This is a genomic window from Hominimerdicola alba (assembly GCF_900109655.1).
GTDB classification, from domain to species: domain Bacteria; phylum Bacillota; class Clostridia; order Oscillospirales; family Ruminococcaceae; genus Hominimerdicola; species Hominimerdicola alba_B.
The window spans coordinates 302,678-360,348 of the sequence record NZ_FOAT01000003.1 but is presented as its reverse complement, the minus strand read 5'-3'; the positions used below and the strand labels follow the sequence as shown (position 1 = coordinate 360,348).

The 57,671-nt window shown below is 46.3% G+C and carries 54 protein-coding genes (2 of these 54 running past the window's edge); 37 read left to right on the top strand and 17 right to left on the bottom strand.

Features of this window, described 5'->3' with window-relative positions:
- The 5 genes from BMY75_RS05670 to proS all read left to right on the top strand — a co-directional run.
- Positions 1-469, top strand: the 3' portion of a protein-coding gene (locus BMY75_RS05670) for a DUF4358 domain-containing protein (RefSeq protein ID WP_074830941.1). The gene continues 32 nt to the left of window position 1, outside the view; the window shows 469 of its 501 coding nt (coding positions 33-501); the start codon falls outside the window, past its left edge; its stop codon occupies positions 467-469.
- On the top strand, positions 469-1,914 hold the full coding sequence (locus BMY75_RS05665; RefSeq protein ID WP_074830938.1) for an MBOAT family O-acyltransferase: 1,446 nt from the start codon (positions 469-471) through the stop codon (positions 1,912-1,914). Before BMY75_RS05670 ends, BMY75_RS05665 begins: the two co-directional genes overlap by 1 nt.
- Positions 1,915-1,974: 60 nt before the next feature.
- Positions 1,975-2,349, top strand: coding sequence for a TIGR04076 family protein (locus BMY75_RS05660; protein ID WP_074830936.1), 375 nt, complete (start codon positions 1,975-1,977; stop codon positions 2,347-2,349).
- Positions 2,346-2,705 carry a hypothetical protein gene (locus tag BMY75_RS05655; RefSeq protein WP_074830933.1) on the top strand — a complete coding sequence of 120 codons (360 nt, stop codon included), beginning with the start codon at positions 2,346-2,348 and terminating at the stop codon, positions 2,703-2,705. The genes BMY75_RS05660 and BMY75_RS05655 overlap by 4 nt, the downstream gene beginning before the upstream one ends.
- A 107-nt stretch (positions 2,706-2,812) precedes the next feature.
- Positions 2,813-4,255 carry a proline--tRNA ligase gene (gene proS, locus BMY75_RS05650; protein ID WP_074830930.1) on the top strand — a complete coding sequence of 481 codons (1,443 nt, stop codon included), beginning with the start codon at positions 2,813-2,815 and terminating at the stop codon, positions 4,253-4,255.
- 127 nt (positions 4,256-4,382) lie between these two features.
- On the opposite strand, the gene BMY75_RS05645 is transcribed toward proS, so the two are convergent.
- The 4 genes from BMY75_RS05645 to BMY75_RS05630 all read right to left on the bottom strand — a co-directional run bounded on the left by BMY75_RS05645 (position 4,383) and on the right by BMY75_RS05630 (position 8,138).
- Positions 4,383-5,696, bottom strand: coding sequence for an ABC transporter permease (locus BMY75_RS05645; RefSeq protein WP_074830927.1), 1,314 nt, complete (start codon positions 5,694-5,696; stop codon positions 4,383-4,385).
- Positions 5,689-6,636, bottom strand: a complete 948-nt coding sequence (locus BMY75_RS05640; protein WP_074830924.1) for an ABC transporter ATP-binding protein — start codon at positions 6,634-6,636, stop codon at positions 5,689-5,691. Before BMY75_RS05640 ends, BMY75_RS05645 begins: the two co-directional genes overlap by 8 nt.
- Positions 6,636-7,298, bottom strand: coding sequence for a hypothetical protein (locus BMY75_RS05635; protein ID WP_074830921.1), 663 nt, complete (start codon positions 7,296-7,298; stop codon positions 6,636-6,638). Before BMY75_RS05635 ends, BMY75_RS05640 begins: the two co-directional genes overlap by 1 nt.
- A 63-nt stretch (positions 7,299-7,361) precedes the next feature.
- Positions 7,362-8,138, bottom strand: a complete 777-nt coding sequence (locus tag BMY75_RS05630) for a sugar phosphate isomerase/epimerase family protein (RefSeq protein WP_074830918.1) — start codon at positions 8,136-8,138, stop codon at positions 7,362-7,364.
- A 447-nt stretch (positions 8,139-8,585) separates the two neighbouring features.
- Here BMY75_RS05630 and BMY75_RS05625 point away from each other — a divergent pair, with 447 nt between their 5' ends.
- The 7 genes from BMY75_RS05625 (at position 8,586) to BMY75_RS05595 (ending at position 16,474) form a co-directional block, all read left to right on the top strand.
- Positions 8,586-9,965, top strand: coding sequence for an MBOAT family O-acyltransferase (locus BMY75_RS05625; RefSeq protein WP_278289146.1), 1,380 nt, complete (start codon positions 8,586-8,588; stop codon positions 9,963-9,965).
- Positions 9,966-9,978: 13 nt separating this feature from the next.
- On the top strand, positions 9,979-12,666 hold the full coding sequence (locus BMY75_RS05620; protein WP_074830912.1) for a DHHW family protein: 2,688 nt from the start codon (positions 9,979-9,981) through the stop codon (positions 12,664-12,666).
- A gap of 2 nt (positions 12,667-12,668) precedes the next feature.
- Positions 12,669-14,453: an HAD-IIIC family phosphatase gene (locus BMY75_RS05615; protein WP_074830909.1), complete on the top strand. Its 1,785-nt coding sequence runs from the start codon at positions 12,669-12,671 to the stop codon at positions 14,451-14,453.
- The gene (locus BMY75_RS05610; RefSeq protein ID WP_024858048.1) at positions 14,454-14,696 is read left to right on the top strand and encodes an acyl carrier protein; all 243 of its coding nucleotides are present in this window, start codon (positions 14,454-14,456) and stop codon (positions 14,694-14,696) included.
- Between the two features lie 98 nt (positions 14,697-14,794).
- Positions 14,795-15,349, top strand: coding sequence for a hypothetical protein (locus BMY75_RS05605; RefSeq protein ID WP_074830906.1), 555 nt, complete (start codon positions 14,795-14,797; stop codon positions 15,347-15,349).
- A gap of 55 nt (positions 15,350-15,404) precedes the next feature.
- On the top strand, positions 15,405-15,935 hold the full coding sequence (locus BMY75_RS05600) for an inorganic diphosphatase (RefSeq protein ID WP_074830903.1): 531 nt from the start codon (positions 15,405-15,407) through the stop codon (positions 15,933-15,935).
- 26 nt (positions 15,936-15,961) lie between these two features.
- Entirely contained in the window at positions 15,962-16,474 is a 513-nt protein-coding gene (locus tag BMY75_RS05595; protein ID WP_074830900.1) for a hypothetical protein, read from the top strand.
- An 88-nt stretch (positions 16,475-16,562) separates the two neighbouring features.
- Here BMY75_RS05595 and BMY75_RS05590 read toward each other — a convergent pair whose 3' ends face one another.
- The 3 genes from BMY75_RS05590 to fabD all read right to left on the bottom strand — a co-directional run bounded on the left by BMY75_RS05590 (position 16,563) and on the right by fabD (position 19,650).
- On the bottom strand, positions 16,563-17,012 hold the full coding sequence (locus tag BMY75_RS05590; protein WP_074830898.1) for an Hsp20/alpha crystallin family protein: 450 nt from the start codon (positions 17,010-17,012) through the stop codon (positions 16,563-16,565).
- A 198-nt stretch (positions 17,013-17,210) separates the two neighbouring features.
- Positions 17,211-18,629 carry an alanine/glycine:cation symporter family protein gene (locus tag BMY75_RS05585; protein WP_170844262.1) on the bottom strand — a complete coding sequence of 473 codons (1,419 nt, stop codon included), beginning with the start codon at positions 18,627-18,629 and terminating at the stop codon, positions 17,211-17,213.
- Positions 18,630-18,723: 94 nt separating this feature from the next.
- Complete coding sequence (gene fabD, locus BMY75_RS05580; RefSeq protein WP_074830895.1) at positions 18,724-19,650, bottom strand: ACP S-malonyltransferase; 927 nt, start codon at positions 19,648-19,650, stop codon at positions 18,724-18,726.
- Between the two features lie 585 nt (positions 19,651-20,235).
- Here fabD and BMY75_RS05575 point away from each other — a divergent pair.
- The 17 genes from BMY75_RS05575 to acpP are packed head-to-tail and all read left to right on the top strand — an operon-like array spanning position 20,236 to position 32,806.
- Positions 20,236-21,240 (top strand): 3-oxoacyl-ACP synthase III family protein, encoded by a 1,005-nt coding sequence (locus tag BMY75_RS05575; protein WP_074830892.1) that lies wholly within the window; start codon positions 20,236-20,238, stop codon positions 21,238-21,240.
- Positions 21,240-21,911 (top strand): hypothetical protein, encoded by a 672-nt coding sequence (locus BMY75_RS05570; RefSeq protein ID WP_242940173.1) that lies wholly within the window; start codon positions 21,240-21,242, stop codon positions 21,909-21,911. The genes BMY75_RS05575 and BMY75_RS05570 overlap by 1 nt, the downstream gene beginning before the upstream one ends.
- Positions 21,912-21,924: 13 nt before the next feature.
- Complete coding sequence (locus BMY75_RS05565; protein WP_074830889.1) at positions 21,925-22,569, top strand: HAD family hydrolase; 645 nt, start codon at positions 21,925-21,927, stop codon at positions 22,567-22,569.
- A 16-nt stretch (positions 22,570-22,585) separates the two neighbouring features.
- A complete protein-coding gene (locus tag BMY75_RS05560) occupies positions 22,586-22,996 on the top strand; it encodes a hypothetical protein (RefSeq protein ID WP_074830886.1) in 411 nt (136 codons plus the stop codon).
- Between the two features lie 32 nt (positions 22,997-23,028).
- Positions 23,029-23,967, top strand: coding sequence for an enoyl-[acyl-carrier-protein] reductase FabK (gene fabK / locus BMY75_RS05555; RefSeq protein ID WP_074830883.1), 939 nt, complete (start codon positions 23,029-23,031; stop codon positions 23,965-23,967).
- On the top strand, positions 23,964-24,269 hold the full coding sequence (locus BMY75_RS05550) for a PF20097 family protein (RefSeq protein WP_074830880.1): 306 nt from the start codon (positions 23,964-23,966) through the stop codon (positions 24,267-24,269). Before fabK ends, BMY75_RS05550 begins: the two co-directional genes overlap by 4 nt.
- Positions 24,270-24,317: 48 nt before the next feature.
- Entirely contained in the window at positions 24,318-25,052 is a 735-nt protein-coding gene (gene fabG, locus BMY75_RS05545; RefSeq protein WP_074830877.1) for a 3-oxoacyl-[acyl-carrier-protein] reductase, read from the top strand.
- Between the two features lie 25 nt (positions 25,053-25,077).
- Positions 25,078-26,313 carry a beta-ketoacyl-ACP synthase II gene (fabF, locus tag BMY75_RS05540; RefSeq protein WP_074830874.1) on the top strand — a complete coding sequence of 412 codons (1,236 nt, stop codon included), beginning with the start codon at positions 25,078-25,080 and terminating at the stop codon, positions 26,311-26,313.
- Positions 26,314-26,334: 21 nt separating this feature from the next.
- Positions 26,335-26,811 carry an acetyl-CoA carboxylase biotin carboxyl carrier protein gene (gene accB, locus BMY75_RS05535; RefSeq protein WP_074830871.1) on the top strand — a complete coding sequence of 159 codons (477 nt, stop codon included), beginning with the start codon at positions 26,335-26,337 and terminating at the stop codon, positions 26,809-26,811.
- Between the two features lie 49 nt (positions 26,812-26,860).
- Complete coding sequence (locus BMY75_RS05530; RefSeq protein WP_074830869.1) at positions 26,861-27,364, top strand: hypothetical protein; 504 nt, start codon at positions 26,861-26,863, stop codon at positions 27,362-27,364.
- A gap of 50 nt (positions 27,365-27,414) precedes the next feature.
- Positions 27,415-28,167, top strand: a complete 753-nt coding sequence (locus BMY75_RS05525; protein ID WP_074830866.1) for a hypothetical protein — start codon at positions 27,415-27,417, stop codon at positions 28,165-28,167.
- Between the two features lie 6 nt (positions 28,168-28,173).
- Positions 28,174-28,968, top strand: a complete 795-nt coding sequence (locus tag BMY75_RS05520) for a hypothetical protein (RefSeq protein WP_074830864.1) — start codon at positions 28,174-28,176, stop codon at positions 28,966-28,968.
- Positions 28,969-28,970: 2 nt separating this feature from the next.
- The gene (gene fabZ, locus BMY75_RS05515; protein ID WP_024858031.1) at positions 28,971-29,402 is read left to right on the top strand and encodes a 3-hydroxyacyl-ACP dehydratase FabZ; all 432 of its coding nucleotides are present in this window, start codon (positions 28,971-28,973) and stop codon (positions 29,400-29,402) included.
- Between the two features lie 24 nt (positions 29,403-29,426).
- Positions 29,427-30,797: an acetyl-CoA carboxylase biotin carboxylase subunit gene (locus tag BMY75_RS05510; protein ID WP_074830862.1), complete on the top strand. Its 1,371-nt coding sequence runs from the start codon at positions 29,427-29,429 to the stop codon at positions 30,795-30,797.
- Entirely contained in the window at positions 30,797-31,690 is an 894-nt protein-coding gene (gene accD / locus BMY75_RS05505; protein ID WP_074830860.1) for an acetyl-CoA carboxylase, carboxyltransferase subunit beta, read from the top strand. Before BMY75_RS05510 ends, accD begins: the two co-directional genes overlap by 1 nt.
- Positions 31,683-32,555 (top strand): acetyl-CoA carboxylase carboxyltransferase subunit alpha, encoded by an 873-nt coding sequence (locus BMY75_RS05500; RefSeq protein WP_074830857.1) that lies wholly within the window; start codon positions 31,683-31,685, stop codon positions 32,553-32,555. Before accD ends, BMY75_RS05500 begins: the two co-directional genes overlap by 8 nt.
- A 17-nt stretch (positions 32,556-32,572) precedes the next feature.
- Positions 32,573-32,806 carry an acyl carrier protein gene (acpP, locus tag BMY75_RS05495; protein WP_013499722.1) on the top strand — a complete coding sequence of 78 codons (234 nt, stop codon included), beginning with the start codon at positions 32,573-32,575 and terminating at the stop codon, positions 32,804-32,806.
- A 740-nt stretch (positions 32,807-33,546) separates the two neighbouring features.
- Here the strand turns inward: acpP and BMY75_RS05485 are convergent.
- The 3 genes from BMY75_RS05485 to BMY75_RS05475 are packed head-to-tail and all read right to left on the bottom strand — an operon-like array spanning position 33,547 to position 37,981.
- Positions 33,547-35,283 (bottom strand): glycosyl hydrolase, encoded by a 1,737-nt coding sequence (locus BMY75_RS05485; protein WP_074830851.1) that lies wholly within the window; start codon positions 35,281-35,283, stop codon positions 33,547-33,549.
- 30 nt (positions 35,284-35,313) lie between these two features.
- The gene (locus tag BMY75_RS05480) at positions 35,314-35,658 is read right to left on the bottom strand and encodes a hypothetical protein (protein ID WP_074830848.1); all 345 of its coding nucleotides are present in this window, start codon (positions 35,656-35,658) and stop codon (positions 35,314-35,316) included.
- A 22-nt stretch (positions 35,659-35,680) separates the two neighbouring features.
- A complete protein-coding gene (locus BMY75_RS05475; protein WP_242940172.1) occupies positions 35,681-37,981 on the bottom strand; it encodes a glycoside hydrolase family 95 protein in 2,301 nt (766 codons plus the stop codon).
- 458 nt (positions 37,982-38,439) lie between these two features.
- Between BMY75_RS05475 and BMY75_RS05470 the strand changes: the two genes are divergently transcribed.
- Positions 38,440-39,351, top strand: a complete 912-nt coding sequence (locus BMY75_RS05470) for a cell wall hydrolase (RefSeq protein ID WP_242940171.1) — start codon at positions 38,440-38,442, stop codon at positions 39,349-39,351.
- Positions 39,352-39,644: 293 nt separating this feature from the next.
- Here the strand turns inward: BMY75_RS05470 and BMY75_RS05465 are convergent, their stop codons facing one another.
- On the bottom strand, positions 39,645-41,066 hold the full coding sequence (locus BMY75_RS05465) for a GGDEF domain-containing protein (RefSeq protein ID WP_074830845.1): 1,422 nt from the start codon (positions 41,064-41,066) through the stop codon (positions 39,645-39,647).
- A gap of 300 nt (positions 41,067-41,366) precedes the next feature.
- Between BMY75_RS05465 and BMY75_RS05460 the strand changes: the two genes are divergently transcribed.
- On the top strand, positions 41,367-43,007 hold the full coding sequence (locus BMY75_RS05460) for a glycoside hydrolase family 9 protein (protein WP_074830842.1): 1,641 nt from the start codon (positions 41,367-41,369) through the stop codon (positions 43,005-43,007).
- Positions 43,008-43,146: 139 nt separating this feature from the next.
- Here BMY75_RS05460 and putP read toward each other — a convergent pair whose 3' ends face one another.
- Together putP and BMY75_RS05450 are read right to left on the bottom strand one after the other, a co-directional pair.
- Positions 43,147-44,679 carry a sodium/proline symporter PutP gene (gene putP, locus BMY75_RS05455; protein WP_074830839.1) on the bottom strand — a complete coding sequence of 511 codons (1,533 nt, stop codon included), beginning with the start codon at positions 44,677-44,679 and terminating at the stop codon, positions 43,147-43,149.
- 181 nt (positions 44,680-44,860) lie between these two features.
- Positions 44,861-45,178, bottom strand: coding sequence for a hypothetical protein (locus BMY75_RS05450; RefSeq protein WP_074830837.1), 318 nt, complete (start codon positions 45,176-45,178; stop codon positions 44,861-44,863).
- A 368-nt stretch (positions 45,179-45,546) separates the two neighbouring features.
- On the opposite strand from BMY75_RS05450, the gene BMY75_RS17940 reads away from it, so the two are divergent.
- From BMY75_RS17940 to BMY75_RS05425, 4 genes are all read left to right on the top strand, one after another.
- Positions 45,547-46,437 (top strand): peptidoglycan-binding protein, encoded by an 891-nt coding sequence (locus tag BMY75_RS17940; RefSeq protein ID WP_170844260.1) that lies wholly within the window; start codon positions 45,547-45,549, stop codon positions 46,435-46,437.
- Between the two features lie 683 nt (positions 46,438-47,120).
- A complete protein-coding gene (locus BMY75_RS05435; protein WP_074830836.1) occupies positions 47,121-47,834 on the top strand; it encodes a LytR/AlgR family response regulator transcription factor in 714 nt (237 codons plus the stop codon).
- A 2-nt stretch (positions 47,835-47,836) separates the two neighbouring features.
- On the top strand, positions 47,837-49,135 hold the full coding sequence (locus tag BMY75_RS05430; protein WP_074830835.1) for a sensor histidine kinase: 1,299 nt from the start codon (positions 47,837-47,839) through the stop codon (positions 49,133-49,135).
- A 153-nt stretch (positions 49,136-49,288) separates the two neighbouring features.
- Positions 49,289-49,750, top strand: coding sequence for a DUF5085 family protein (locus BMY75_RS05425; protein WP_074830834.1), 462 nt, complete (start codon positions 49,289-49,291; stop codon positions 49,748-49,750).
- Positions 49,751-49,880: 130 nt separating this feature from the next.
- Here BMY75_RS05425 and BMY75_RS05420 read toward each other — a convergent pair whose 3' ends face one another.
- The 3 genes from BMY75_RS05420 to BMY75_RS05410 all read right to left on the bottom strand — a co-directional run bounded on the left by BMY75_RS05420 (position 49,881) and on the right by BMY75_RS05410 (position 53,506).
- The gene (locus BMY75_RS05420) at positions 49,881-51,332 is read right to left on the bottom strand and encodes a HAMP domain-containing sensor histidine kinase (protein ID WP_074830833.1); all 1,452 of its coding nucleotides are present in this window, start codon (positions 51,330-51,332) and stop codon (positions 49,881-49,883) included.
- On the bottom strand, positions 51,322-51,996 hold the full coding sequence (locus tag BMY75_RS05415; RefSeq protein WP_074830832.1) for a response regulator transcription factor: 675 nt from the start codon (positions 51,994-51,996) through the stop codon (positions 51,322-51,324). Before BMY75_RS05415 ends, BMY75_RS05420 begins: the two co-directional genes overlap by 11 nt.
- 250 nt (positions 51,997-52,246) lie before the next feature.
- Entirely contained in the window at positions 52,247-53,506 is a 1,260-nt protein-coding gene (locus BMY75_RS05410) for a carbohydrate-binding domain-containing protein (protein ID WP_074830830.1), read from the bottom strand.
- 519 nt (positions 53,507-54,025) lie between these two features.
- Here BMY75_RS05410 and BMY75_RS17935 point away from each other — a divergent pair.
- Together BMY75_RS17935 and BMY75_RS05405 are read left to right on the top strand one after the other, a co-directional pair.
- The gene (locus BMY75_RS17935; protein ID WP_170844259.1) at positions 54,026-54,172 is read left to right on the top strand and encodes a hypothetical protein; all 147 of its coding nucleotides are present in this window, start codon (positions 54,026-54,028) and stop codon (positions 54,170-54,172) included.
- Positions 54,159-56,168, top strand: coding sequence for an RNA polymerase sigma factor (locus BMY75_RS05405; RefSeq protein WP_074830827.1), 2,010 nt, complete (start codon positions 54,159-54,161; stop codon positions 56,166-56,168). The genes BMY75_RS17935 and BMY75_RS05405 overlap by 14 nt, the downstream gene beginning before the upstream one ends.
- Before the next feature lie 110 nt (positions 56,169-56,278).
- Here the strand turns inward: BMY75_RS05405 and BMY75_RS05400 are convergent, their stop codons facing one another.
- On the bottom strand, positions 56,279-57,671 hold the 3' portion of the coding sequence (locus BMY75_RS05400) for a Na+/H+ antiporter NhaC family protein (protein ID WP_139199721.1). The gene runs 245 nt beyond the window's last position; the window shows 1,393 of its 1,638 coding nt (coding positions 246-1,638); the start codon falls outside the window, past its right edge; the stop codon is at positions 56,279-56,281.

Genomic DNA, 57,671 nt, shown 5'->3' with positions numbered 1-57,671 from the left:
TGCAGCTATGACAGTTACCTGCGCCTGCGCTTCCTGCGGCAAAAAGGAAGACAGCGACAAGGGCGGCGATAGTGCCAAGACAGAAACTGTTGAGAATATCGACGTTAAAGCCGTTGCAGATCAGCTGAAGAACGATATCTCCTATGAGGACAGCCTCATCGAATTTGATGCTGATAAGATCGAAAAGATAATGGGCGTTTCACCCGAGGCTTACAAATCCGCAAAGGTATACGTAAGCTCCACAGGCGCTACCCCCGAGGAGATCGCCTGCTTTGAAGCAAACAAGGATATGGTTGAATCCATCGAGGGAAGCCTTACCATAAGACTTGCTAACCAGAAGTCTACTTTCACCGATTATAAGCCTGAACAGGCACCCAAGCTGGATGATGCTGTGCTTGTTGTAAAGGGCGATTACGTGTTCTTCAGCGTATCAGGCGACAGCGCAAAGGCTAAGGAGATAATCGGTTAATGCTTTTTTCAAGTACGACCTTCCTTTTTGGCTTCCTGCCCGCAGTACTGCTGATGTATTTCCTGATGCCCGTACTGTTCAGAAAGCACGCAAGAACAGCCCAGAACGCGGTGCTGTTCCTGTTCAGCCTTGTGTTCTACGCATGGGGCGAACCAATATATATATTTCTGATGTGTCTGTCCATAACAGTCGCATACATCACGGGCATACTGGCGGATAAGACCCGCCTGCCCGAAAATAAAAAGGACAGCAAAGGTCCTTTTGCCGCGATGATGACAGCGGTGGTCTGGAATCTGGGACTGCTGCTGTTTTTCAAGTATACGGATTTCTTTATCAATACGATAAACTCCGCCGCAGGCACACAGCTAAAGCCCACAGGTCTGGCACTGCCCATAGGCATAAGCTTCTACAGCTTCCAGACTCTCTCCTATGTTATCGACGTATACAAAGGCAACGTTAAGTGCCAGAAGAATATACTCCATCTTGGCACCTACGTGGCATTGTTCCCACAGCTTATCGCAGGACCTATTGTCAGATACATAGATGTCGCTGAACAGCTGGTTCACAGGGACGAGAGCATCGAGAAGTTTGCAGAGGGCGTAAAGCGCTTCTGCATCGGTCTGGGCAAGAAAGTCATCATCGCTAACGCGGTGGGTGAACTTTTTGACAGCATATCCAACTCCCCTCAGAGCGAACTCAGCGTAGCCGCAAGCTGGATAGGCATAATCGCATATACCTTCCAGATATACTTCGATTTCTCGGGCTATTCCGATATGGCGATAGGTCTCGGCAAGATGTTTGGGTTTGATTTCCTTGAAAACTTCAACTACCCCTATATATCCGATTCCATCACCGAATTCTGGCGCAGATGGCATATCTCACTGTCAAGCTGGTTCAGGGATTACGTATATATCCCCCTTGGCGGAAACCGCAAGGGCAAGGCAAGACAGTGCGTCAATATCATGGTGGTATGGTTCCTGACAGGCTTCTGGCACGGCGCTAACTGGAATTTCATGATGTGGGGCGTTTACTTCGGCGTGATACTCCTGCTGGAGAAAAACTTCCTGCTGAAACTCCTGAAAAAATCACCAAAGATAGTTCAGCATATCTATGCACTTCTGCTGATAGTTATTGGCTGGGGAATTTTCGCCTATGAAGATACCTCGGCGCTCTTACAGAATCTGAAAAATATGTTCGGCTTCGGCGGACTTCCCCTCTGGAACGGACAGACAGCTTTCTGGCTGACACAGAACATAGTTCTGTTCATGCTGGCGATAGTATGCTCCACTCCGCTTATCAAAAAAGCAGGCGGATTCATGGCAAAGCATAAGCCCTCAATGTACGAAACGGTCATAGTCCCCGCAGAATGTACCCTGCTGTTCATAGTATCGGTGGCATATCTGGCAGGCAACTCCTTCAACCCGTTTTTGTATTTCAGGTTCTAGGAGGATAGCTTCATAACGGCGCTTACGCCGAATCGTAAGCATTTCTGACGGAGGTACACCATGAAAAAATGGTATAACGAGGAATACGAATTCACAGTTAAAGTATTGGGATTTCTCAGGGGAAACAAGACCGAAAGATACTGCCGCAACGGCGAAGAACCCGGCGATACCTACACCTGCACCTACGGTTGTCCCGTAAATAAGGACGGTCAGGGCATATGCTCCAAAACAATGATGATGCTGTATCCGCTGATGGAAGCTGTACGCAGCGGCGGCGACCTTGAAAACCTCGGCGGTGACAGCAAGTATACCAAAACCGTAGTCTGTCCCGACGGCTGTGTTATGTTCAGACTGACAGCAAAGCCTTTGGGCAACCCGAATTTCCATAAAGGAAAATTCTGGGATTACCCCGATGAAACAGAGGAACAAAAATGAATCCGAATCACGAATTACTGAACCTGCTGGGCTCGCTGGCATTGAAATGCGGCATCATAATGGTGCTGATAGTGCTGGCTTGTCTGGTAACGCCGAAAATGGCGAAATGGATACAGAAGAAAAATCCTCAGTTGGCAGACAAGATCGAACGCAAGGGTCTTGCCGCGCCCGAAAGGGTGGAGGATTCTGCCACGGGACATTCTCCCCAGGAAAACTACGAAGTCCACAGCGCCTTTGAAGCTTCAAAGGAAGAGGACTTCGACCCCAATTATAAGATATACAACCAGGATATATACGCTTTCAATTTCAAAAAGAAAGCCGAGGATAAACAGGGAGAATCAAGCGATAAAGACTAATGAAAAGCGCTTGTTATCAGCTGTTGATCGTATCCTCGATGGACAAAAAATCAAGTAAACAGTGGCGGAATGATCTCGCCGTACATATAATTAGGAGTTGAAAAAATATGGCAAAGAATAAGAAAATGGTCGATGCGATAACCTCAATGGATGAGGATTTCGCAAAGTGGTACACCGACATCTGCACTAAGGCAGAGCTGATAGCCTACACAAGCGTTAAGGGCTGTATGGTAATAAGACCCTATGGCTACGCTATCTGGGAGAACATACAGAAGATACTCGATACCCGTTTTAAGGCACTGGGTCACGAGAATGTTTGTATGCCTATGTTTATCCCCGAGAGCCTTCTCCAGAAAGAGAAGGATCACGTTGAGGGCTTTGCACCCGAAGTTGCATGGGTAACTCACGGCGGAAGCGAGAAGCTTGAAGACAGACTCTGCGTAAGACCTACTTCCGAGACACTGTTCTGCGAGCACTACGCTAATATCGTTCACAGCTACCGCGACCTGCCCAAGCTGTATAACCAGTGGGTAAGCGTTGTAAGATGGGAAAAGACTACCCGTCCTTTCCTCCGTTCCAGAGAGTTCCTGTGGCAGGAGGGTCATACTATCCATGAAACTCCCGAGGAGGCTATCGAAGAGACAGAGCGTATGCTCAACTGCTATGCTGACTTCTGTGAGAAGGAGCTGGCTATGCCTGTTGTTAAGGGCAGAAAGACCGACAGCGATAAGTTCGCAGGTGCTGAGGCTACCTATGCTATCGAGGCACTTATGCACGATGGTAAGGCACTTCAGGCTGGTACTTCCCACTATTTCGGCGACGGCTTTGCCAAGGCTTTCGGTATCCAGTTCACAGGCAGAGATAATAAGCTGGCATTCCCTCACCAGACTTCATGGGGCGTTACCACCCGTCTTATTGGCGCTATCATCATGACACACGGCGATGACAACGGTCTTGTACTGCCTCCCGCAGTTGCACCTGTACAGGCAGTTATCGTGCCTATCCAGCAGTTCAAGGAGGGCGTTCTTGAAAAGGCAAACGAGGTATACGAGCAGCTGAAAGCAGCAGGTATCCGCGTTAAGCTTGATGATACCGACCAGTCCCCCGGATGGAAGTTCGCAGAGTACGAGATGAAGGGTGTGCCCGTTCGTATCGAGCTGGGACCCAAGGATATCGAGAACGGTCAGTGCGTAATAGTTACCAGACACGACAGAGAAAAGACCTTCACACCTCTCACCGAGCTGGTCGAGACAGTAAACGCTAAGCTTGAAGCAGTACGTGACGGCATATTCCAGAAGGCTCTTGAAAACCGCGAGAGACGTACCTATGCCTGCAAGACCACCGATGATATCATCAAGGCTCTCGAAGAGAACGGCGACGGCTTCGTAAAGGCTATGTGGTGCGGCGAAGAAGAGTGCGAGGATAAGGTAAAGGAACTGACAGGCGTTGGTTCAAGATGTATCCCCTTCGAGCAGGATAATATCAGCGATGTATGCGTATGCTGCGGCAAGCCTGCAAAGAAAATGGTACTCTGGGGCAAGGCTTATTAATTCATAATTCCTAATTCACAATTCATAATTATTGACAGGGATTATTGCTTTGCTGTTTTTATCGTAATAAATATACGGGAGATATCTTTGCGGATATCTCCCGTGTTTTTATATCATATAAACTTGATCATACCGACCGTCTTGTGAAGCCGTCCCATGCAGTAAGCAGGAACACCGCCAGATGAGCGACAACTACTATTATCGCAGCGCCCACCGTTTGCTGAGGGAAGGACGCGCCGCCCTTGTGTATGGTAAGCAGATCTGTGTTTGCAAATATCAGATATCTGCCCCAGTCCATCTTGAAGGTCGCCATTATCATAACAACGGAAGGTCCTATGGAATTTACGATAAATCCCGTAACTATCGCCAGTGCGGTACTTCTCAGCAGTGAGGAGATCATAAATGCCAGGGAAGTTGTTATCATCACCTGAACGCTTTTCAGCATAAAGTTCTTGATAAGGTAGATGAAAGTATTCTGTGCCACTACCTCGCCTTCTTTCAGCGAGAGATAAGGCGCTGATATACCGTCAAACCCGAAGAACAATCCGACCATGGGTATGTTCACAATAAACATCAGCAGCATCAGCAGGAATCCCATGGATATCACCGTGACATATTTCGCCATAAGTATCTCGCCGCGCTTTGCGGGGCTTATCAGCAGGAATTTTATCGTTCCCTGACTGAATTCGCTTGCCACGATACCGCCCGCTATCATCAGCATTATTATGCCGATAAAGCTTTCAACATAGGGTATCTTTATCATTACGTCCCAGAAACCAAACTTCTCTGAATAGTTTGCTTCCAGCAGGGATACATCTTTTTTAGATGTCTCATCATAAAGCTCGTGTTCCAGCTGATATCTGTATTTCGCTATGGATTCCTCAGCGGAATCTGTGCCTTCGACATCTCCGTCCATAGCATTGCCTATCTTGAATATGAGAGCGTTCTTTTCCTCAAATTCCTCGCCGTAACCGATGTCATGCTCCAGCTTGTATTTGTAAGCCCATTTGTCTCCGGCTGAGCAATCGATTTTCTTGCTTTTGTAGGAGCAGAAACCTCTCCAGTCATCTGTTTTGCAAAGCAGAGTATAGGTCTGTATGTCTTGCTTATTTGCATCGTCATACATACCGTTCCTATAAGCTGTAAACTCCCAGTCCGAATCAGCATCTACTGCTTCGAGAAGTGCCAGTTTTTCTTCACGCAGGGGCATATCGGGACTGTTTTCGATCTCTCTTTTCTTATTTTTGAAAACTTCTGTTCTGTGAGCTGTTTCATCAAACGCTTCCGCGCCGAACTCTTTCATGCCAATATTATTTATAAACTTTGCCATCGGTGCAAAGCACAGGCATACCGCCAGGAATATTACCAGCAGTATCCTTGTTGATTTCTTTTTATATATCTTGATATACTCGTTTTTCACGAGTTCAAAAAACTTACCCAACCTGTCCATCTCCTTCCGCTCCTGTAAGCTCGATAAATACCTCTTCAAGCTTTTTGCTTTCCTTGGGGTGTACGGAGTAGATGTTTATATCATTTTTCGCCAGGGTCTTTATCGCCTCTGCTATATCGTTCTGCGCGTTCTCAGTCTCAAGTTTCAGGTAAAGCATTTTTTCCTGTGCGCTGATGTTCTCCACACCGTCAAGTATCTCCGCCGCTTTTACGGCGTCATCTGTCTCGATAATGTATTCCGTGTATTTATCGTTGGAAAGGGAAGCTATCTCTTCCATGGTGTAGGTGCCTATCATTTTGCCCTTGGCGATTATCCCTACGCGGTCGCACATGAGTTCCATCTCGCTCATAAGATGGGACGATACCACTACGCATACCCCGTCCGTATGTGCTAGGTCTTTCAGGATATCTCTAAGTTCCTTTATACCCTGTGGGTCAAGACCGTTGGTAGGTTCGTCCAGTATCAGAAGCTTGGGTTTGTGCATAAGCGCCTGAGCCACACCCAGCCTCTGTCTCATACCCAGTGAGTACTTCGATACCTTGTCATCTATGCGGTTTGTAAGCTTTACCATCTCCACCGCTTTGTCTATCTCACTAAAATCCAGACCCCTCATTCGTGCATATTGCTTGAGGTTATCTCTGCCTGACATGAACTTGTACATTTCAGGGTTCTCAACTATGCCCCCCACGTTGCTCATGGCGTCTTCATATTCCTTGATTATATCATGTCCGCAGACCTGTATCTCGCCCTCGTCCAGCAGAAGAAGTCCCACCACCGTCTTGATGGTAGTCGTCTTGCCCGCACCGTTAGGTCCCAGAAAACCGAATACCTCACCTGCGTAGCACTCCATGTTTATATCGTGGAGTATCTCCTTTTTGCCGATGGTCTTGCTGAGCCCCTTTATGCTCAGTGCGATATTCTTTTTATCCATCAGCCTTCACCCCCTTCAGCATCTTCGGGATATTCTATTTCTACACGTGAATCATCGTTATATGATACCGTCACTGCCTTCCAGGTATCACCATCGGGGAAAAGGTACATATTCAGCGATCCGCTGTACCTTATGGTTTTCCTGAGGTCTTTGTCAGCATCGTGGCGTATCTCGATGTATGTGTATAATATGCTGTCGGGGACAATAATATCGGGCGAACCATCACAGTCCAGGGTGATCTTGTAGTCTATCTGAACATTCGCACCGTCAATGCCCCATTTCGTCACAGAGGAACTTATCTGCTCATATTCCGCTGAATAGATCCTGTCTTTACCTGTGGTGTCAAGCCCCATGTTTTCTACCATCAATAACATACTGCTCTTGTTTTTAGAGTCTAGGTTCGTGTCCTCAAGGGTCATCTTGCTGTCCTTGCTGATAAAATTATCCTGTATACAAGCTGTAAGCTTGCGCTGTACGCCCTCCCTGTTGTCGCCAACGTTAGCCTCAGCTATCTCTTTGCAGATCTCGTTAGCCTTGTCGGTTATCTCGGGGATATTCTTTTTGAAAGCCGCGTTCTGTGCTATAACGTATACTGCCGTACCCGCCGCCAGTACCAGACCAAGCACCAGCCCACGGTTTATGTGGTTCCATCTGATCTTCATTTTAAGCCTCTTTTCTCCTTTTATTGTTTTTTCTGATCATGCCGTGTATTCCGCTTATGATCTTCACAGCGTCTGTTCAAGTCTTTCCGCCCTCTCGTGAGCCAGTTTCAGAAAACTCCTGATATCAAGCTGACTGTAATCCCAGTTCATGGGTTCGAGAGTTACCGCACCCTTGTACCCGATGTTTCTGAGATTCTCCATAACAACCGACCAGTCGATTTTTCCGTCAAAGGGCAGCTGATGCTGACCGCATATCCCGCCGTTATCGTGAAGATGCAGTGCTTTCAGCCTGTCGCCATAAGCTTTGAGCAGGTCTAAGCCCGAAGCATAGTTTATATGATGACAGCTGTCATAGCAAAATCCGATATGCGGAAAAGTTACACGTTCCAGCGTTGATTCGAGATTGCGAATGTTTCTGAGATTCTCAAAAGCTACCTGAACACCCAGTTCTCCCGCCCTGTCTATGATACGGTCAAGTCTGCCGTTTCCTAAAGCGTTAAGGGGGTGACTGTCATCGGGCAGATGTATCACCACCGTCGGGATATGGTATTTATCACAATCTTCAACGCATTTCAGATAATCATGCAGTACATTGTCGCCCGATAAATTATCCTCGGAAATAAGATCCTGTTCGTGAACAGGTGCGTGCATATTTTCAAGGATAAGACCAGCCTGCCTTGCAAGATCGGCATCCTGCTCAAAACCCTCTCCGCGCCCGAATCTATCGCTCCACCAAAGCATTACACAGTCAAATCCTGCCGCTCTGATAAGCCTGTATCTTTCACGGAACGGCACATCATATCCCGCACCGTATCCAAAGCAGTCATAGATACCTGTCATAAACTGTTTTTCCCTCCGTATCCCGATGCCACGACCTGATCGGGATATTTTGTTAAATATTTATCATCTTGTCCGATTATGATTATAGCACAATTGTAACTAAAAATCAATAGAATTATCACTACACTAAGAAATAATTAAGATACTTTTATGAAATGCAGCACACGCTGTTGCACTTTACGAAGTGATCATATGGTAAAATCTGAAACCCGCAATAAATCTCGCCCTTTGAATCAATGCACAAATATAACGAGAAAATAAGTCCGAAATTTTTCACTTTTTGTTAAAAAAAAGGTTGACCTAGGGCGAAATAAGTGGTATAATAACTGTATATGACCGAAATCGGAGATTTTAGCCATTTTTCGGTAAAAATTTGGAAATTTATTGGATTGGGAGTAATATAACGTGGTTTTTGCAGATCTGTTTTTTCTGTATTTCTTTTTGCCTGTGTGTCTGATATGTTATTTCATCACACGCAACGCTACTATAAGAAATATCGTGCTTATAGTTTTTTCAATGATATTCTACGCATGGGGCGAACCTGTGTGGGTAAGCATACTCTGTGTATCCGCACTGGTGGACTATTGCAACGGACGAGTCATCGAAAAGCACCCCGAGGGCTGGCAGGCTAAACTTGCACTGGCATGGTCGCTGATATTCAATCTGGGACTGCTATTCGGCTTCAAGTACACGGGATTCTTTGTGGAAAACCTGAACAACGCCACAGGTCTCGGACTGCCCGTGCCCCACATAAAACTGCCCATAGGCATATCCTTCTATACATTCCAGACAATATCCTATACCATAGACTGCTACTGGGGCAAGGTAAAGCCTCAGAAGAGTTTCCTTAAATTCCTGATGTACGTATCTCTCTTCCCACAGCTTGTGGCAGGACCTATCGTAAGATACTCCGTTATAGCCGAGGAGATAGAGGACAGAAAGACTACCATCAACGATATATCCGAGGGCTTTTCACGTATAATACTGGGTCTCGGCAAAAAGGTGCTCATCGCCAACAGCCTGAGCACAGTCGTTACCTCGCTTTTCGGTGATGCCGATAATAAGTATTCCGCCATAGATTCCCTGTCCGTGCTTGGCACATGGTACGGCGCTATACTGGTAGGTCTCTGGTATTACTTCGATTTCTCGGGCTATTCCGATATAGCTATCGGTCTCGGCAGGATATTCGGTTTCCACTTCGATGAAAACTTCAAGTATCCTTTTATATGCAAGACTATATCCGAATTCTGGCAGAGATGGCACATCTCCCTGAGTTCGTTCTTCCGCGATTATGTGCTCTATATCCCCATATTCGGCAAAAGGCGCAAATACGGCGGACTTTTCCTGGTATGGTTCCTTACAGGTCTGTGGCACGGCGCAAGCTGGAACTTCGTTTTCTGGGGACTTTACTACGGTCTGTTCATCATGATGGAAATGATGATAGGCAAGAAGAAAATGAAGAAAATGCCTGTACCTGTGGCACATATCTATACCAAGACAATAATCTTCCTGGGCTTCGGCATCTTCTATTTCGAGAGCCTGCCCAAGCTGTGCAAGTTCTTCAAGGGACTTATAGGACTTAACGGCAACTCCTTCTGCGATGCTTATACCGCAAATATCTTTATGGGCAATATCTTCCTGTTCATCGCAGCCATATTCTTTGCAATGCCCGTTATACCCAAGATACGCGAAAAGGCATTCAAGAAGCCCGGAAGTGCTTATATCTTCCAGTCAGCAGGCGTTATTTGCAACGCGCTCATACTCATTGCAAGCAGTCTGCTGCTGCTGAACAACACAAACAATCCGTTCCTTTATTTCAGATTCTGAGCAGGTGAGCTAAATGATGGATAATAAAAATAACAAGCGCTCTCCCGCTTTTGACCTGGAGGCGCTGACAAAAGCATATGAGCGTTCGCTGAACGACGTTACACTGGGGGGCAAGGATATCCCCACCCCCGAATCAAGAAGGACAGCAAGGAACACCAAGCCCGTAGGCGAACTGAAAAGCTTCGTGCCCGAGGATTTCAGCCCCGTCAGCGAGGGTGCTGCCGAGCATGATAAGATAGTTGATAAGATAAGGGAAGACCGCCGCAAGCGCAGTCACAGCATCTGGACGGACAGTCCTCTGCTGAAACCCAAAAAGAGCGTCTGGATAGACGGCGAAGACGAACCCGAAGAGACACAGCAGACACCTGTCACCCAGCCTGTTTACGGCACTCCCGCCCAGCCTGTACCTCCCGTACAGCAGCAGGCTCCCGTGAAAAGACAGCTGCCCCCTGATTTCGTTGCTCCTCTTCCTGTGATGACCCAGCCCCCCAAGCCCGCACCCGTCCCCGATTTCGGCGAGGTAGTCGATGCAGCTATGGGCGTTACCCACAAGCAGGAGCTGGTCATGAACGTAGACTCCCACGGCGATGCAAGAGTACGCGAAGTACCCCACAGGGCAGGCAGGATGAAAGCGGCAGATTCTCCCAATAAGCGCACAGTATCGCTGAAAATGCCCATATCAAAAATGAATCTCGATGACCTGCGCGACCCTGTTCCCGAGAAGAAGCCTGAAGCACCCAAAAAGGCTGAAACTCCCGCAGTCACCGAAAAGGCACAGCCCGCCGAAAGTCCCAAATTTACGGATAAAACGGCGGAATTCAGCATAGCAGGCGCAAAGGCTGAAAAGCCCGAAACTGAGAGGTTCTCCGCGGCAGCCGTAACGCCCGCAGTATCAGCAAGACCTTCAGCAGAGATACCTGCAGAGGCAAAGCAGGCTGAGACTGTAAAACCCGCAGTAAAGTCACCCGCACCCGAAGTGTCCGCAGCTGCACCTGTACGCGAAAAGACTGTACCCGCAGAGGATACCGCCGAAAAGACAGCAGGCAGCGAAGAACTCTACGATTTCGCGGATATGATTCACAAAGTCCGCAGTAATAAAAAGGACAGACCCGGCGATACCGCCGAGAAATCTGCCCGCCGCAGTGCTGAATCCAAGAAGAAGTCAGCATCAAAGCGCCAGAAGACCAAGAACCACGAGCTGGAATTCCGCTTTATAAACTGCATCATGTGCGTGGGCATGGTATTTGCCATATTCTTCTCTCTGCTTTTCATGGAAAGGGAGAGCGGCTTTATAAATTCCGAAAACAGAAACCTTGCAGAGTTCCCCTCTTTCAGCATAAAGGATTATTTTTCTGGAAAGTATACCAAGGCGATAGATGATTATTTCACCGATACTATCCCCGGCAGAGAAGAACTGAAAAAGTTCGGCGCAGCTTACGACCGCATGAAAGGTATCGACCTGGGCGGCGCTAAAGTAAGCGGTACTCACAAGAAAGCCGAAAAGGAAACTCTCGATGAAGAAAAGCGCGCAGCTGTTACCACAGTTACCGCTAATACCGACCCCAAGGCCATAACTACCACCAAGGCTAAGGATAAGGACGGCAAGAAGACTACCACCAAAAAGGAAGAGGTAGTCAAACTCCCTGAGATACTTGACGACGGCGTTCTTGAGGGCGATGTCATAGTATTCGGCAAGGGCAAGGATGTCCGCGCTGTTGCGGGCTACTACGGTATGTTCGAGACAGGTGCGCTCTATGCCAAGACTATCAACAAGTACAAGGAAGAAATGCCTGAGATCAACGTATATAACATGACCATACCTACCTCTGCGGCTTACTATATGCCCAAGAACTTCAAGGACATAGTTGCCGACCAGAAGGATAATATCGACAATATCGCTTCCGAACTCAGCGGCATCATCAATGTTGATGTTTATGACGCCATAGGCGCTCATACCGATGAATATATCTATTCACGTACCGATCACCACTGGCAGCCTCTTGGCGCTTACTATGCAGGCAAGGTCTTTGCTGAAAAGGCAGGCGTTAAGTACGCAGACCTGAAGACCTACGAGAAGTGCAAGATAAACGGCTTCCTTGGTACGATGTATGCTTACAGCAACTATGACAGCGAGCTGGAAGCAAATCCCGATACTTTCATCTACTACAAGCCTGATAACGAGTATACAACAACATACTATAATACTGATTTCACCAATGGTGAAGTAGGCAGTATGTTCTTTGATTTTGCTGAGGGCGTAAACTGCTACTCCGCAATACTGGGACAGGACGAAGAGATAACCGAGGTTACCACAGATGCCGATAACGGCAGAACACTGGTCATCTTCAAGGACAGCTTCGGCAACGCACTGGTACCTTTCCTGACACACAGCTTTGAGAAGATCTACGTGTGTGATTTCAGATACTTTGACGAAAACGCTATTGAGTTCTGCCGTGCGGTAGGCTGTACCGACCTGTTGTTCTCCATCTCCATAACTTCCTGCTCGACTGAGATGCATATAACTGCTATAAACAATAACCGCGTGCAGGATTCCGCAGTACCTCTGGAGATACAGTCGGAAGAACCCGAGGAGAGCCAGCCCGAAGAAAAGCCCGATGAGAACGAATCGAAGCCCGAGGACGGAAATGCCGACAGCAATTCCGAAAAAGACGATGATGCCAACGGCGGCTATGAGGATTGATTATGAAAGAGCTTGAATACCCCTTTGACAGCGGGTATATAATGAAAAAGAAAAAGTCGCTGAAAAGACGGCTTACCGAAGAGACAACACCCGTGCTGACAAAGCGCATAGCTGTGCTGGGCGGGTCTACCACCTCGGATATAGTATCAGTGCTGGAACTTTTCCTGCTGAACTACGGCATCAAGGCAGAGTTCTACGAATGTGAATATGCCCAGTACAGGCAGGAAGCACTGTTTCCCTCTGAGGAACTTCTGGCGTTCAAGCCCGAGATAGTCTTCCTACATACAGGACTTCGCAACCTCACATTCAAGCCGAACCCCAAAATGTCCGAAGCTGAGATAAACGAGGGTCTTGAAAGCGAGATATCAGGCTATAAGCAGATGTGGGAAAGCCTGAAATCAAACTTCGGCTGTGCCATAGTGCAGAACAACTTTGAACTGCCATCATTCCGCCTGCTGGGCAACAGCGACGGCAGTGATAAAAGAGGTCTTGTAAATTACATTACAAGACTGAATCTCAGACTGGCAGATGAAATAAACGCCGCAAGCGGAGTTTATCTCAACGATATCAACTATCTGTCGGCAGTATGCGGACTTGATGTCTGGAGCGACCCACAGTACTGGTATCTCTATAAATACAGCCTTAATATCCGCTTTATACCCGACCTCTGCTTTGAAGCCGCAAAGGTCATAAAGGCTATTTGCGGAAGAAATAAAAAGGTGCTGGCGCTTGACTTGGATAATACCCTCTGGGGCGGCATCGTAGGCGATGACGGTGCCGAGAACCTCACCATAGGGCAGGAAACTGCTGAAGCTATGGCTTACTATCAGTGGCAGGAATATGTCAAATCGCTCAAAGACATAGGTGTGCTTTTGACAGTATGTTCAAAAAATGAAGAAGAAAATGCTCTTGCAGGACTTGAACACCCCGAGGGCGCATTGAAGCCCGCGGACTTCACGCTGATAAAAGCCAACTGGGAACCCAAGAGCGAGAACCTTATAAATACTGCGAAAGAGCTGGATATCCTGCCTGACGCTATAGTGCTTGCAGACGATAATCCCGCCGAAAGAGCCATCGTACAAGGCAGCGGATTTGCCGCCCCCGATATGGATAACGTGGCAGACTATATCCGCAACATCGACCGCTCGGGTTTCTTTGAAGTCGTAAGCCTTTCAGCCGACGACCTGAAGCGTACCGAAATGTACGCCGCTAATATGCAGAGAAAACAGGAGCAGTCAAAGTTCGCGGACTATAACGACTATCTGAAGAGCCTTGAAATGTTCGCTGAGATAGCGTCTTTCAAGCCAATGTATGTACAGCGCCTTGCCCAGCTTGCGGGCAAGAGCAATCAGTTCAACGTGACCACCCGCAGGTATACCGTCACCGAAATGGAAGAGCGTATGAACAGCGATGAGTATATCACCCTGTACGGCAAGCTTGTGGATAAGTACGGCGATAACGGTGTGGTGTCCGAAGTCATAGGCAAGATAAACGGCAATAAGCTGGACCTTGAACTGTGGCTCATGAGCTGCCGTGTTCTCAAAAGGGGAATGGAATACGCTATGCTGGACGAACTGGTGAAAGCCTGCAAGGCAAAAGGCATAGCCGAGATATACGGCTACTATTACCCCACCGCGAAAAATAAGATGGTGGCTGAACTTTTCGGGGAGCTGGGCTTTGAAAAGCAGAGCTCCGATGATGATGGAAATACCATATGGAAGCTGGAAGTTTCAGCACATAGCGAAAGCAAAAATACAGCAATAAATGTCAATACGGAGGATCAATAAATGGACGCTAAGGAACTTAAAAAAAGACTGACAGAAGTTTTCAGAGATGTTTTTGATGACGACAGCATAGTTATAACAGCCGATACCACCGCAGACGATATCGAGGACTGGGATTCCATCGAGCATATCACGCTGATTGGCGCTGTTGAAGACGAGTTTGGTATGAAGTTCAAGATGGGCGAAGTATCGGGCATGAATAATGTAGGCGAAATGATGAAGATAATCGCCGCAAGAGGAAAGTAAGAAAAAGTACAAACACAAATGTTCCGCGTGGAACATTTGTTTGAATTTTAAAAACGAATACGATCGGATATCAAATGACCCAAAAAGGAGGGATACCAATGGCTTTTCAATTTTGTCAGGGAGTAAGCGCACCTGCCGCTAAGGATCTTGAATGCGGATACACATTTAAAGACGGGAGCTTTACGGGTATAATCAGCGCGGAGCTTATGGCAGAGCTTGCCGAGGGCTTCATCGAACTGGCGGACGAGCCTGTATTCTTCCTGCTTGAACTGCCCCGCGAGGACAGCGAGGAGTACGATGTTTACTATCTCGATAACTGCACAAAAGCCGTGGCAAGAGCAATAATGAAACGCTACGGAGAACTTCTGGTGCAGGACGGTCTGAGCCGATTCGGCTTCGGGTCGAACAAGACCGAGGAAGAACTGTACTTCATGGACTATCAGGAGTTCATGCTGTATACCCCGAAAAAGGCTAAGGCTGAAAAACTCCTTGAAAAGCTGGGCGTAACGAAGACCGATGACCCATGCTCAATGTGGAATACTTTCACCGATGAACAGCAGGGAAGCCTTTCAGCTGTGGAGCTTGAAGGCGAGACAGTATTCGATATACCCGAAGCGCTGGAAGAAGTCGGGATGTATCTGGCAGAACAATGATGTAAGGCGGAAAGATCCTGTAAGATAATGGAAATAACAACAGGGAGGTAAAGATATGAATATCTGGCACGACATATCACCCAAGGCGATATCAAAAAACAAGTTCACAGCCGTTGTGGAGATACCCAAGGGTTCAAAGGTAAAGTACGAGCTGGACAAGGCTACGGGACTGCTGAAGATGGACAGGATACTGTATACATCTACCCACTATCCCGCAAATTACGGCTTTATCCCCCGCACATACGCCGAAGACGGCGACCCGCTGGACGTTCTGGTGCTGTGTTCCGAAACGCTTCAGCCCCTCTCTCTGGTGGACTGCTATCCCATCGGCATGATAATGATGATGGATAACGGTGCGGCTGATGAAAAGATAATCTGCATACCTTTCAATGACCCGACCTACAACGTATACAAGGATATCAGCGAACTTCCCAACCACATATTTGACGAGATGAAGCATTTCTTCACCGTGTACAAAGCCCTTGAAAACAAGGACACAGTTATAGATGATGTCAAGAACGTGGATGAAGCTGTAAAGACCATAGACAGCTGTATCGAAAGATATATCGAGTGTTTCTGCAAGTGATATCTGAACGATAGGAGCGAGGAAATATGTCATTATTTGGAAAACTGTTCGGCAAAAAAGAAAAGCCCGAAAAACCTGTTGACCCTCATGTAGATACTCCGTGGGGACCTTTGTACTTTAACGGCATAAAGTACAACACATATGAATACGAGGGCATGGTGGACTGGTATGATGACATCGATGACCCCTGCGACATAACGATAGAATGTGATGTGGACGGCGTTGACGATATCACACGCGGTCTTGAAAAGTTTATGTATATCATGGAACACAAGGCGGATATCGACTATCAGGTCAAGATGGTGGCGCTGGATAAATTTGCGGACAGCGATGGAATGGTCATGAGCGAAAAACAACGTATGCCTATGTCGAAAGAGCTTTTCCTTGAGTCGATGCCTATCATCTGCATTACGATAATGCGTGACGGCAGTATCGATTTCCACATCTATTACAATGATATTTTCGATGTGGAAAATATTGACGTTATATATACCGACAAGGGAACTTTTGAAGTAAGCTTTGAAAAGTTTGAATACTAAAGACAAACAGCAGTATCCGCTTGGGGTACTGCTGTTTTTGATCTGCAAAAAGGCACTTCTGCCATCGTGACAGAAGTGCCTGAATTATTTATTCGATAGCTATGCGCTTGGTCTCGGGGATAGCTTTCTGCGGCTCTTTCTTGGGAACATACAGGCTGAGGACACCGTTTTCAAACTTAGCTTTGATATCATTCTCGGTGAGCTCCTTGCCTACATAGTAGCTTCTCTGCATTGCGCCTGCGTAGCGCTCCTGCCTTATCAGCTTGCCCTGCGGGTCTTTGTTGTCCTTATCGAGCCCCTTTGCGGCACTTACGGACAAATATCCCGAACGCAGACCGATCTCGATCTCATCCTTGGTGAAGCCCGGCAGATCAATATCTACCTCAAAGCCGTCATCGTGCTCGCGGACATCAGTCTTCATGACTCTGTCGGCGTGCTTGCCGTAAAGCTTGCGGTCAATGTCCCCGAAGTCATCAAACCTCGGAAAACTCATCATATCATCGAACACGTCATTTCCAAAAATACTAGGCAGTAACATAGGTCAGTCCTCCTTTTCATCATACAAACATATTATGACCTTTTGCCGAATGTTTATACCATGAGCAACGGGACGGATAGTTCAGACCTCCATGGCGGTCTGTTCTGTTCCTTTGTTCTGACTATATTATACCACTAATTTTAGCACTGTCAATAGGAGAGTGCTAATTTTCACATACTTTTCATCATCGCACTAACGTCAGGCGGAGTGGCTTTGTTTCAGGCGTTTGAAGTAGTCTTTGGTTTCTTTGCTTACTGTGCCTGAAAGAAATACTATGGCTATGATATTCGGGAGTGCCATTAGTCCGTTGAAGATATCTGCCAGATTCCATACAGCTTCAACTGTGAGGTAGGGTCCTATGAAAACGAAAGCTATGTACACCCATTTATAGAGAGCTGTTACGGATTTTTTTGAACCTGTGAGGTAGGAAAGACAGCGCTCGGAATAGTAATTCCAGCCGAGTATGGTTGTGAATGCGAAAACTGCCAGACAGCACATCAGCATGAATGAGGAGACTTTTTCGGGAAAAGGCAGACCGTGGCAGAATGCATCTGTGGTTACGGCTACGCCTTTAAGATCTTTTTCATGGCTGCCTGCTATAACGATGGAAAGTCCTGTCATGGTGCATACTATGATAGTATCGATGAAAGTGCCTGTCATGGTGACAAGACCCTGACGGACAGGTTCGTTGGTTCTTGCGGCGGCTGCGGCGATAGGTGCTGAACCCAGTCCTGCTTCGTTGGAGAAGATACCTCTTGAAACACCGCTACGCATGGAAGCTTTCATAAGTGCAAAGCCTGAAAGTCCGCCTGCGAGGGGTCGTAAACCGAATGCGCCCTTGACTATCTGTGATACAGCGTCGGGGATATCAGACAGATGAGTGAAGATTATCAGCAAGCAGCTGCCCACGTATATCAGTATCATTGCGGGAACTACGACTTCGGAAACGGTAGCTATCCTCTTGATGCCGCCGATGATTATCAGGGCGGCGAATACTGTTATTATTATACCCGCAATGATGGTGGTATATGTGTAATCGGTGCCGAAGATGTTTACTGTATGTTTGCTATTTGGGTCGAAGAAACCATTGGCGGCTGAGGTTATGCCGTTTATCTGGGTTATGGTGCCTATGCCCATAAGTCCTGCGAGGACACCGAACAGGGCGAAGAGTTTTGCCAGCCATTTCCATTTTTCGCCCATGCCGCTTTCTATGTAGTAGAAAGGTCCGCCCAGCATATTGCCGTTTTTATCCTTGCGGCGGTACTTTATGGCAAGCAGACCTTCGGCGTACTTTGTAGCCATGCCGAGGAATGCGGCGATCTCCATCCAGAGAAGCGCACCGGGTCCGCCTGCGCACAGGGCTGTTGCCACACCAACGATGTTTCCTGTGCCAACCGTTGCGGAAAGTGCGGTACAAAGTGCCTGAAAGCTAGATACCTCACCGTTGCCGTTTTCTTCGTCCTTGAACATATATTTCAGCGCAAGACCGAGTTTACGTATTTGCAGCAGACCTATGCGGACAGTAAGCAGCAGTCCGCAGAACATTATCATGACAATAAGCGGTATACCCCAGACGTAGCCGTCTATCTCGCTTATGATCGCGTTGAACTTTTCCATATTATTCCCCTATCTTATCTTAAATAAATTATGACCGCTGGTCATTGTTCGGCGTATAAAAATCCCCTCGCTGTAAACGAGGGGAATTAACATCTTATCCGTTCAGGCTTTCAAGTGCCTTGGCAAGAGTAGCTTCGTTCTCGATATTTACAGCGTTTTTACCTTTGAGTGTCTTCTTTACAAGACCTGTAAGAACCTTGTTGGGCCCCAGCTCGATGAAATTCTCGTAGCCTGCATTTTCCATCTCCGCAAGCTCAGATGTGAACTTAACTGGTGAAACTATGTGCTTTGCAAGCAGTTCGGGCATATCGGAGAAATCTGTGAGCTTAGTGCCCAGGACGTTGGAATAGAATTCCTTTTCGGCGGGTTTGAAAGTTATCTCCTTAGCGGCAGTGATGAATTCATCGGCTGCGGGCTGCATCAGCTTGGAGTGGAATGCGCTGGCAACGTTCAGCTTGATGGCTTTTTTCTTCATCTCGGCGAACTTTGCTGCTGCGGATTCGCAGGCTGCGGTATCGCCCGCGATGACTGTCTGTACAGACGAGTTATAGTTTACGGGTACTACATAGCCTTCGGTCTCCTCGCATATCTTCTCTACCTCGGCAGCTTCAAGACCGATTATAGCGTACATGGCACCGCTTGCGCTCTCGGCTGCTTTCTGCATAGCGGAAGCTCTTGCCTTTATCAGCTTGAAGCCGTCCTCGATGGAAACAACACCTGCTGCTACCATTGCTGCATATTCACCCAGAGAGTGACCTGCAACGCCCTCAAAGGTGATACCCTCGGCTTTTGCGGCTTCAAAGGCTGCAAGAGAGCAAGCCATTATTGCGGGCTGAGAATTGATGGTCTTGTTGAGTTCCTCATCGGGGCCGTTGAAGGCGATATCGGCTATATCGTAGCCGAGAACTTCATTCGCCTTATCAAATACTGCCTTTGCAGCGGGATACTTCTCGCAAAGCTCCTTAGCCATGCCTGTGTACTGGGAGCCCTGTCCCGAGAATAAAAATACATTCTTTGCCATAATGTTCCTCCTGTATATTATATGTTTGTATGATGTAATGTCATTCATCCCGACATATGTTCACTGCGCATAATTTACGTCAGGTTAACTTGTATGAAGCGACTTTGGTTAAATGAAATAATTTTTGCAAATAAATTTCAAAAACAGTCACAAATTATTAACTAACCCCCGAGATTCTATGAAAAATTCCTTGAATTTTCAGAAAACAACACAGTTGTTCATGATTTGTTAATTGAATTGCCAGTAAAAAAGGTTTATAATTGAAAGGTAGGCTGCGTTGTAGGGTCATAATGCCCTCTCGTCAGTACTGAAATATAATTATAGCACAGTTTCAGCCATATTGCAAGGCTTTTGTATGTTTTTTCAGTACGGTAACGGAATATTCAAAATAATGCTGTAAGGCGGAGCTTTTCAGTCGTTGCACAGATGTGGGAAATGTCCGTTTCGTACATATCGAAAATAAGATACAGATATTCCGCAGACGGCGAATTTTCGGACTTTTGGGTAAATATGTCCGCGATACCGATGTGGGATCATATATGATACAGATATAGTTTTTTCAAGGAGGATATTACATTGTCACAAATGAAAAAGGTAACGGGAGTAAAGGTACTGGGCATAGGCAAGTATGTGCCCGAGATGATAGCTGATAATGAGGATTTCGCAAAGATAGTGGACACCAGCGACGAGTGGATAACTCAGCGTACGGGCATAAAGACACGCCACATCACCAACGGTGAGCCTACCTACTGGATAGGTGCAAGGGCGGCGGAAAAGGCTCTGGAGGACGCAGGTCTGAAAGCGGAGGACATTGATCTTATCATCTGCTGTACGGTTACTCCCGATTATTATACCCCCTCTACCGCCTGCCTAATACAGCGCGAGCTTGGTGCTATCGGCTGTATGGCAATGGATATCAACTGTGCCTGCACAGGCTTTGACTACGGTCTGGATATGGCGAGAAGATATCTTGTGGCTGAGGACGATGTGAACAGAGTCCTTCTTGTATCGGCTGAGGAGCTTTCAAAGTTCACCGATTATACTGACAGGTCAAGCTGCATACTCTTCGGTGACGGCGCTGCGGCATTCGTGCTGGAGAGAAAGCCCGATACCCTGTGGTCTTCTTTCCTCGGGGCTGACGGTAACGGTGCTAAGTTCCTGGTATCAAGGGCTATGAAGTCCGAGAACGTATTCCGCAAGAACAAGGAAGAGTTCGATATGGGTATGCCAGAGACAAAGCTTCACTACTTCACCCAGGACGGCAAGGAAGTATACAAGTTCGCAACAAAGGCTCTGCCCATGGCAGTATCCAAGGCTTGCGAAAAGGCGGGTATCACTCCCGAGGAGCTTGATGCGATAGTACCCCATCAGGCAAATGTGCGCATCATAGAGACTGCCGCTAAGAATCTCGGTGTATCTATGGACAAGATGGTGGTATACATAGACCGCTATGGCAACACTTCTTCGGCTTCTATACCCATAGCTTTCTGCGATGCGGTAGCCGAGGGACGCATCAAGCGCGGCGACAAGATATGCTTCGTGGGCTTCGGCGGCGGTCTGACCTACGCAGGCATAATATTTGAGTACTGATGGGTTCAAGAATGATGCATTACGCTTTGGGAAAAGTGCTGGCTGACAGACTTGCTCCCAAAGACAGGGAGGGTTTCATACTGGGATGCATACTTCCCGATGCATTGCCTGCAAAGGTTAAGCAGGAGAGAAATTCCCATTTTATTACGGTATTTGATGATGGAAAGTACAAGTGGTTCGACAGCCTGGCTTTTTATGAAAAGTATGCTGATGAACTTAAGACAGATGCCATATATCTTGGATACTATTTCCATCTGATATCGGACAATATTTTCAGGCAGACGTTCTACATCGACATGGGGCTGATAACCCGCCGCGGTGAGAAAAGTCTGTTTGAGGAGTTCTATAATGACTACAATCTGCTGAACCCGCAGATAACGGCGGGATTTGGGCTTGAAAAAAACATAGCTGTTCCCGAAAGGCTTTTTGAGACAAAGCTGTACAAGGATTACGGCTTTGAACCCGAAAACCTGATAAACGATCTGTACGCGGATATGGATATGCATATCGAGGGTACGCTTCGACATTTCAGCATGGATATAGTGCGCGGATTTGTTGACAAAAGCGCAGACCTCTGCATAAGGGAACTTGAAGCCCTTACGAACGGCAGAGGACACGTATACGATAAATACGAAATGGCGATAGAGAACCATTATTCGGATAAAAAATAAGGAGAGCGGCTTAATGAAGAAAGGCATACTCTTTGACCTTGACGGTACACTGTGGGATTCTTCCGAACAGGTAGTGCGTTCATGGAACAAGTGCATACGCGAAAAGGCAGGCAGAAGCGAACAGATAACATCCGAGTTCATGCGGTCACAGTGCATGGGAAAGACACTGCCCGAGATAGCGGCGCTCATATTCCCCGATATGGATGAAGCCGAGAGATTACGGATACTGAAAATGTGTTCCGAAGACGAACTTGATTATCTGAACAGTCTGACAGATGGTCTGCCTACCCTTTATCCCGATGAATGTGAAATAATCAAGGCACTTGCAAAGGAATATACCCTTGGTATAGTAAGCAACTGTCAGTCGGGGTATATCGAGGTATACCTTTCGCAGATAGGTTTTGCAGAATGTTTTGCTGATATCGAATGCGAGGGCAACACAGGTCTTTCAAAGGGCAGGAATATCCGCCTTGTGATGGAAAGACAGGGCATAGAAGAATGTGTGTATGTAGGCGATACTCAGGGCGATGCAAATGCCGCAAAGGAAGCGGGTATCCCGTTTATACACGCGGCTTACGGCTTCGGCAAAGCTGACAGCTGTGCCGCGGTGCTTGATGATATAAGAAAACTCCCCGAGATCGTTAAGACTTTATTATAAAGCAGGGAAAGATATTATGGATACTTTGCTTGAAAAACTGGAGAGCCTTGTGGGCTCGGACGATTTTGAGTATGACTCGGAAGATATAATATCCGAGATGGAAGCAGAGGGAGCGGGCTTTGAGACAATAGATGCTCTGCTGGGTATCATGGAACGTCATCCGCTGGATGATTTTGGTATGCCGGGGGCTATGGTGCATTTTATAGAACGTTTTTATCCCGAATTTCTTCCGCTGCTGATAGCTTCAGTAAAGCGTGCGCCGTCACTGCACACCGTATGGATGCTCAACAGGTGCATAAACGGGGCAAAGGACAAAAGCGAACTGCTCTCCGTACTTGAAAGCGTTATAAACAACGAAAATGCCGACGTCGCCGTGAGGGACAAGGCAAAGGAATTTTTTGAATATCAGTCGGGCAGCGCGAACTGACCCGAAATCAAATAAAAAGAGAGGTAAGCACAATGACTACCACAAAAACAAGGATAACCGAGCTTCTCGGTGTAAAGTACCCAATACTTCAGGGCGGCATGGCATGGATAGCTGAGCATACTCTTGCCAGTGCTGTGACAAACGCAGGCGGCGCGGGAATAATCGCGGGCGGTTCTGCACCGATAGACTATCTGCGTGAGCAGATAAGGCTTACAAAGGAAGCTGTAGGCGACAAGCCTTTCGGTGTGAATATCATGCTGATGAGCCCTAATGCGGAAGACCTTGCAAAGCTTGTCATCGAAGAGGGCGTGCCCTTTGTAACAACAGGTGCGGGCAATCCCGGAAAGTTCATGGAGGGCTGGAAAAATGCAGGCATAAAGGTAATACCTGTTGTACCCAGCGTTGCCCTTGCAAAGAGAATGGAAAGAAGCGGTGCGGATGCAGTTATCGCTGAGGGTACCGAATCAGGCGGACACATTGGCGAGAACACTACCATGTGCCTTGTGCCTCAGGTAGTTGATGCTGTTGAGATACCTGTTATCGCGGCAGGCGGCATAGCTGACGGCAGAGGTATCTGCGCAGGCTTTATGCTGGGCGCTGAGGGCGTACAGGTCGGCACACGTTTTCTGGCGGCTGAGGAGTGTCAGATACACCCGACTTACAAGGAGCTGGTCATCAAGGCAAAGGACACAGACAGCGTAGTTACGGGACGTACTACAGGTCACCCCTGCAGAAACGTAAAGACCAAGTTCCTCAAACAGCTAGCTAAGCGTGAGATGGAGGGCGGTATCGACCCCGACGAGTTCGAGAAGATAACCCTCGGTGCGCTGAGAAAGGCAGTTCAGGACGGCAATCTGGACGAGGGTTCGTTCCTGTGCGGCGCTATCGCGGGTATGGTCAACGAAGTTAAGCCTGCAAAGGATATAATCGAGGAAATGTTTGCACAGGCAGAGGATTTGTTTGCAAAGTGAAATTTTTTGACAAGAACAAAAATGATGAAAAAATGATTTTCTCAAGGTGTCCCGTATGCGGTGAAGAGTTGTTTGCGGGAAAGATGGAGGTCGAAACAAACCGCCTTTTCACATCAATTCCTGTATGGTGGTATAACGATGAAAAGCTCAGAATGATCCCAGAAAACCCTATGAATCTCCCGTCTTCCGAACGTAAACTACACACTAATTTTAAGGGAGCATTCCGTTCACCGATACCAGCAGGATACTGCGAAAATTGTAATAAACTCTTTGCAGCGATCGATGTAAAGGATACGTTATAAAAATTTAGATGACCCGATCTTGAAACTATAAAAACGGAGGAAAATAAAATGGCAACAGCATTTATAACCGGTTCGGCAAGAGGTATCGGTGCGGCTATCGCGCTGAGACTTGCCAAGGACGGATTTGATATAGCTCTCAATGATATCAGCGAGGCTATGTTCGAGGACAACGACATAATGGAAAAGATAGCGGCTGAGGGCGTTAAGGTACAGAAGTTCATATGCGATGTATCAAACTATGCTCAGGCTGAGGAAACTGTAAAGGCTATCAAGGTTGAATTCGGAACAATAGATGTTCTGGTAAACAATGCGGGTATCACCCGCGACGGTCTGATGGCGAGAATGAGCGAGGAGCAGTACGATATGGTCGTTGCTGTAAACCAGAAGAGCGTATTCAATATGTCTAAGTTCGTGGGTAACGTGATGATGAGACAGAAGTCGGGCAGGATAATCAATCTGGCTTCCGTGGCAGGCGTTTACGGCAATCCCGGACAGATAAACTATTCGGCTACAAAGGCGGCTATCATCGGCATGACCAAGACTGTTGCCAAGGAGCTGGGTTCCCGCGGCATCACCTGCAATGCGGTTGCTCCCGGATTTATAAAGACACCTATGACAGACAAGCTGACTGATGACCAGAAGAATGCTATGCTCGGACAGATAGCTATGAAGCGTTTCGGCGAGGTAGAGGATATCGCAGGCGTGGTATCTTTCCTGGCTTCCAAGGATGCGGCATATGTTACGGGTCAGGTCATCGAGATAAGCGGCGGCATAATGATGTAAGGACATAAAGCGAGGAGTGTTTCAATTGAGCAGAAGAGTAGTTATAACGGGTATGGGTACTGTAAACCCTCTCGGTAAGAATGTAGATGAATTCTGGGAGAATATTAAGGCGAACAAGGTAGGTCTCAGCTATGTAGACCAGTTCGACGCAAGCGATTTTCCCGTTAAGATAGTCGGTGCGGTAAAGGATTTTGACCCATCGGCTTACATAGACAAGAAGGAAGCACGCAGAATGGACAGATTCACACAGTTCGCGCTGTATGCTTCTAAGCAGGCACTGGAAAATGCGGGTTCCGATCTGAAGGATCTTGATCCTTACCGTGTGGGCGTTATCATCGGTGTAGGTATCGGCGGACTTAACATGACCGAGGCTGAGGTCACAAAGTTCAACGAGAAGCCCGACAAGGTATCGGTATTCTTCATACCTATGATGATAGGCAATATGGCGGCAGGTACTGTTGCTATGAAGACAGGCTTCAAGGGTGACAACTACTGTACCACCACAGCCTGTGCATCTGCTACCCACGCTATCGGCGAAGCTTTCCGCAAGATAAAGGACGGCTATCTGGATGCCTGCATATGCGGCGGTTCAGAGGCTTGTATCTCCAGATTCTCACTAAGCGGTTTCAACAACATGAAGGCACTTTCACAGGCTACCGAGCTTGATAAGGCTTCAACACCTTTCGATGCCAACAGACAGGGCTTCGTTCTCGGTGAGGGCGCAGGTATGCTGGTTCTGGAAGAGTATGAGCACGCAAAGGCAAGAGGTGCAAATATAATCGCTGAGATAGCTGGCTACGGCGCATCGGGCGATGCTTACCACATGACAAGCCCTTCTCCCGAGGGTGATGCGGCGGCTCACGCAATGAAGATGGCATACACAGAAGCAGGTCTTGCTCCCGAGGACGTTTCTTACATCAACGCTCACGGCACTTCCACAGGTCTTAACGACAAGTACGAGACCAAGGCAGTAAAGCTGGCGCTGGGTGAGGACGCTGCAAGAAAGACAGTTATAAACTCTACAAAGTCCATGATAGGACATCTGCTGGGTGCGGCAGGCGGCGTTGAGGCTATAATCACAGCACTGTCAGTAAAGAACGACTTCGTTCACAAGACAGTCGGCTACACCACACCAGACCCCGAGTGCGACCTTGATTATGTTACAGAGGGCAACCGCGAGATGACCGTGAAAGCAGCACTTTCCAACTCGCTGGGCTTCGGCGGACACAACGCTACCATCTGCATAAAGAAATGCGATTGATTACAGGAGGAGAATTCACCTATGAGTGAAAAGATATACGGTCAGTTTGACCTTGAAACCATTGAGAAACTCGCTGATATAATAAATGCCAAGGAGCTTTCCGAGCTGACTATAACAGACGGCGACAAGACTATAACATTAAAGGGCAAGAGGAATATCCCCGCACCTGCCCCCATGCCTATGATGCCCCCTATGGGTGCGCCCGCAGGTATGCCTGCACCGATGGGCGGTGAAGCTCCCGCTCCTGCTGCTGCGGCAGTAAGCGGTACAAAGGTAACTGCACCTATCGTTGGCACATTCTATGCTGCACCCTCACCTGACAGCAAGCCTTTTGTAAAGGTGGGCGACAGGATAAAGAAGGGCGATGTTATATTCATTATCGAATCCATGAAGGTAATGAGCGAAGTACCCAGCGAATTCGACGGCGTAGTAAAAGAGATCTGCGTAAACAACGGCGATGCTGTTGAGTTCGGACAGACTGTGATGGTGCTGGAGTAATGCAGGTTTCCTGAAAGGGACAGGCTTTGTGATAGTCGGAGGTGACGTTATGCATCAGAATGAACTTCACCCAAGGCGCAATTTCATGTTTTTCTGTTTCAGCGTACATATCGTGGGAGCTGTGATCCCCATATTATTTAACATACTCGATGATGAATTGCCAAGTGATATTATATGGATTATTTATTATCTCGGGGTGCCACTGCTGTTGATGCCTGTAAGCTATCTGATACTCTATGATAGTTTCATGGGCGAAAAAGACAGAGCGGTGGGCAAGCATTTCAAGGAGATAGGTATATGGCTGGCGTTTGTTTTCCCCGTAAGCTATATAATTTATAACATTCTTGACTCTGTTTATGTATACGAGCTTACGGATCAAACTTCTGTGGAAGGACCATATGAGATATATGTCATAGTATGCACACTGAGCTTTATTTTCGTGACACCACTTTTTAAGCTCGGACGAATGATAGCAATATCGGTCAAAAAGGCAAGTATGAATGATATGTACGATTATTACACTGAAAACAGGAACACATATAACGGAGGATAATTGAATGGCAGTTCTTATGAGCAAAGAACTGATGTAAGTGGTGACAGGGAATGAAAAAATTTGCGATACTTCTTCTTTTCTCTGCGCTGGCAAATACGTTGGGTGAACTGATACTATATTGTTTTGTTATACAGATGCACGCTTCTATAAACGGGCTGTTTGTACATTGTCTGTTCGGCGTGATAGCAGGAATTATGATGTACAGTATCTTTTCACCGATCATAAAGCGTATGGATTATAAGAAACACAACGCCAAAGAGATATATGGCTCGTATATCGGCGGTCTCTTGATAGGTAGCTTTGCAGCGCGGACTATAAGCGAAAACTTTAAGATGAATTTATTCAGCAGTGATCACCATTATTTGGAGTATGAGTGGTTTTCTGCCTTGATCGATATGCTTATTGACAAAGCGTACGCATGGATGATACCATATGTATTTCATATAGGATATTTGGGCATAGCTGTCTTTCTTCTGGAAAGACTGATCAAAAACCTTGAATCGGACCGTGAAAAAGAAGCAGAGATCAGAAACAAAAAAGAAGTAAGAAATTTTACTGACGACCTTAAAAAGGCAAGTAAAGGAAAGCTCTCTATGCCTCACGGCACGATAAAAAAGGACGTGGTAAAACAGCCTTACGATTCTCTCGGCAGTATACCGTCTGTTTTCCAAGATGAGGCGCACCACGGCAATAGAACACCGCAGCCCGCCGATCTGGATATCTCTGAACAGAATATGGAGATCATAGATCTTAATTCTCTTTTCGACAGCAGTGCTGTAAAACATAATACAACGGAGGGATAGATATCCGTGGCACTTATACTTAAAACTCCGCCAACAGATAAGCATAAAACTGAAGAGATCGGATTCTATCTTCTGCCTGATGGAAAGGTCAAACAATATAAAAAGGTTACCCGGAGTGGAAAGGATAAACAATATGAAAAGGATACCCAAGACGTAAATGTTTACAAAGTATTCTTTGTTATATGTTCTATTCTGACCAATGTATCTGTATTTGTGGTATTAACATCGATCGTTTTAAATAGATTGACCGAATCTGAAGTTTATTTGTTACAGGCTTTCCTGGTGGTGGCAGCAGCGGTCGCGGCGCTTACAAATATATTTTTTATAGAAGATAAAAACAAAGATGCAAAGCTGGATATTAAAGTTTTATGGCGAATGCTGAGAAAGATAGATATTATGACGACATTCTTATTCACGATGATCGTCTTAGTCGGAACGAGCATCTTAGACGATATGAGTCGGGACGAGAGTGTGATCTTGGGTTTTATGTCAATGATCATACTGATCTTTGCGTTCTTTATCATGGGCATATTTATCATTATTTCCATTCCTGTAAGGCTTCTGCTGTTTTATTTGCCTATGTTATTTTTTACGGCATTGTTCAGAGGTCTGACAGGGCACGGTAATACAGCTGTAAGCGAGTATTTTGGCAATGAAATACAAGAACAGCTGAAAGTCACAACGGACGGCAACAGATCACCACAGCCCGTCAAACAGGATATGGAGGTCGTAGACCTCGACTCGCTTTTCGACGGCGTCACTGTAAAACATGAAACAACAAATAATAAAACGGAGGAATAGATATGGCAGTTCTTATGAACAAAGAACAGATAATGGAAATTATCCCTCACCGCGATCCTTTCCTGCTCATCGATGAGATAAATGAGCTGGAGATCGGCAAGAGGGTCAAGGCTACAAAGTACATAAAGGCAGATGATTTCTGGTTCAAGGGTCATTTCCCCGAGTACCCTGTTACTCCCGGCGTGCTGATGGTAGAGATGTGCGCTCAGGCGGGTGCGGTGGCTCTGCTGGCACTTCCCGAAAACAAGGGCAAGATCGGATTCTTCGGCGGTATCAACGACTGCAAGTTCCGTCAGCAGGTAGTACCCGGTGATACTCTGGAGATCGAAGTTGAGATAATCAAGGTCAAGGGACCTATCGGCGTGGGCAAGGCGCTGGCTACCGTGGGCGGCAAGAAGGCTGTTTCATGCGAGATAACCTTTGCAATAAAGTAAGCGGGAGCTTAAAAGGAGCAAGCTATGTTTAAAAAGATCCTAATTGCCAACCGCGGCGAGATCGCGGTGCGCGTTATTCGTGCTGCCCGTGAGCTGGGCATAAAGACTGTTGCAGTCTATTCCACCGCGGATAAAAATGCTCTGCACGCTATGCTGGCTGACGAAGCTGTATGCATTGGCGGTCCCCAGAGCAAGGACAGCTATCTTAATGTACGGGCTATAATCTCTGCCTGCGAGATAACAGGGGCTGAGGCTATACACCCCGGCTTCGGATTTTTGTCCGAAAATGCGGCATTTGCACGTATGTGCGAAAAGTGCGGCATAGTATTCATCGGACCTCGTGCCACTTCCATCGAGATGCTGGGCGACAAGGCTCAGGCTAAGGAAACGATGAAAGAGAACGATGTTCCCGTAATAATGGGCAGTGACGGCGCGATATCAAATATCCATGCTGCAAAGACCCTTTCACGCGACCTTGGCTACCCCGTGCTTGTAAAGGCATCGGCTGGCGGCGGCGGACGCGGTATAAGAATAGTCCGCAGTGAGGAAGAACTTGAACCTCAGATGAAAGCCGCAAGGCAGGAAGCTCTTGCCTGCTTCGGAAATGACGAGGTATACATAGAGAAGTTCATCGAGAACCCAAAGCATATCGAGATACAGATACTGGCTGACGATTACGGCGATGTGATATATCTCGGAGAGAGAGACTGCTCGATGCAGAGAAGGAACCAGAAGGTGCTGGAAGAAGCGCCCTCACCTGCGCCTTTCATGACACAGGAGCTCCGCGAAAAGATGGGCAAGGCGGCTGTTACCGCGGCGAGAGTATGCGGATACAGAAATGCTGGTACTATCGAATTTCTGGTGGACAAGGACGGAAATTTCTACTTTATGGAAATGAACACCCGTATACAGGTGGAGCACCCCATCACTGAGGCTGTTACAGGCATCGACCTTGTTAAGCAGCAGCTGCTGATAGCTTCGGGCGAAAGACTTTCCATCAAGCAGGAGGACGTAAAGCTTACAGGTCACGCTATCGAGTGCCGTATAAATGCTGAAGACCCCACCAAGGATTTCAGACCTTCTCCCGGAAAGATAAACTCCATGTTCATCCCAGGAGGATTTGGTGTGAGAGTGGATACAGCGGCATATGTGGGCTACGAGATACCGCCTTATTACGATTCTATGATAGGCAAGCTGATAGTTCACGGCAAGGACAGAGAAGAAGCTATCGCAAAGATGAACTGGGCTCTGGCAGAGTTCATAGTTGACGGTGTTTCCACCAATGTGGATTTCCAGCTGAAACTTATACGCCGCCCCGAATTCATCGCGGGCGATTATGACAACGGTTTTCTTAACCGCACAGACATCTTAGCCGATGAAAGAGGTGAAGGCTGATGCAGTTTGAGGACTTTTTCGCAGTTGTAAGAGAACGTCTTGGCAGTGACAAAGGCGAGGACAGTTCTTCAAGGAAAAAGACTGATATCCCCACAGGACTGCTTTTTAAGTGTCCGCGATGCAGGAACGTGACGTTTATTGAGGAATTCAATCAGAACGGCAAGGTCTGTCCAAACTGCAATTACCATTCAAGGCTGACAGCCAAGGAAAGGCTCAAAATAACTGTTGACGACGGTAGTTTCCGTGAGTTTGACAGAAAGATGATATCTAAAAACCCGATAAATTTCCCGGGGTATGACAACAAGCAGAAGGAGCTTCGTGAAAAGACGGGGCTTACCGATGCAGTACTCACGGGCAGGGCTAAGATACGCGGTGAGGACATCGTCATCATCGTTATGGATTCAAACTACATGATGGCTTCCATGGGCAGTGTTGTAGGCGAGAGGATAACCCGCGCCATTGAGTACGCTACTGCTCACAAACTGCCTGTTATCGCCTTTACGGCTTCCGGCGGTGCAAGAATGCAGGAGGGTATAGTATCCCTTATGCAGATGGCTAAGACATCCGGCGCTGTGGCAAGGCACAATGAGGCTGGCGGGCTGTATATCTCCGTTATGACCGACCCCACCACAGGCGGTGTTACCGCAAGCTTTGCTTCGCTGGGCGATATCATAATCGCTGAGCCCAAGGTGCTTATCGGTTTTGCGGGCAGACGTGTCATTGAGGGCACTATCAAGCAGAAGCTCCCTGATGATTTCCAGTCGGCGGAATTTATGCTGGATAACGGCTTTGTTGACATGATAGTTGAGCGCAGCAAGATGAGGAGAGTACTTGCTCATCTGATAAAGCTTCACAAAACTCCCGAGGTAAAGGAGGTCGCTGAAAATGAATGAACAGCTTTCGGCAAGCCGCAGGCTTGATATGATCAGGCACAAGGGCAGACCTACCGCCCTCGATTACATACCGATGATATTCGATGAGTTCTTTGAGATGCACGGCGACAGGCTGTGCGGCGATGACAGGGCTATTATCGGCGGTGTGGCTTCTTTTGGGGGCACACCTGTAACTGTCATAGCCGAGGTCAAGGGTCGCGACCTTGAAGAAAATCAGGAGTGCAACTTCGGTATGCCCCATCCCGAGGGCTACCGCAAGGCATTAAGGCTGGCACGTCAGGCTGAAAAGTTCCACAGACCTGTTATATGCCTTGTTGACACCCCCGGTGCATATCCCGGTGTTGAGGCTGAAAAGAGAGGTCAGGGCGAGGCTATAGCCCGCAACATAATGGAGTTCATGACCCTGAAGACCCCTGTTATATCCATAATACTTGGTGAAGGCGGTTCGGGCGGTGCTTTGGCACTGGCTGTATGCGATGAACTGGCTATGCTTGAAAACGCTTTGTACTCTGTGATATCCCCAAAGGGCTTTGCAAGTATCCTCTGGAAAGACGCTTCCCGCGAGCGTGAAGCCTGCGATATCATGAAGATAACAGCGGAGGATCTTGTAAGATTAAAGGTGTGCGATCACATCATTCCCGAGGCTGACGGAGGGGCGCATAATGACCCTACTCAGACCGCGGAAAACATTTCGGCTTTTATTTCGGAAAGTCTTCAAAATTTACAAAGAAAATTTCAAAAAGGGCTTGACGAAATGATAAATAGTCGCTATAATAAGTTTAGGGTTGTCGGAGACTTTGAAGAGTTTCCGCATTCTGATACCACGCAGGGCGAATGCTTTGCTGAGAATTCCAGTAATGTATAGAATGGAGGGAAATGAACATGGTATTTGACAAGATTCGTGAGATCATTGTTGAGCAGCTCGACGTTGACGAGGATAAGGTAACAACAGACGCTTCTATCACTGAAGATCTGGGTGCTGACTCTCTGGACGTTGTTGATCTGGTCATGAATATTGAAGAGAGCTTTGATCTTGAGATCCCCGATGAGGAAGTTGAGAACATCAAGACTGTTGGTGATATCGTTAAGTTCATCGAGGCTAAGACCGAGGAGTAATTTCCGGAATTTTTAAAAGTCCGCATATGCGGGCTTTTTTATTTTGTCTTTGTTTTATCGAGGTAATATTTAGCCCCGAAGTGATCTGCGGGTCGCTTCGGGGCGTTGTATTATATGGTTATCTTTAGCACATCACTTCATAGTTAATTCTTTCCCTGCATGCGGTGGGGGGAAGGAATTGTGATGGGGCAGTTTGGCTTTGAATCAAAACAAATGTTCCACGTGGAACATTTTTGTTTGAGCTTTGGCAAGGGGTGCCCCTTGTTCCTCGGGGCGAGAAATCAACTAACAGCGACTGTGTTGGCTGTGGTATATCGCCGTTGATTTCTGGTACGGCAATAATTTTACGGACGTAGTTTAAGCGTATGCATACGGTCGCATCGTTTGGAATGCCAGCGTATACTTTGGTATTCGCTGGTATGCGAGCTTTCGCCCCTCGTTCCTCGGGTCGAGCCGTCAAAGACGCTATCGCTGTTTGACGGCGGTCGCGGCAATAATATCCGCAGATAGAAAGAGCGTGGACGTTTGATTGTCCACGCTCAAGATTTTGATATTGCCGCGCCCTCTTGGTCGTGAGTTCGCTTTTCTCTTATTGTTCGCTGTGCATTTTGGTTTCTTGCCTTGGTGATTGAGGGCTCTGCCAACAGTCAGCTTTGCTGACTGTGCAAACATCCTCGCAAGCTTTTCGCGAAAAGCTTGAGCAAAAGCTCCCCTCCTTGGCACTGTGCGCAAGATCGTGTTTAGTCCTCGGATTTATTTTTCTCCTTAGCTTTCTTTGACTTATTCTTAGCGGCTTTTTCTTCCTCTTTCTTTATCTCCGTAGCCATTGTCATAAGATCGGGAAGCTTATCGCGGGTTATGGTGAGGTTATTGTTATACATGGTGATAAGGTCTTTTTCGGTGTTGAATTCTTCTGAAAGACCGCCTTCCTCGTTTACCATACAGCTTCCGCCCCACTGTCCGATATACGCCCACATAGCGTGTTCATCGGCAAGATTTTGTATAAGTGGCATACGGTCGCATTCGCTCATAGCTATTGGCTTGCCGCCGGCTACGTTCTGAAGATATAGCAGTGCATTCACCTGACCGCTCTTATCGCTGCCGTATACGTCCGCTGAGAGGACATCGCAGTAATCTCCGCCAACATACCAGTTGACGTTCTGTGCCGACCACACCCATACCAGGTTATGCAGACCATGGTAACCTGTCATGCGGGCATACATCGTCTGCCAGAGCCATATATAGGAATCAGCATCCTTTCCCCACCAGTACAGACCGTTGGAAGCTTCCTGCAAAGGTCGCCACAGCACGGGCACACCGTCATCGCGGAGTTTTATCAGCTGTTCGGACACCTTATCTATATCGGTGATTATCTTAAGACATTCATCGGATATAGTGCCTTCCTCAGCCATTTCTGCAAGGGTATCGGGGTCAAGGAGGGCTATATTCTCATCTGTGACTGCCTTGGATATATCGAATTTTGCATTCTCGGCATATACGCTCTCGCTGTCATCGGGCTTGTTTGGTGAAGTCCAGTTCCACATATATCCTACAATACCGCCGTCTTTATGCCATGTGAGGGCTTCTGCGATCTCAGCGGAGGACTGATCGGCGTGCTTGGCGCCAGTGATGTACATCATGTCACCAAGGCGGATAGCGGGGTATTTGCCTGTAACTTTATGTATCAGTTCGCTTTCGTAATTGGTGCCTGCAGTATCGTTCTGGGCGAGGAGCACCCTTGTGCCGTAGTTATTGCAGATAAGCCTGTACAGCGCCTTTGCGTTGTACTCGGCTTCCTTATCGGAAAGCACAGCACCTGTGGCATTAAGGCTGAGTTTGCTTATCTCATCGCTGGCGATGATCTTTATCTGGTCGATATCGATCAAGCCTGTTTCGGGGATAAACGCCGCCTTATGCTTGCCTTTTTTCAGCTTTACGTTTTTGAAGGAGATATTCTCGAATCTGCCCTCATTATCCTCGTTTACAACGGTGAACTCGCTGTACTTGCTGCCGTCAAGGCTGAATCCGCCGCTTGCGGCTTCGTCCGAACCAACTGTCAGTACTATATTATAGAACTGGTCTGTGGGGACATCAAATTCAAGCTCCCAGTCGCTTTCCTGAGAAATACCAGATACGTAGCCGCTGCCCTCATAGCCCTTGCGCTTGGAGGCTTCTGCGGCAGTGCCGCTCAGCTTGCCTTTTTCCGCCTGATAGGTCTTTTCGGACTTTTTGTATTTAAGCTCCGCCGCCTTTATCTTGACTTCCTTGAAGCTCTTGACTTCATCTTTGGTATCTTCCTCTTCGGGCACGGGGGTGACTACTTCTTCCGCGGTAGTCTCCTCATCGGTGATATCCTCGTCCGCCGTCAGAAGGTCTGCGGTCACGTCCTTGTTATCTTGAATCTCGTTGCCGCACGCCGCTAAGCAGCCTGACATCAGCACTGCCGCGATAACAGCTGATAAAAATCTCATCTTCATTTTACTGTTTACTTTCCTCTCTTGCTACATTCAGATATCGGGCAGCCATCCGCTGTCCTCATCCCAGGTCAGGTCCATATCATCAAGGTTTACGTGCCACTGGCAGCCTTGAAGATATCTTGTAAGCTCTGTCAGACATTCGAGCCAGTAACATAGTATATCATACACGATGTCGCTGCCTGCGGGCAGGGCTGTTGAGCCTTGCAGCACTGTATCTTCTGAGCAGAAATGACCATCATACAGGCAGAGATCCTCGTACTTTTCATCAAAGGGATACTGTGTGCAGTATCTGTCAACTATCGCACTGATCTCTGCCGTTTCTTCATCGCTCAGCCCATGGCCTCTTCTCGCTTCGTAATATATGGACACCGACATCGTTATTCACCTCTTTTATATTTTATCCGAACACTATCTCAAAACTTCTGCCAGCCTTAGTGCTTACATTTATACAGTCACCGCAGACAGTATGTTTTGTGCTTACGTTTTTGATATCACAGCCCTCGGGGAGGACTATGGTGCATTTGCCGTCCTGTATCGGGGTAATGGTGCATCTGGTGGGTCGGGAGTTCTGCCATTCGCAGTGCACCGTATAGCCGCCCCTTGCTCGAAGTCCCTTGAAACTGCCGTTTTTCCAGTCGGGGCTGAGTGCGGGAAGAAGCTGTATCTCGCCGTTATGGCTTTGCAGAAGTGCTTCGGCAATACCTGCCGCCGCACCGAAATTTCCGTCTATCTGGAAAGGCGGGTGCATATCGAATAGGTTGTCCGAAGTTGAATTTGCCAGCAGAGCCGCGATATTCTCCTTGACCTTTTCGCCGTCGCGGAGTCTTGCCCAGTGGTTGATTATCCAAGCCCTTGACCAGCCTGTGTGTCCGCCGCCGTGGGAAAGCCTGCGCTCGATGGTCGCCCTTGCGGCTTCTGCCAGCGCGGGGGTGTGTCTTACGGATATGATATCCGCAGGATACAGGGCGTAAAGCTGGCTGATATGCCTGTGTCCCGGCTCGGCTTCATCGTAGTCTACCGCCCACTCCATTATCTGCCCGTACTTGCCTATCTCGGGCTTTGGCAGTTTATCACGCATGGTGCGGAGCTTTTCACAGAAAGCTTTGTCTGTATCAAGTATCTCTCCCGCTTCGATAACAGCGGTGAAAAGCTGATAAATTATCTGGCTGTCCATGGAGGGACCTATACATACCGAGCCTTTAGCGCCGCTTGCGGTGATATAGGTGTTTTCGGGAGAAACCGATGGGGCGGTTACAAGTCTGCCGCTGCCGTCGTCTATCAGGAAATCCACAAAGAACTTTGCGGCTTCTTTCATGGTATCGTATTTCTGTGCAAGGAAGTCCTTATCCCGCGTGAAAAGCCAGTGCTCCCAGATATGGGTACACAGCCATGCTGCGCCTGTCACCCACTGAGTACCGGGTATCCAGCGATCCTGGGGTGCGGTATCGCCCCAGATATCGGTGTTGTGGTGGCAGACGAATCCGCCGCAGCCGTACATCTCGCGGGCGGTTTCCCTGCCATGGGGCCGCATACGCTCGATATGGTCGAACAGGGGCATATGAAGTTCCCCGAGACCGCAGGGTTCAGCGCACCAGTAATTCATTTCGGTGTTGATATTCACCGTGAACTTGCTGCCCCATGCAGGCCACATATCCTTGTTCCATATACCTTGCAGGTTCAGTGGGAGCGTGCCCTCGCGGCTGCCCGATATCATCAGGTATCTGCCGAAATCGAAGTACAGCGAAACAAGTCCGTTATCGACCTTGCCAGCCTTTACAGCGGCAAGCCTTTCATCGGTAGGCAGAGTGTTGTCGGCAGTATCTTCAAAGGTCACAGAAGCTCTGTCAAAAAAGCTTCGGTAATCCTCGGTATGTTCTTGCAGAAGTTCATCGAATGTCTTTTCAGCAGCGGTGATAACATCAAGCTCGGCTGCCTTTTTGTAGTCTGTCACACGGAAATCGGTCTGTGCGCCGAGTAGTATTGTCACGCGGTCGCAATCCTCGGTGACGATACTGCTGCCCCATCTGCGGACTGTACCGCCCTCGCCTTTAACTCGTACATAAGCGGCAAAACGTATGCCGTCCTCAGAACCGCTTCCGCCGTAGTAGAGGATATCCGTGTCATTCACAGGGGTGTTGTCATCGAAATAATCATCCCGCCCGCCTATACCGACCTTTACCGATACAGAGGCAGGCTTGTCGGCTTCGATGCACACCGCCATGACCTGTGCAGGCTCGGAGCATATCACGCGTCTTGTGAAATTCGTGCCGTTTAGGGAATAGCGTGTCTCGCAGACAGCATTTTCGAGGTCGAGGGAGCGGCTGATGTATTGGCAGGTGCCCTCTTTATAATGGTATATAGTGAGGTCGCCAAGGGGCATATAATGCCGCTGGCTTTCGGGAGTGCCGCAGAAAGCTTCGTCAACTATCTTTTCGGCTTCTGCTATCCTGTCTTCACGGAGAAGCTGTCTCACCTTTTCGAGATTCGGGAGAGCGGAGGCGTTATCGCGCTTGCGGTATCCTCCGGACCATATCGAGTCCTCGTTGAGCTGTATAGTCTCGCAAACAGGCTTGCCGAAGCACATACCGCCTATCCTGCCGTTGCCCACAAGCAGAGCAACATTCCAGTCCTCTGCGGGGGTCTTGAACCATATCTTTTTGTTGACCATAAGCTCACCGCCATTCCTTTGAAAAGACATATATATAAACATTATAGCATATCCGCCCGCAAAAGTAAAGACGCATGGGGGAATTTCTCTGCCTTGCATGGTGGCAGAGCCTTATCAGGCTTTGTTAAGAGGGCTATCGGGTTACTGAAATGTCATTGAAGTGCGGTTGTATATTATTACAAAAGGGGTGTCAAAATGCCGCCTTTTTACCGCGGAAAAGATGGTAAAAAAATCGGCTCGTAAAAGGTCGAAAATGCTGATTTTTCGGGCATTTTTTCTTTTGAACAATCGTTAAAACATATAATCAAGTACAAGAAATATCCGAAAATACGGCGATTTTGTTGTGCATAGCCTACAAAATTTAAGGTTAATCATAGCTCTGAAGTGTTTACAAAATGGAAAACCAATGTAACCTTCTTGTAATCTTTGGTGAAATGTGTTATTATAGTCATCGTGAACAAAAGAGAGAGATTAATAACCTCAGATAAATGAGAAAGGATTATAATATGACTAAAATTAAGATCGCAGCTGTTATCGTTTGTATGGTAGCTACAGGAGCTTTCGCAGGATTTACATATCAGGCGGCAAACAATAACGGCAGCGCAGATGAAAATGTAACTGTTAAGACATTCTCCGAGCTGACCACAGATGACGAGACTACCTCCGATGAGACTGTGACCGATGAAGAGACCACTTCTGATGAAACAACAGCTGAGGAAGACATCACTGTTGTGACAACAGCAGTTACCACTAAGAAGGCTGATAAGAAGACCGAGAAGGCTTCCAAGAAAACTACCAAGACCTCTGCTGAAGAGAAGAAGGTAGAAAAGAAGGCAGCATCTGCACCCGCAGTTACTACCGCTCCCGTTGTTGAGGAAGTTCCCGAGACAGTTACTGAGCAGTATTACGAAGAACCCGTTTACGAGGAAGTTCCCGTTTATGAGGAGCCCGAGTACGTTGAGAGTGAGCCTGTTTATGAGGAACAGCCTGAGGAGACTTCTTCCGAAGAGCCTGCACCCGCTGAAGATACTCAGGAAGAGGAGCAGGACAACGACAGAAAGATTCAGGTAACAGATGAAGAATACATCTGGTTGTGCAACGTTGTCGGCCATGAGTACGGCGCTAACTGGATAAGCGAGTACGAAAAGGCTAAGGTCGTTGAGGTAGTTATGAACCGTGTTAACGACCCCAGATTCCCCAATACCATATGGGGCGTACTTACTCAGCCCAACCAGTTCTCAGGTCTTGAGTGGACACTTTATCTGGGTACTTATTCTTATCAGGTAACACCTAGCGTTATGGCAGCTGTTGATATGTACCTTGAACACCCCGAGGATTTCAACCACGGTTATCTCGGTTTCTGGGGCGACGGCAGCATGAACCACTTCTATTCTATATAAGGTATAAATTTCCTGTTCTATATAAATTGGGAGAGACTGTTTCGGCAGTCTCTTTTTTATGCATAAAAATGCACTTCTGTCATTGGCTTAACAGAAGTGCATTGCTTTTTATTTTATTGTTATCCCGCTGACACACCTGACTTAACAGCGATCAAATGAATGTAATGAGAGTATGTCGGTTATCTTTTCCCCCGCCTGCGGCGGGGGAAAAGATAACGTCAACATAATATATTCCTGTTTTTCCGGCATTTTAAGTGGTGTTGTAAAGGGATAATCAGATTTTATTTTGAGTATCAGCGGTAGCTGCCGTGCTGAGCTTTAAATCGCTTTTTATCCTCGTACATCGCCTGGTCGGCGCGTTTGAACACAAGTTCAAATGTGTTGTCATCGGAGGCGAAATCCGCTATGCCGACTGCGGCTGAATAGCGCAGCCATGGGTCGAGGTCTTCGTTCTCGTAGGATTCGTTCAGGGCGTTTCTCAGACCTTCCACAAGGCTCTGCCTGTTTTCAAGATCCTGTCCTTGCAGTATCGCCACGAATTCATCACCGCCAATGCGGTAAACGGGGGAGTGCTTGAAGGTCTCACATATCAGGTGGCAGCAGCCTTTTATGTACATATCGCCAGACTTGTGACCGTATACATCGTTTATCTTTTTCAGGTCGTTCATATCCACCATAACGATGGCGAAATCGCACTGACCGCCGTGTATAGCCTCATTTATCTCCTTGACCTTCTTGGTATAGGCGGTCTTGCTGCCCACACCTGTGAGAGTATCACGGTAAGCTTCTTCACTTATCTGACCTATCTGGGCATCTTTTGTCTTGATGTCGTTTTCCGCCTGGCTGAGGTTGTGCATATATTTCAGGTTGTTCTTCATGAATGCTATGAACAGCTGATATATGACCTCGATCTCGTCACCTGTATTGATCTTGATATCTTCCATGATCCTGATATTTTCCTCTTGGTCGGATTCTTTTTCATAGGAGAACTTATCTGTGGCGGTCTTCATGCGGTCTATGGGACCTGTGATATTCTTTCGCATATACCATATATCAAGTACGGCTATTATTATCATTAAGATTATGAGAGCCAGCAACAGACCCAGAACAAACAGTATATCCTGCTTGTGCAGATCTTCCATTGAGAAATCTACGCATACATGGCAGCAGTACTCGCCTTTGCTGTTAAAAACAGGGCGCATATATGTCAGCATATAGCCGTCATCGGTATCACCTGTCAGTACCGGTATCTCCCTGCCTGCGCAGAGGTCGTCCATATACTCCACCACAGCGGGGTCGGGATCATAAAGCGTTCCCGGCGGGTCGGCATCAAGGCTGTAATCGCTGTCGAGGTCGAATATGACCTCGCCGCCCTCGGGTACAAAGTGATATATATACATATACATCACGTCGGGGTAGTTCTCTTTCAGCCGTATGAGGTCTTCGCGTATATCATTGTATTCTTCAAGTTCGAAGTTCTCTTCAAGATACAGAGGTATCTTATCCGCATCAAATGTATTCGCCATAAGCTGTGTGGCGCTTTTACCCATGTCGGTATATTCCTGGACGGTTCGTTTTTCAAACCTGAAATAGACCAGAACGATGACTGTAATGATTGCCAGAAGAAAGCTGGTGATGATCAGTATCGGTAATCGGATAGAAACTGAAAGACGTGTTTTAGTAAGTTTTGATGAGGTAGTTTCGGTATTGCTCATAGCAGATCACCTTCTTACATATGTACAGCGTTACTGAATTAAATATAAACAGGCAAAATATGCCAGTAATTTGTTGTGCATAATTTATTATATCACATATCGTCCAAAAAATCAATATAATATATAAATATTTTGGAGATAAAAATATATTAAACATTCTACGCTCATATATCGGCGTGTATACGGCGGCATCTTGAAAATATTATAGTTTTATTCTATTTTTTGCTTCTTTATTCAATTGACATTTTCGGTTAAGATGATATAATAGTAAAAATAACTTTTTCCGAAAGGAGAGATGCTATGGATAAGGAATATTTTGACAGCTCTGCGGCTAAGATAAAATATACGCCTTTCGGCATATTTGTGGATCAGGCGGGGTATACTCCCGAACGCAGAAAGATAGCGGTGATGCCCTTTGAAGCTGAGGATTTCACGGTGTGTGACGAGAATGGCGATACCGTATTTTCAGGCAAGACCGCATATTTCGGATATGATGAAGATTCGGGGGATACAGTGCGCACTGCTGATTTTTCCGAACTTAAAGCCGAGGGCATCTACCGTGTACACGCGGGTGGCAGGACTTCTGCGCTTTTCCGCATAGGCGGCGATGTTTATGACAAGCTGTTGTATGATACCTCGAAAGCCTACTACTATCTGCGGTGCGGATGCGAACTTGAACCAAAATATGCGGGCGCATACCATCACAAGCCATGCCATTGTTCGGCAGCATCGCTGTACGAAGACGGCAGTATCACGCTTGATGTCGCAGGTGGCTGGCATGATGCGGGAGACTATGGCAGATATGTTACTGCGGGGGCAGTGGCGGCGGCTCATCTGCTTTATGCTTACAAGCTTTTCCCGAACGCTTTTGACGGTCTTAAACTGGATATCCCTGATGGCGGTATGCCCGATATCCTCACAGAGATACGCTACGAGCTTGAATGGCTGCTGAAAATGCAGCGCGAGGACGGCGGGGTATATCACAAGGTCACCACCATGCAGCACGCGCCTTTCATCATGCCCGAAGATGATACCGTCCCGCTGGTGGTGTTCCCTGTGTCATCAATGGCGGTTGCGGACTTTGCGGCTGTTACAGCGCTGGCAAGCGGTATCTATAAAAAGTTCGACAAAAGTTTCGCGGAAGTACTGTACAAAGCGGCGAAAAAGTCTGTCGACTGGCTGGAAGCTCACCCTGAGTTTATCGGCTTTAGAAATCCCGAGGGCTGCAATACGGGCGGTTATTACGAGCGGGACGATAACTCCAACAGGTACTGGGCATATGCCGAGATGTACGCGCTGACCGGGGATACATTATATAAAGATAAGATATCGGCGCAGATGAGGAAGAATTTCTCGCTGACAGAATTCGGCTACGGCGAAGTTGGCGGACTGGGTTCGCTGGCTTATCTGCTGGCAGAGCATGACAGTTCGGATGAAACTGCGGATAAGCTGAAAAATGCCTTTGCAGATCATGCCGAGAAGCTTAAAAAGCTTTCGGATAAATGCGGCTACGGTCTGGCGCTTGACCGCATGGGCTATCACTGGGGCAGCAATATGGTAGTCATGAAGAACGGCATGGTTTTCGCGGTGAACTATCTGCTGAACGGTGATGAAGCCTCAAAGGAATATGCGGCAAATCAGCTGCATTATCTTATGGGCAAAAATGCTCTGGGCATCAGCTATGTATCGGGCACTGGGGAATTCCGTGTTAACGAACTGCATCTTCGCCCTGCCTTTGCTGACGGCATAGATGAATGTATTCCGGGCATGGTATCGGGCGGACCTAACAAGGGGCTGAACGACCCCTTTGCACAGGCGGCTATACCCTCGGATACTCCGCCGATGAAATGCTTTGCAGACCTCGCCGCAAGCTACTCTCTCAACGAGATAACCATATACTGGAACTCTCCTGCGGTGTTTGTGCTGGCGTTCCTGAAGTAAGATATAAAAATATAAGCCGTGCAGGTCGTTATGAACTTGCACGGCTTATAATTTGGTGCTTCGGCGTAAATGAAACCGCCCTCTCTGATTTTACAGAGAGGGCTATTATGGCTATTTTCAGCATATTATATTCAACACATCACTGATGTATCTCAGCCGATACCGAATCAAATTCCTCGGTTATCTCTTTTTCCGGGGCTGATGTAACGAGTGATACGATAACTATAGCGATAACAGCTGTCAGGAATGCGGGGAGCAGTTCATATATGGCGAAAATGCCACCGAGTTTTGCTATAACGAACTTCCAGAGGAAGACCATTACGCCGCCTGTGATCATACCTGCAACAGCACCTGCTTTGTTGGAACGCTTCCAGAAAAGTGCCGCAAGCATAACGGGTCCGAATGTTGCGCCGAAACCTGCCCATGCAAAGGATACCACACGGAATACAGAGCTGTTTTCGTTCCATGCAAGGATAACACCGAGAACTGCTATAACAAAAAGTACAGCTCTTGCAGTAAGCATGGACTTTTTCTCGTTCAGCTTTATATTGAATACACCTTTGAGGATATTCTCGGACATACTTGATGATGCCGCCAGCAGCTGAGAATCCGAAGTGGACATTGTACAAGCAAGTATACCCGCAAATACAAGACCTGCTACTATCGCAAGCAGGAGACCGTTCTCACTCATAAAAAGTGCGGTCTTTATGATGATCTTTTCTGAATCTTCAAGCTGTTCGATGACATTCTGTTTTGAAAGCAGATTGCCGATGAAGCCGATGAATATCGCAACTGCCATGGAGATGACTACCCATACAGATGCTATGCGGCGAGAGGTCTTGATTTTGTTTTTGTCCTCGATAGCCATGAATCTGAGGATAATATGTGGCATACCGAAGTAGCCGAGTCCCCACGCAAGTGTGGAAACAGTTGTCAGGAAACCGTAGGGGTCAGAACCGTTGGTCTCGGCATTGTGGATATTTGTCAGTGAGAGATAGCCCTCGATAGACTTTGCATTGTCTATAACTGCATCGATACCGCCTGCTTTTGAAATACCGAATACTATGATGCTGATAAGTGCAACTGTCATAACGATGGACTGTATCAGGTCGGTGAAACTTGCAGCAAGGAATCCGCCGAAGCAGGTATAGATTATGATAACTACCGCGCTGATTATCATGGCCAAATGATAATCCCAGCCGAATATTGTGGAAAACAGCTTGCCGCAAGCCGAGAATCCCGATGCTGTGTAGGGGACAAAGAATATCAGTATGATCAGTGCCGATATGCCCATGAGGACTTTGTTCTTATCGTGGTAGCGGTTTGAGAAGAAATCGGGGACAGTGATAGCACCCACCTTCTGGCTGTACACACGCAGACGCTTTGCCACGAAAAGCCAGTTGAGATAAGTACCTACTGCAAGACCGATAGCAGTCCAGCCCGCTTCGGCGCACCCACTGAGGTAGGCAACTCCGGGAAGTCCCATAAGCAGCCAGCTGCTCATATCCGATGCTTCAGCGCTCATTGCCGTAACAAAAGGACCAAGTTTTCTGCCGCCTAAGTAGAAGTCGCTTACGTTTTTGTTTTTTCTTGAGAAAAGAACACCTATCACGATCATCATGATGAGATATGCCACGATCGTTATTGGTATTACCATAAAAGTGGTTGGCATAGAAATACTCCTTTATATATAGATTTGTGTATATCACCAATACATTATACTATATTCATTGATATATGTCAACTATTAAACGCGATTTCATCTAAACATCGAAGGAGAACATCTGTCGCGATAACAGAAACCGCGTGAAAATGCAAAAGCACCGGCATCAAAGTGTCGGTGCTTTATGGTATTATTCTTCTGCGGAAGATTTTTTCTCAATGTATTTTCCGAACTCTGTGTCGTCCTTGCTGTTTTCGTATTTGCCTGAACCCATCAAAGATGACTGATGTATAATGTCGTCCTTGTCAAGGTACTGGACAAATTCATCGTTCCTGTGGAGAAATTCCTTTATATCACTCTGAAAGCCTATGATAAGCGTACCATAAAGACCATGCTCTTTCATCATATTGATGATATATTTGTCACCCATTGCTGTGCTGTCGCTCTTTGCGGTAATGCCTTCGGGGGAGGTTGCCTGGTGGAAATCTCTTTTTACTAACTTTTCCACATTCTCATCGGGATTATTGAGGGAGTATTCCGATGTCCGAGTTCAAGTCTCGGTGTGACCGCTGATAACCGAAAAGCCGTGCAGACGAACGCAGTCTGCACGGCTTTTTCTTTTGAAAATATATGTATTTTTCTGCTGAATATACCATTCACTCCGATTTACTGACAGTTCATTCCGATTCAATTGCTGATGCTGACCTTGTGTGCTATACTGCAAGTACAGTCAAACAACGAAATGAAAAAAATCCGGTAACGGCTGCGCAGCCAATTCGGACAATCAGTACGATCTGAAATAGTAAAAATCCGGATCTTGTCAACGGCATTTCAGTATGAATTAAAGTAATTTAAAATCGAAAGGAATTAAACAAAATGAAAAACACAACATTTACAAGCGCAAAGAAGAAGATCATCACAACTCTGACAGCAGCAAGCTGCGTTCTCTCAGTATCCGCTCCTGCACTGGGCAGCACAACAATAGGCAGTGCTATCTTTGGAAATTCGATAGTTGCAAGTGCGGCAACATACAGCACAAACTATAAGAGTCATTCAGAGCCAAGCCGTACTCTCTCAAATGGCAGTAGGGGCGATGATGTGAAGTGGCTTCAGTGTGCGATCAATGATCTTGTGGTTAATGGCGATAAAAACGGTTCTCGTCTTTCTACTTCTAAATTAGATGTTGATGGTGCTTTTGGTAATGCAACAAGGACAGCAGTTTTAGCATTCCAGAGAAAGTATGGTTTAGCAGTAGATGGTTATTTTGGTCCTGCTTCTCGTTCAAAGATGAAGTCAGTACTTCGCTCTGCAACAGTAACGCCTGTAAATGGACAGCTTTCTGCACATTTCCACTCAAGTGAGTTTGCCTGCAAGCGCTGCGGTGCGACCCACACTATCAGCCAGGATCTCATTAACAAGCTGGAATCACTTTATTCCAGACTGAATTGCTCAAAGATCATCGTAACCTCCGGTTATCGTGATCCTGATTGTTCCGTTGCAGTAGGCGGCTACAGAAATGATGCACATACTCTCGGTATTGCAGCAGATGTTATTTGCTACGACAAGAACGGTTATCAGATCTCTTCTGCAAGGGTTGCATGGGAAGCAGAGCAGATCGGCTTCACAGGCATCGGTATAATCGATAGCACTGCAATTCACCTTGATGTACGCACTACCAGCAACTATTCAAATGGTCACTGGTTCGGTGATGAAAGAAACGGAGATAACAATATTCCTACTTTCAAAAATTATAAACCCAGATGGTAAACACTCCATTAAAGTGTTTCAGTCAGTTGCAAAAGCCTATCCTTAAAACAAATACTCATATTGAAATAATGCCCCGAAGCGTTCAAAACACTTCGGGGCATTGTATTTTCTGTCTATCTCTTTATACGCTGTTAAATCAGGTGTGTCAGCGGAATAACCATATTATAGTTTTGGTTCAAAGAGATAAAAAGAATTTGTTTGAAGCTTAATTTGTGAATTTATTTTGCTACATGATATCGGATAAATATAACCCAAAAGAAAGCCGGATCAGACGATAGCATATCCGAAAAAAGCTTACCGCAGATCCTGCCTTGTAAGACAAGAACTGCGGTAAGCTTTTCGTATCATAAACTCTTTTTAAGCTATGTAATTGACATAACAACTAATTTATGATATAATGAATTGGATTATAATTTTAAAGTTTACTCTGTTTTTAAACAATTATAAAAACCAGCCCCAAAAATCAAACCAGTCCTGCATTATTTTTGCCTCCTTTTTTTGTTCTTTTTCTGTTTTTTTAGTTTTGTTGTTTCTCTTGTTTCGATGGTCTTATTATAATATACTTTTTGCAGTTACGATATATTTTTGGAGTAAATGGTATAAAATCAGGAGTAAAATGCATTGATCCATACTATGTGTGATTCTTAGAAAAAAATATCTGTATATAAAGAGAGGAGAACCATATGAAAATCGCGATTTGTGACGACCAGATGGTCATACACACCGAATTGAAAAAACATCTGGAGAGTTATGCACAGAAAAGAAATCTGATAATGATCTATAATGATTTTAACAACGGACTTGACCTTATCGGCAGTCAGAACGAGTATGACATTATATTTATGGATTATCAGATGGCAGAGATAGACGGTCTTGAGACTGCAAGGCAGATAAGAAAGAAAAATACCGAGACTGCCATTATATTCCTGACCAGCTTTCCCGATATTGTTTTTGATACCTTTGAAGTTAATGCATACAGGTTTTTAGTAAAGCCGATAGATGATGATAAGCTGGCGTCCGCACTTGATTCATATCTTGCAGATAATGACGAATCAAACTTCCTTCTTATAAAGACCGATGAAGAGAATAAAAAACTGAATATCAATGATATCATTTATATAGAAGCCGCAGATAAATACTGCAATATCAGGACAAATGAGGGTACTGTACTATATAAAAAGACTTTATCGGAAATTGAAAATATGCTTCCCGAGGATAAATTCTTCCGCTGTCACAGGACATATCTGGCAGGGTTCCGTCATATCGTTTCACATACATCTACAGATATCCTTTTTGATAATAAGGAAAGAGCACTTATAAGCAGATTGAAGCTCACTCCCTTTAAAAAAGCCTTTACCGGCTATATCAAGAGATATAATTTCAGGAAGGAGAGCTGAAAATGACGATCATTTCTTTTTTTGTGCTGCTTGTAAATATCCTGGAACAGCTTATTTTTGTTACTATCGCAAGAACAGTATGTGATTTCAAATCATCACGCCTCAGATATGTAGGTTATTTCCTGCTGATACTTGCCGTGCTTCCTGCACCTATAATCATGAACAAACCTGATTTCTGTCCTAAGGAAATATGTCTGCTGCTGAAATTCGTATATCTTTTCGGCCGTATAGGGGCATACAGTGTATTATTCGAGGAATTCAGCAAGAGAGTACTGTATATTTTCCTGCTGTCGCTATGGCCGCCGCAGATATGTTTGAATCTTAGTATGGCATTTATCAAAAATTATGAGCTTTGTAATCTTGCTGCATTTTCTGCAGAGGTAATTGTTCTGGCATCGATACTCATTTACATAAAAAGAAAAAAGATCGAGATCATGCTTCGGCAGATCGTCAGATCTTTACCTAAAAGGCTTTATGTAGACATACTTTTGCTTTTATTTATAGCAGCGATATTTGTCATGGGTGAAAACCAACCCAAGCATGAGCTGTTTTATAAAAGATATATACTGCCTTCCATGGTGGGACTGATAGTTTTTGCGATTTCAATAGTAAAGATAAGTATATCCGAGGCCGAAAAAAGGACAACGATAGATATGCTTTCAAAACAGGTTGAAAACGAGATCAAGTACTATGAAAAGATAAACACTATCTACGGTGAATTCAGAAGCTTCCGTCATGATTTTAAAAATCACATAATCTGCCTGAGAAGTCTTATCGACGCAAAAGAAAATGATAAAGCGATGGAGTATATCGATGATATAGAATCCCTTTCGTCTGTTGAGAAAAAGCAGTACAATACAGGTAATATAATCATTGATGCACTTATGAATGATAAAAACGACAGAGCTGCAACGGTGAATACCAGAGTAGTATTCTCCGGTATGGTACCGACCACCGGTATAAGCAATGTTGACCTGTGTATTATAATGGCGAATGCCATAGATAACGCCATCGAAGCCTGCGGCAAGGATACTTCCGAGAAGCCTAAGGAGATAAATGTGAAGGCGGATTTCAAGCAGGGTTATTTTTTCTTTAATATCACAAATCCTATCTTTGAGACGGTGGAAATAAAAAGCAACAAGACTATAGCTACCTCAAAGAGCGATAAGGATCACCACGGTTTCGGTGTATCGAATATCCTTCGTGTTGTCCAGAAATACGACGGTGAAGCAGATCTGTCTGCGGACGACAAGCAGTTTACACTGGATCTTAATCTGATGCTGAAATCGGAAGAGATATGAATACCGTTTACTTTAAATTTTATACCTTTCACTCCGTTACAGTAGACAGCAGAGTATATTTAATGATACAATATCTACAGAAGAAATATACTGAGAAGGTTGATAATAGCAGATACCTTTATATTTCAAATAGATACAAACGGGGTGAAACAAATGCAATATATACCACATTTAAATATCTACGCTGAAAATCTTATAACCTATTCCGCAAATATAAAAAAAGCGGATATACTGAAAGTAATACAGCATATCCAGGATAATCTTTCGGCATTGGGGCTTGCAGCTGCAGGCAGATTTATATTTACGTTCAAGGAAAACAATATCTCTGATGAAACACAGTCTGCTGAGATATACATTCCTGTAAAGGGTGAAATAAAGCCTTCGGAGAACTACGGTTCAAAGCTTATCTTTCGTTTGATAAATGCAGTCATGACAAGGCACGAGGGCAGTATCGCGGATATTTCCAGAACGGAAACAGCTCTGAAAGATTATATACAGGAAAATAATTTTGAACCTGTAACAAACGCTTATTATGTAGTTGTAAGAAACGGCGATACATTCGGTTCTGATTGTGTTTTTGAAGTGTATATAGGTATAAACTATAATTCTCTGTAAAACGGTGGTGCAGTTTTATTGAAGTACATCAGCCCGGTCGGGCTTGATCAAGATGAAAACTAAAAAGCGTCTTCTGCGAAATATAACGCAGAAGACGCTTTGTTTTTTATGGTGTTTGTGGCTGATATTTTTATATCATATCCAGTTCGATACGGAAAATGCTTCCTTTTCCGAGCTTTGACTCCGCTTTGCATTTACCTTTGTGCTGTGAAACAGTCTGCTTTACGATAGCAAGCCCCAGTCCCGAAACGCCCTTGCCATCTCGTTGACGGCTGGTGTAGTATTTATCCCAGATTCGGTCAAGTTCTTCTGGGCCAATACCCTCGCCGTGGTCGGCTATTTCGATCATGGCTTTTCCGTTTTCGGGCTTGAGGGTGATACCTACCCATTTGTCTGCCCCTGTGTGCCTTACGGCGTTATCCAGAAGATTATAAACCGCTCTTGTCAGCCTTGAAGAATTGCCGTGAATGTGGATATCCTCGGAAATATTTCTTTCAAAGGTATAGCCGTCCTTTAGATACAGGCTCTCGAAGCTGTCTGTAACAGCCGTGACTATCTCGCTGAGATCAACATCTGACATGACAGGTTCGGTATCCGTCATCTGTAATTCGGAGTATTCAAGTATCTCGTTGACAAGTGCAGTGAGCCTGTCGGTCTCTTTTACGATAACAGCAACGTCCTCGGCACACTGAACTTCGTCATCGTGGGAAATATCACGTATCATCTCCGCATAGCCCTTTATCATTGTAAGGGGCGTGCGAAGATCGTGGGAAACATTGGCAAGAAGTTCGTTCTGGAATATCTTGTTCTTTCTGAGCTTTTCATCGGTCATGTCAAGCGTATCATTCAGGTCATCAAGTTCGGAACAGAATCCTTTGTGATAATCCGTGCTTGCCTTATCCTCGCCGAGAGTATGTGCTTTTTGATTAAGCTGAGATATGGGTTTTGAGAAACTTCTTGACATAAACAGCGCAAGCACAAAGCCTATCGCCACGGAAAGAACCGTCACGATAAGAAGCTGTAAACTTATTATGCGGGCAGTGGAACCCACAGGGTCAAGGTTAGTTCCAAGATAGAGTATCGCTTTTTCTCCGCTGTCACCGTAATCGATATATTTGCCGTAGAAATACATACGGTCGGTCTTCAGTTCTGCATATCCGTTTTCGGAAGACTCAAGCTCACGGCGGAAATCTTCAAAATTGTCGGGAAGGTCTCTGTAATGCAGATGCCTGTTCTGAGGGTTGGCCTTTATCTGCTGTAAGTCAGAGCCTTCCCAATCAGCACCCATATGTCCTTTTTTGTATTCATCGGCAGAATAGAGGATATTTCCGTCTGTATCGGTGACATATACCAGCAGGGAATTGTTCCACGATATCTCATCAAGGGTATCGGATATATCATCGTCAGTGCTGAATGAGGTGATCTTTTCAGCGGCTGATACAGTGTTTTTTATCACCATGCCGTTGTAAAAATTTTGCAGGAATACCGTTTGCAAAAGCCACAGCACCGTGAAGATGACGGCGGTAAAAAACATGAAATTTATCAGCAGCTTTTTTCTGAAAGACTTTGCTTTAGATCTCAAATTTATATCCCACCCCTCTGACGGCTTTGATACAGTCGCGGTATGAGCCCAGTTTGTTTCGTAACAGTTTTATCTGCCAGTCAACAGTGCGGTCAACGCCGAAGCTGTCATATCCCCAGACCTCGTTGAGTATCTTATCGCGGGAAAGTACCGCGCCGAGATTATTCACAAAAAGCATCAGCAGAGCGAATTCCTTTGCGGTAAGCTCGCTTTTTTCGCCGTCTGCTGTTACGGTCAGTCCGAAAGTGTCTATCTCAAGTCCGCCGATATTGATGATACCATTTTCTTTTTCGGGGGTGGATGTGCTCCTGCAGTTAAGTATCGCTTTTATTCTCGCCATGAGTTCCATGGGAGAAAATGGCTTGGTCACATAATCATCAACACCGACTTCAAATCCGAAGAGCTTATCGAACTCGGTACCTCTTGCGGAAAGCATTATAACAGGGATATCCTTGAATTCCTTTATCTTCTTGCAGGCGGTAAAGCCGTCGGTGTCGGGCATCATGACGTCCATTACGATAAGGTCGAAATCTTCTTTCTGACAGGCTTCGATGGCTTGTCTGCCGTCCTCAGCCGTAGCGATATCATATCCGTCACGCTTGGCATAACGGCTTATCAGCGTGATTATATCGGGTTCGTCATCGACGATCAGTATTCTTGACATAGGGCACCTCCTGCTTTGTTTTTATAATATTATACACGAAAATTTCATATTTGTAAAGGAGTCAGCCGTAAAATCTTAATATGGTTATCCCTTTAGCACGCCACTTCATATGCCGATATAATAATGAATATTTATTTGAGATGTATTCTTCCCCCAGCCACAGGCGGGGGAAGAATACCGTCAACTATTGATATTGCCTGTAATACTCACTTTCATATGAACCCGAATTATCATTCATCACGCTTTTTATTCAGACGCGTCTGCCTCTTCCGCCGCCGAAGTCATTCATTTCACCGTTCATTCCGCCTTCCATACCGCCGTGCATACCGCCGCCCATCATGCTCTGGGGTATTTCGGATACCTCTGAGCCGTTTATGATGATGGTGCCGCCGTTGAATTCGGCTGACAGATCATAGTCGAAAGACGACATCTGTGCTGTAACATTTATAGTACCGCCGTTCACGTAGATAGAACCGTTGGAGTCGATAGCATCGGTATCGCCCTGACCGACCGATACGTCAAGATCTCCGCCGTTTATCTCAATAGCTGTTTCGCAGGAATTTGTTTTTGACGAAGCATTGATGCCGTCATCGCTTCCGTATATAGTGATATTGCCGTCATTGATAAGAACGTAAGTTGCTTCAAGTCCCTCAGAAGCTGTGATATCAAATGTACCGCCGTCTATCCTGAGCAGTGAGGTTGCCCGGATACCGTCACTTTCAGCGTTTATGATGAATGTTCCGCCCATGATAGTTATGGAACCTTCTGCTTCATCATTTTCACAGTGGAAGCCGTCTTTGTTTGTGGCTATATTGAAAGTTCCGTCGCTGATGGAGATAGCATCGTTGGCTTCAAAAGCGTCAAGGGCAGTATTTACATTGTATGTACCGCCTGTGATCTTCATTTCGTCCTTTGATGTTACGCCGTTGCCATAAGCGGAGGTGATATTCAGTGTGCCTGTGCCGTTGAGTACAAGATCATCTTTTGAGAAGATCACCGCATCGGTGTTGGTCTCGCCGTCGGCTGTGAACTGTCCGCTGACTGTAAGGGTGTTCTCGCTGTCGGTGGTCGTGATGAATACCTTGTCTGCCGAAACTGCATATATTGCAGGGGAGTCGCTGTTCGTAATGCTTATGCCGTCAAGAACAAGCTGTATCTTGGCGTTTTCATCTGCCATTATCTTGATGGTGCAGTTTTTGGCAGAACCGCTAATGGTGTAAACGCCCTCATCTGTTATCTCTATGGTGCTGTTATCGGATACTGTGATATTCTTTGAATCGCTGACATCAGCAGTCTGTTCAAGGTCGCGGGTGGTGAATATATCGCTTTGGGTAGAAGTTGAAAGCTGTTTGATCTCAGCACTGGTGGTTTTAGTGGAATTTTCCAAAATCGTAGTTTCTTTCGTCGTTGAAGCCGATGACTTTTCAGATGTTATAGCGTTTCCGCAGCCTGTCATTAAAGCTGTGATGGTCATTGCAACGATAGCGGATGTTATATAGATCTTTCTCATAATTATTCTTCCTTTCGTAGGTCTGTGGTTTTGTTTCTATGTCTGTATTATACATGGGCTGTTTGAAAAGAGAAAGGAGCGAAAGTGGAATATGAGGCTTGAATTGTGGAATTGATGTTCCGTTGTGTGATGGAAGTGTGAAATCTTGACAGAAAAAAGTTTATAACCAAACCGAACTTTCGTCGTCTAACTTTTAGAAAACGGAAAACAGGCGAGAGAAAAAAGTTTATAACCAAACCGAACTTGCTCCGTCTAATTTTCAGAAAACAGAAAAACAGGCGAGAGAAAAAGTTTATAACCAAACCGAACTTTCGTCGTCTAACTTTTAGAAAACGGAAAACAGGCGAGAGAAAAAGTTTATAACCAAACTGAACTTGCTCCGTCTAATTTTCAGAAAACAGAAAAACAGGCGGGAGAAAAAAGTTTATAACCAAACCAAACTTACTTCGTCTAATTTACAGAAATCAGATGACAACCGGATGGAAAAGTGGTATAATACAGGAGGAATGAAACTTTGATATGGAATACCAATTAGATGAGGTTATCCGACAGGTGCTTGCGCTGATGCAGGCAGAAGCCGCACTGTCGGAGGAAGAGAAAAATGCGGCTAAGGAAAAGATCGGAGATATTTTGACGAAAGAAGGAATCCTCAATGAAGAAAACTGACCTTATCAATATAGTTAACGATGCAAAGAACGGAGACAGAAAGGCTTTTGAAAAGCTGTACAACGAATATTATTCCAACCTCTACTTCTTCGTGCTGAAGAATGTAAAAAATAAAGAGACTGCCGAAGATATCACCCATGAGGCTTTTCTGAAGTCCATGGAGAAGATAGATACACTGGATCATCCCGAGAACTATGGCACATGGCTCCACAGTATCGCTTATAACAAGTGTACCGATCATTTCAGGACAGAGAGCAGGAACGCACGCTTCGATACCGATGAGGAAAAGGACTACGCCATCGAGACCACCGCTATGGATATGACCGTTATGCTTCCCGAAGACTACGCAGTAAACAAGGAGCGCAAAAAGGAGATCGCCGCTCTTATCGACGGTCTCAAACCCGAGATGCGTTCAGCACTCATACTGTACTATTATAATGATATGAGCGTTTCAGATGTTGCAAAGTCTCTGGGCATGAACGAGAATACTGCAAAGCAGAAGCTCTTTCAGGCAAGAAAGAAGCTCAAGACACAGATAGAGAAGCTCTACGGCAAGGGTGGTGTACTTGCGGCTGTACCTATGGGAGATATGTTCAAAAAGACTATCAGCCCCAAGTTTGCAGCTGCCAGAGTTTCTGCTGCACCTGCTGTAAGTTCTGGATTCCTGGCAGGCAAGATCGCTGCTATATCCGCTGCGGCAGTTCTGGCTATCTGCCTTCCTATCGGTCTTGGAATGTCTGACAAGGATAATAAGGGCTTTGCAGGTGATGTAAAGCAGATCGACAGCAAGGCTCCTGTAGAAGTATCTTACGAGGAAAACAATTCCATCGATAAGTACCTGGCTGAAAAGACAGAAAGCAGTACAGATAAGAAGATCACTGCTTCCGACAAGGATACCGATTCCAAGACTTCCGTGCCTGTCACTTCTCTGAGCAACGAAAAGAAAAAGACTTCTACATCAGCAGGCGGCAATAACAGCAATAACGGCAGCAATGCGACTCCCGCAGTAAATACCGTCACCAACGAGAAGAAGACAAATAACAAGAAGGTGACTGCCGATGATCTTATCGGTACAGGCTATAACGAGATCAAGAACATGGCAGGAACGAGTATCCCTGCTATGCTGACAAGTTCTATTTACGGTCCCCATACTGTTCAGTCTTCGGCTGAGATAAACGGTTCAAAGTGGTCCATGACTTTTGAGATATCTGACAGTGATTATGCCCAGATTGCTTCTAATATAGGCAGTTATTCTCAGCGCGGCTGGGAGAGGGTAAGTGAGTACGCAAATGCAGTATACGCCTATGTTGATCTTTCCGACTTTGATCCCGTATGCACCAATGCAGAAAAGCTTCCCGATGATGCCAATATCGAGGCTGAAAAAGGCATACCTTACATGAGCGTTGATGAGATGCTGTCGATGAGCGTTGATCAGCTGAAAGCGCTTTCCGACAATGATTATGAGATAGTTATGTCAGAAATCGCTCAGGCTCCGTATTACGGTTACAAGTTCTCTGCATTCCCTGAGTATGTATTGGGTATGAATCAGGCAGGAGTTATGGACACTCAGCCAGGTGATGATGTTGACTATGGCGTAAATGATAAGAGCATATATGGCACTGAGTATAGGATACTCGGCAATAATAAGGAACAGCTCAACCTGTATGAGGGTGCATATGTGGGTGAGGGCTTGACTGTCGGCATGAATTACAGCGATATCGAGCAGACCCTTGGAACTGACCTTTCGATACACGGGATAGGCACTTCACTTGAACTTTGTGCAGACGTTGATATCGACGGAAGAACATGGTATCTGCATTTCGACCTGACTGACGGGCAGGAGGAAATAGTTAAGGACCAGATAAAAGCACTTAAAGCTGAATACGGTGAATGGTATGTGAATAATTCCAATGTAGGTGATATCAGCGTTGATCTCGATGATCTCGGTTTTGATCCCATATGCGATATTGCAGTATTAAGTCTGTGGAATAATTAAGCACCATACGATCGAAGAGGAAAATGGAGAAAGAAAAACGCTTATAAAACCGAGACAATAAAGCGAAATATAAAAGCCCTGATTTAGATCAGGGCTTTTGTTATATGCGGTCATTCCGCCTTTGGTTCTTTTTTGGACTTTGAAAGATTGCGTATGATGAACAATGTGCCGAGCATCATCAGTATACTGCTGCCCAGAACGACAAACACGTTCTGTACAAATCCTGCCAGCAGATATCCCACTGCGCAGACAACTGCAACTGTGAAAGCATAGGGCAGCTGGGTTGATACATGGTTGACATGGTCGCACTGGGCACCTGTTGAAGCCATTATCGTTGTATCGGATATGGGCGAACAATGGTCGCCGCATACAGCCCCCGAAAGACAAGCCGAGATGCAGATTATCACAATGGGCGGGATTGTTACGCTGTCACCGTTCTGTACCAGCTGAGAGGAGAACACACCCGTTACGATGGGAATGAGGATACCGAAAGTTCCCCATGAGGTGCCTGTTGCAAAGGCAAGTCCCACTGCCACAACAAAGAGTATCATTGGCAGGAGTATCTGCATGGTGTGGGCGTTTTCAACCAACTCGGAAACGTATACGCTTGCCTGAAGCAGATTTGTCATGGTCTTCAGTGTCCATGCAAAGGTGAGTATCAGTATGGCAGGCACCATCTGCCTGAAACCGTCTGTGATGGAATCCATGCAGTCGGTGAAAGTAAGCACGCGGCGTGCAAGGAAGTACAGTATTATCACGATAAGCGCACCGAGAGAACCCACTGCAAGACCGAAGGAAGCATCGCAGTTTGCAAAGGCATTCAGGAATGATTCGCCGCTGAACAGTCCGCCTGTGTAAACCATGCCCAGCACACAAAGTGCAATGAGTATCACCACAGGCAGTATCAGGTCGATGACCTTTCCTCTGCTGTGTTCGGGCTTTGCGTCCTCGGGGTAGACCTTGTTGCGGGTGGTGAAGAGGTCGCCTTTAGCGGCGTTTGCCTCATGGCGTTTCATGGGACCGTAATCAACATCTGACAAAGCCATGAAGATGACCATTATAAGCGTCAGCAGGGCGTACAGATTGTAGGGTATGGTACGTATGAACAGGGATATGCCGTTCACGCCGTCAACAGTGCCCGCAACAGCCGCCGCCCATGATGATATGGGTGCGATGATGCATACAGGTGCGGCAGTGGCATCTATAAGGTATGCAAGCTTTGCACGTGATACCTTGTGCTTATCGGTGATGGGGCGCATTACCGAACCTACGGTCAGACAGTTGAAATAATCGTCCACAAATATCATTACGCCCAGCAGAAACGTGGATAAACAGGCACCCGAGCGGGTCTTGATGTGCTTTGATGCCCATTCTCCGTAAGCGCGGCTGCCGCCCGCCTTGTTCATCAGCACCACTATCGTGCCAAGCACTACCAGAAACAGCAGTATGCCCACATTGTAGCCGTCTGCCAGATTGGCAATTATGCCGTCTTTTACCACCGCA

What these genes read in the sequence shown, in the direction of transcription:
- fabZ (WP_024858031.1), top strand. Translation starts at nt 28,971, where the DNA reads ATGGCAGTTCTTATGAACAAAGAACAGATAATGGAAATTATCCCTCAC.
- fabK (WP_074830883.1), top strand. Translation starts at nt 23,029, where the DNA reads ATGACTACCACAAAAACAAGGATAACCGAGCTTCTCGGTGTAAAGTAC.
- BMY75_RS05620 (WP_074830912.1), top strand. Translation starts at nt 9,979, where the DNA reads ATGATGGATAATAAAAATAACAAGCGCTCTCCCGCTTTTGACCTGGAG.
- acpP (WP_013499722.1), top strand. Translation starts at nt 32,573, where the DNA reads ATGGTATTTGACAAGATTCGTGAGATCATTGTTGAGCAGCTCGACGTT.
- BMY75_RS05615 (WP_074830909.1), top strand. Translation starts at nt 12,669, where the DNA reads ATGAAAGAGCTTGAATACCCCTTTGACAGCGGGTATATAATGAAAAAG.
- BMY75_RS05525 (WP_074830866.1), top strand. Translation starts at nt 27,415, where the DNA reads ATGAAAAAATTTGCGATACTTCTTCTTTTCTCTGCGCTGGCAAATACG.
- BMY75_RS05575 (WP_074830892.1), top strand. Translation starts at nt 20,236, where the DNA reads ATGAAAAAGGTAACGGGAGTAAAGGTACTGGGCATAGGCAAGTATGTG.
- BMY75_RS05590 (WP_074830898.1), bottom strand. Translation starts at nt 17,012, where the DNA reads ATGTTACTGCCTAGTATTTTTGGAAATGACGTGTTCGATGATATGATG.
- fabG (WP_074830877.1), top strand. Translation starts at nt 24,318, where the DNA reads ATGGCAACAGCATTTATAACCGGTTCGGCAAGAGGTATCGGTGCGGCT.
- fabD (WP_074830895.1), bottom strand. Translation starts at nt 19,650, where the DNA reads ATGGCAAAGAATGTATTTTTATTCTCGGGACAGGGCTCCCAGTACACA.
- BMY75_RS05425 (WP_074830834.1), top strand. Translation starts at nt 49,289, where the DNA reads ATGCAATATATACCACATTTAAATATCTACGCTGAAAATCTTATAACC.
- BMY75_RS05530 (WP_074830869.1), top strand. Translation starts at nt 26,861, where the DNA reads ATGCATCAGAATGAACTTCACCCAAGGCGCAATTTCATGTTTTTCTGT.
- BMY75_RS05565 (WP_074830889.1), top strand. Translation starts at nt 21,925, where the DNA reads ATGAAGAAAGGCATACTCTTTGACCTTGACGGTACACTGTGGGATTCT.
- BMY75_RS05630 (WP_074830918.1), bottom strand. Translation starts at nt 8,138, where the DNA reads ATGACAGGTATCTATGACTGCTTTGGATACGGTGCGGGATATGATGTG.
- BMY75_RS17935 (WP_170844259.1), top strand. Translation starts at nt 54,026, where the DNA reads ATGGAATACCAATTAGATGAGGTTATCCGACAGGTGCTTGCGCTGATG.
- BMY75_RS05595 (WP_074830900.1), top strand. Translation starts at nt 15,962, where the DNA reads ATGTCATTATTTGGAAAACTGTTCGGCAAAAAAGAAAAGCCCGAAAAA.
- BMY75_RS05480 (WP_074830848.1), bottom strand. Translation starts at nt 35,658, where the DNA reads ATGTCGGTGTCCATATATTACGAAGCGAGAAGAGGCCATGGGCTGAGC.
- BMY75_RS05485 (WP_074830851.1), bottom strand. Translation starts at nt 35,283, where the DNA reads ATGAAGATGAGATTTTTATCAGCTGTTATCGCGGCAGTGCTGATGTCA.
- BMY75_RS05570 (WP_242940173.1), top strand. Translation starts at nt 21,240, where the DNA reads ATGGGTTCAAGAATGATGCATTACGCTTTGGGAAAAGTGCTGGCTGAC.
- BMY75_RS05665 (WP_074830938.1), top strand. Translation starts at nt 469, where the DNA reads ATGCTTTTTTCAAGTACGACCTTCCTTTTTGGCTTCCTGCCCGCAGTA.
- BMY75_RS05610 (WP_024858048.1), top strand. Translation starts at nt 14,454, where the DNA reads ATGGACGCTAAGGAACTTAAAAAAAGACTGACAGAAGTTTTCAGAGAT.
- BMY75_RS05465 (WP_074830845.1), bottom strand. Translation starts at nt 41,066, where the DNA reads ATGAGCAATACCGAAACTACCTCATCAAAACTTACTAAAACACGTCTT.
- BMY75_RS05475 (WP_242940172.1), bottom strand. Translation starts at nt 37,981, where the DNA reads ATGTCTTTTCAAAGGAATGGCGGTGAGCTTATGGTCAACAAAAAGATA.
- accD (WP_074830860.1), top strand. Translation starts at nt 30,797, where the DNA reads ATGCAGTTTGAGGACTTTTTCGCAGTTGTAAGAGAACGTCTTGGCAGT.
- BMY75_RS05430 (WP_074830835.1), top strand. Translation starts at nt 47,837, where the DNA reads ATGACGATCATTTCTTTTTTTGTGCTGCTTGTAAATATCCTGGAACAG.
- BMY75_RS05470 (WP_242940171.1), top strand. Translation starts at nt 38,440, where the DNA reads ATGAGAAAGGATTATAATATGACTAAAATTAAGATCGCAGCTGTTATC.
- BMY75_RS05605 (WP_074830906.1), top strand. Translation starts at nt 14,795, where the DNA reads ATGGCTTTTCAATTTTGTCAGGGAGTAAGCGCACCTGCCGCTAAGGAT.
- BMY75_RS05585 (WP_170844262.1), bottom strand. Translation starts at nt 18,629, where the DNA reads ATGGAAAAGTTCAACGCGATCATAAGCGAGATAGACGGCTACGTCTGG.
- proS (WP_074830930.1), top strand. Translation starts at nt 2,813, where the DNA reads ATGGCAAAGAATAAGAAAATGGTCGATGCGATAACCTCAATGGATGAG.
- BMY75_RS05660 (WP_074830936.1), top strand. Translation starts at nt 1,975, where the DNA reads ATGAAAAAATGGTATAACGAGGAATACGAATTCACAGTTAAAGTATTG.
- putP (WP_074830839.1), bottom strand. Translation starts at nt 44,679, where the DNA reads ATGCCAACCACTTTTATGGTAATACCAATAACGATCGTGGCATATCTC.
- BMY75_RS05560 (WP_074830886.1), top strand. Translation starts at nt 22,586, where the DNA reads ATGGATACTTTGCTTGAAAAACTGGAGAGCCTTGTGGGCTCGGACGAT.
- BMY75_RS05640 (WP_074830924.1), bottom strand. Translation starts at nt 6,636, where the DNA reads ATGGATAAAAAGAATATCGCACTGAGCATAAAGGGGCTCAGCAAGACC.
- BMY75_RS17940 (WP_170844260.1), top strand. Translation starts at nt 45,547, where the DNA reads ATGAAAAACACAACATTTACAAGCGCAAAGAAGAAGATCATCACAACT.
- BMY75_RS05410 (WP_074830830.1), bottom strand. Translation starts at nt 53,506, where the DNA reads ATGAGAAAGATCTATATAACATCCGCTATCGTTGCAATGACCATCACA.
- BMY75_RS05460 (WP_074830842.1), top strand. Translation starts at nt 41,367, where the DNA reads ATGGATAAGGAATATTTTGACAGCTCTGCGGCTAAGATAAAATATACG.
- BMY75_RS05500 (WP_074830857.1), top strand. Translation starts at nt 31,683, where the DNA reads ATGAATGAACAGCTTTCGGCAAGCCGCAGGCTTGATATGATCAGGCAC.
- BMY75_RS05435 (WP_074830836.1), top strand. Translation starts at nt 47,121, where the DNA reads ATGAAAATCGCGATTTGTGACGACCAGATGGTCATACACACCGAATTG.
- BMY75_RS05655 (WP_074830933.1), top strand. Translation starts at nt 2,346, where the DNA reads ATGAATCCGAATCACGAATTACTGAACCTGCTGGGCTCGCTGGCATTG.
- BMY75_RS05510 (WP_074830862.1), top strand. Translation starts at nt 29,427, where the DNA reads ATGTTTAAAAAGATCCTAATTGCCAACCGCGGCGAGATCGCGGTGCGC.
- BMY75_RS05405 (WP_074830827.1), top strand. Translation starts at nt 54,159, where the DNA reads ATGAAGAAAACTGACCTTATCAATATAGTTAACGATGCAAAGAACGGA.
- BMY75_RS05635 (WP_074830921.1), bottom strand. Translation starts at nt 7,298, where the DNA reads ATGAAGATCAGATGGAACCACATAAACCGTGGGCTGGTGCTTGGTCTG.
- BMY75_RS05415 (WP_074830832.1), bottom strand. Translation starts at nt 51,996, where the DNA reads ATGTCAAGAATACTGATCGTCGATGACGAACCCGATATAATCACGCTG.
- BMY75_RS05600 (WP_074830903.1), top strand. Translation starts at nt 15,405, where the DNA reads ATGAATATCTGGCACGACATATCACCCAAGGCGATATCAAAAAACAAG.
- accB (WP_074830871.1), top strand. Translation starts at nt 26,335, where the DNA reads ATGAGTGAAAAGATATACGGTCAGTTTGACCTTGAAACCATTGAGAAA.